Genomic DNA, 54691 nt, shown 5'->3' with positions numbered 1-54691 from the left:
TTCTCCGCCTGGGCCCAGGTCACGGTCCAGCCCGCCTGCGCGCCGGTGGCGTAGCGGCCGGGCTGGCCGAACAGCACCTGGAAGTGGTTGGGCACGACGACGGCGAAGCCGTACGAGGCGACCTTGGCGGCGTAGCCGGAGTACTGCGCCTTGTCCACGTTGGCGCCCTGCAACAGCAGCACCACCGGCCACGGGTCGTGCGGGGAGCCGGTGACCGGGTGGTAGATGTCGGCGGCGTCGCCGTTGACGGTGCTCGCGTACACGGCGACCGAGGAGTAGGCGGCGGAGGCGGGCGCGGGGACGGCCGGCACGGCGGTCACGGCCGCGAGGGTGGCGGTGAGGGCGGCGACGGCGGCGCGCCGTACCCGGTGGGTCGATGTCCTCAAGGCGATGCTCCCGTTTCTGTAGGAGAAACAGTGTTTCGTGTAGAGAGACATATTGAAGTCTGCGGCGACATACGTCAATGCGTCGCGGGCCGGCCCGCGACGGTCGATCGATGCGCAAAACGATGCAAAGCTGGAAGGGCGCTCGCCAAACGGCCCGCCGTACCCGCATGATCGAGGAGAGGATGCCGGCTGTTTCCGCAGGTCGCCAGCGCTGAGAGGAGCGCCGTCATGGGGATCGAGGAGAAGTTTGTCGACCTGTCGCGCCGATTCGTGGCGCGCGCCGTGCAGACCGCCGGGCGACTGGCCGGCTACCCGCGCTGGGAGATGGACGGCCGCTTGATGGCCGCCCAGGTCGACGACGACGCGGCCCGGGAGGCGGGCAAGGACCGGCTCAAGGCGCTGGAGGCGATGAGCCGCTTCGCCGCGGAATGGCCCGGCCTGCTCGACACGCAGCGCATCCCGCCGATCGCGGGCACCGGCCCGATGCCCCGTTCCGGCCCGTCGCCGTCCGCCTGAGACATAGCATGACCTGCGACAGCACCGCTGCGGCGCGCCGCGTGCGAGGTCGGGGGAGCTATGACGACGGCAGTTCTGAACACGCTCACCGAGGACGAGATGATGCTGGTCCGCGACACCGAGCGGGAACGGCTCACCGATCTCGACGAGGACGGTCTGCTCGACCTGCACGACCGCATCCGGCGGGCGCGCAACAAGTACGTCAAGCTCTACCGCCGCCAGTCCGGCATCCGAGTGACCGAGTCCGGCGGCCGGGGCAAGGCCAACCCCAAGGGCACCCGCGACCGGCAGAAGGCCGAGGTGTTCGAGGACGCGCTGGCCCGGGTGAGCCGGGCCGTCGCGGTCGCCGCGAAAGCCAGCGCGCAGCAGCTCAAGGCCGAACGGCTGCAGCTGGCCAAGGAGAGCCGCAACACCACCCCGCCGCGGCCCTCGCGCCCGCCGAAGGCTCGGCCGAGCAGCCAGGTGGCCGACCGCTCACCGGACTCGCCGGGGCTGCGCAAGCGGCAGGCCTCGTCGCGGGCCGCCGGCGCCCGCCGCCAGGCCGGTCGCGACAGCCGCTGAATCCGGCCCGCGCTAGGCGGCGTGGGCCGCGGTCGATCGGATCAGGTCGAGGCCGAGGTCGGCGAGGAAGCGGGTCAGCGCGGCACGCTGCCGCCACAGGGCGGCGAGCTGCTCGGTCTGCGGGCCGTTCAGCGTCTCGAGCGGCAGCGAGGTGAGGGCGGCGCGGGCGACCAGGCCGCCGACGTAGCCGTAGGTGACCGCATCAGGGTCGGCCTCCACACCGTATGCACGCATGCCGTCGAGATAGGCGGGCACGATGGCGTCGTGGATGGCGGGCAGGGCGCTCGCCTGGACGTGCCCGGCGTGGGCGAGGCCGACGAGCAGCTGGCCGAGGTCGAATCCGACCGCGAGCGGGCACTGGAACGCCACGTCGATCGCGACGAAGACGCCCGGCTCGCCACGGGGGACCAGCAGGTTCTGCGGGCTGGCGTCGCCGTGTGCCAGCGCCTGGGGCAGGGCGTCGAGCCTGTCCAGGATCGCGGGCAGGGTCGCGGCGATCCGGCGCAGGTCGTCGCGCAGCTCCGCGTCGACCGCGGTGGCGACCAGCGGGTGCGCCCAGAGCCGATCCTCGTCGAGGGCGGGCACCGCGCCGCGCAGGACGCGGCCGCTGACGAGCATGCGCAGCGCCCAGCCCCGGTCGCCCGCGCCGGCGAGGAGGTGCGGCGCGCTGCGCCGTGCGGCGAGCCCGCCGAGTGCCGTGGCGGCGCGCCGGTAGTGGTCGAGTGTCCAGTCGGCGTCGGCTATTGCGTCGACGTCCTCCATCCACAGCAGCAACCGGTCGTCGTCCAGCTCGGTGATCCGGTACAGGACGGGCACCCGCAGGCCCTCCGGCAGGTAGCCGGCGAACGGCTGCTCCCACATCGCCAGTTCCTGCCGCCACGGCAGGGTGCTGCACAACTCCTCGCGGAACAACTCGGGCACCAGGTGCAGCAGCGGCCAGTGCCGGGGATGGTGCACCAGTTTGACGAAGACGCTCCACGCGCGGCCGTCGCCGTCGCCGCGTACGCGGGCGAGGCCTCCGGTGGCGGGGGACCCGGACTGGTAGCCGATCGGCTCCACGTGCCAGGTGCCCGGCGACGCGCCGTCGCCCAGCACCAGCTCGGCGACCTCGGCCACTTCCGTTGCAGACAGTTCCATCACCGGCTCCGGGATAGTAAGGCTACCTGACGACCTGGGAAGATAGTAAGGTAGCCTGATGAGTTCGGTCAACGGCGATCCCCCGCACGTGTTCGACCTGTTGGGACAGGCGCTGACCGTGGCCCGGCGGGGCATGGAGGCCGAGGTCGCCGACGAGCCGCATCACCTGCGCGGCTCCCACCTGCGTCTGCTGTCGCTGACCCCGGCCGAGGGCATGCGCCCCACCGATCTCGCCGCCCGTGTCGGCATGACCAAGCAGTCCCTCGGCGAGTTCGTCGCCACCATGCAGCAGGCCGGCTTCCTGCGCGTCGACCCGGATCCCGCCGACCGGCGCGCCCGCATCGTGCGCCCCACCGCCAAGGGACTGCGCCTGCAGACCCGCATCCTGGACATCCTCGGCGAGACCGAGCACCGCTGGCGCGACGAGGTCGGCGCGGGGGACTGGGCGACCTTCCATCGGGTGCTGCGGCACATCGCGGCCGGCAAGGCGCCTGGCGACGAGTCGCGGTGACCGGATGAATGGGCGAAGAAGGAATGTCCGGAAATAGGCGGAGCAAGGCTATCGCCGTCTCCTGTCGCTGAACCAGCACATCGAAATACGCTGGTATAGATGCGGCGCTTGCCGCACCATCGTCCATGATGGACGCCACGACCCCGCAACCTGCGTCGACATCGCCAGGTGCGGGGTCGTCCCGTGTCGTTTAGGGTCCTGTTCGGACACTGTCGGATGCTGTCCTGGCCGTTGAGACTCTGGTGCCGGAATGCATTCTTGTGCAACGATCCCTTCGCATTCCCCTTAGCGGCGCTAACGTTTTTCGGACCGCGCTGTGGCTCCGTGCGCCGCCCTCTTCGCTCATGCCCTCAGAAAGGTGTCCGGATGAGACCACCCAGGTGGCTACGAGCTGCATTCGTGGGGGTTCTCGTCGTGCCGCTGGCCGGTGCGACGTGGACCACTCCCGGAATGGCGGCTCCGCAGCCCTCGCCCTTCAAGGCGAACAAGGTGACGGCGACCTCGCACATCACGGCGGACAAGACCCCCAGCAGCCGGCTCGCGCAGACCGACCCCGCGCTGCTCGGCCGCACCGACACCGCCCTGGTGCCGGTGCTGGTCAAGCTCGACGTCGACGCGGTCGCGACCTACGCCGGAGGCATCGACGGCTATGCCGCGACCAGCCCCCGCGTCACCGGCCGCAAGCTGTCGGGCGACGCCACGCAGAAGCGCTACGAGGGCTACCTCGCCGAGCGTGAGGACGCGTTCGTCAAGGCGCTCGGCAAGGTGTCGGGCGCCAAGGCCGGGCAGCGGCTGCGCACCGTCTACGGCGGCGTCGCGGCGGTCGTGCCCGCCAACAAGATCGCTGACGTGCTGAAGATCCCGGGCGTGTCCGCGGTGCAGAAGGACGAACTGCGCAAGCCGCTCACCGACGCCAGCGCCCCGTTCATCGGCGCGACCTCGCTCTACCCGGGCCTGGGCGGCACCGCCAACGCGGGCAAGGGCGTCATCATCGGTGTCATCGACACCGGCGCGTGGCCGGAGCACCCGTCGTTCGCCGACCAGGGCAACCTGGGCGCTGCGCCGGCCAAGGCCGACGGCACGCCGCGCGAGTGCGACTTCGGCGACAACCCGCTGACCCCCGCCGCGGACGTGTTCGTCTGCAACCACAAGCTCATCGGCGGCGGCAAGTTCCTCGACACCTACGACGCGCAGACCGGCGACGACGTCTACCACTCCGCGCGTGACAGCGGCGGCCACGGCACCCACACCGCGTCCACCTCTGCCGGCAACAAGCTCGCCTCCGCGACGGTGTTCGGCGTCGAGCGCGGTCCCCTGAACGGCGTCGCCCCGGGTGCGTGGGTGTCGGTGTACAAGGCGCTCGGCCCGCAGGGCGGTTACAGCTCCGACCTGGCCGCTGCCGCGCAGCAGGCGATCCTCGACGGCGTATCGGTGATCAACTACTCGATCTCGGGCGGTAGCAACCCGTTCACCGACCCGGTGGAGCTCACGTTCCTCGACGCGTACGCCGCGGGCGTGTTCGTGTCGGCCTCGGCCGGCAACTCCGGTCCCGGCTCGGCGACCACCGACCACGTGTCCCCGTGGGTCACCACCGTCGCGGCGTCGACCCAGACCCGCGAGTTCGTGTCCACGCTGACCCTCAAGTCGGGTGCGGACACGCTGGTGCTGACCGGCGCGTCGATCACCGCCGGGGTCGGCGAGCTGCCCGTGGTGATGGCGTCGTCGTACGGCGACGCGCTGTGCCAGGCTCCGGCTCCGGCCTCGGTCGCGGGCAAGATCGTGGCCTGCCAGCGGGGTGTCAACGCCCGCGTGGAGAAGGGTCACAACGTCAAGGCGGGCGGCGCGGCAGGCATGATCCTGTTCAACGCCTCGCTGGCCGACATCGAGACCGACAACCACTTCCTGCCGACGGTGCACCTGGCCGACGGCACGCAGTTCAACGCGTTCGTGACGGCGCACCCCGCCGGCCTGACCGCGTCCTTCACCGCCGGCCAGAAGCACAACGGCCAGGGCGACGTGATGGCGGCGTTCTCGTCGCGCGGCCCGGGCGGGCTGGGCATCAAGCCCGACATCACCGCCCCGGGTGTGCAGATCCTGGCCGGTAACACGCCCACCCCGGACGCCGTCGACGGCGGCCCGGCGGGCGAGTACTTCCAGGCGATCGCCGGCACGTCCATGTCCGCTCCGCATATCGCGGGCGCGGCCGTGCTGCTCAAGGCCGCGCACCCGACGTGGACGCCCGGCCAGATCAAGTCCGCCATGATGACCACCGCGAAGACGTCGGTCCTCAAGGAGGACACGGTCACCCCCGCCGACCCGTTCGACCAGGGTTCGGGCCGTCTCGACCTGACGAAGGCGTCCAACCCGGGCATCACCTTCGACGAGTCCGCCGAGCGGATGTACTCACTGGGCAACGACCCGATCGCGGCCGTGCACCTGAACCTGCCGTCGATCAACGTGCCGACCCTGCCGGGCCGGCTCACCACGTACCGCACCGCGGTCAACGTGAGCAGCAAGGCGCAGACCTACAAGGTGACCACGACTGCCCCCACGGGCAGCAAGATCACCGTCTCGCCGTCGACGTTCACCCTCAACCCGGGCAAGTCGGCCAAGCTGACGATCACGATCGCGTCCAGCGCGCCGACGGCGCAGTACTTCGGGGAGATCAGCCTCGACCCGACCCGCTCCGGCATGCCTACCCTGCACCTGCCGGTGGCGTTCGTGCCGCAGCAGGGCAGCGTCAGCCTGACCAGCACCTGCGCCGACAGCTCCATCTCCTGGCTGGGCACCACCAGCTGCACGGTGACCGCGACGAACAACTCGTTCGCCGAGGCCACCGCCGACCTCAAGACCAAGCTCGACCTCAACCTCGCGGCCACCGGCGCGACCGGCGCGACCGTGAACAACCCGTGGCTGGTCACCAAGAACGACGTCACGCTCGCCGGCGCGCAGCCGGGTGTGCCGTCGATCGCGCCCGGTGCCGGACCGGCCGGCTACATCCCCCTCGCGGCGTTCAACATCGAACCGGACCCGCTGGGCGATGAGTCGATCATCAACTACACCGTGCCGCCGTACGTCTACAACGGACTGACGTACACCTCCATCGGCATCCTGTCCAACGGCTACGCGGTCGTCGGCGGCGCCACCAGCGAGGACAACAACTGCTGCAACCTGACCCAGATCCCGGACACGGCCCGCCCGAACAACGTGCTGGCCCCGTTCTGGAGCGACCTCGACGGCACCAACGACGAGGGCGTGCGGGTGGCGACGCTGACCGACAACGTCGACACCTGGCTGGTCATCGAGTGGCAGGTGGACGTGTGGGGCACCAACTCCAACCGCCACTTCCAGATCTGGATCGGCGTCAACGGCACCCAGGACATCTCGTACGCGTACGACGCGGCCGCGCTGCCCGCCGCCCCGGGTGGTCAGGCGTTCATCGTGGGCGCGGAGAGCGCGGACGGCACCGGTGGCGAGCAGCTCCCCGTCGGCACCCTGCCGACCGAGGACCTGGTCGTCACCAGCACCGACCCGGCTCCGGGCGGTTCGGCGTCCTACACGGTCAACCTCCGCGGCATCCTGCCCGGTTCCGGCGTTCTCACCACTGAGATGACCGCCTCGACCGTGCCGGGTGTCACCGTGGTCAACTCCGCGGTGGTCGTGCGACGTATCGGCGCCTCCGGTCAGCAGCCCTGACCTGAGCTGAACTGAGGCCGGGGTGCGCGCAGCTGCGCACCCCGGCCTTTCTCGTGGATCAGGCCGGGGTCGCCGCCGGGATCCCGCGCTGCCAGGGGTGCGGCACCCGGACCCAGGCCATGCCCGCCGCGGTCGCCGCCTCGATGCCCAGGTCGGCGTCCTCGAACACCACGCAGTGCTCCGGCGCGACCCCGAGCCGCCGCGCGGCCAGCAGGAACGCCTCCGGATCCGGCTTGGCCCGCGTGTAGTCCTCCGCGCACACCATCAGGTCGAACCGGTCGAGCAGCCCGAGTGTCGTCAGCGACCTGGCGACGGAGTCACGGCCCCCGCCGGAGACGATTGCGAACGGGATCCGCCCATGGGCGTGCTCGATGTGCGCCAGCACCTCCGGCACCGCCGTCAGCTGCGGCAGCAGCTCCCGATAAAGGCTCTCCCGGCGCCGGTCGACCTCGGCGACCGGCATGGCCAGCCCGCGCGTGGTGTTCAGGTCGGCGATGACGTCGGCCACCGTCCGGCCGGCCCACGCGTAGAACAGGTCCTCGGGCAGGTCGCAGCCCCACTCGCCGACCGCCTGCGACCACGCGCGGTAGTGCAGCGGCATCGAGTCGGCGACGGTGCCGTCGCAGTCGAACAGGTAGGCCCGGAACTCCCCGGGCGGCAGCGGAAGCATCACCGCAGCAGGTTACCCGCGGGCGGAGGCGGGCCGCGGCCCCGCGCGACGGTCCCGGCGGCCGGACAAGGCCGGTCGCTCGGCGTCCTATCGCCCGGGTCAGGAACCGCCGCTCGCTGCCCGGGCGGCCCGCCCGGCCGTCTCGCGCAGGTAGGCGACCAGTTCCGGCGGCGAGTGCACCTCGAACTCGCAGCCGAGCATCAACAGGCGCCAGGCCAGCCACTCCAGCGGCTCGGTGTGGCTGGTCAACCGGCAACTGGCCGCGTCGATCGGCACCAGGTCGGCGGGGGAGTCGCCCACCCGTCCCGCCACCTGCTCCAGCGGCGCGTGCAGGGTCGCCACGGCCTGGTACACGGGCGCGAGCTCGCTGAGTTTGGCGGTCACGTACGCGGCGGCGTCGGCGGCCGGCAGGGTCCGCGGTGCGGTGCGCTGCCCGGTCGGGCGCAACGCGCTCATCCGGTCCACCCGGAACATGCGCCAGTCGGCGCGGTCGGCGTCGTAGGCGACGAGATACCACCGGCGGCCCGCGGACACCAGCTTGTGCGGTTCGACCAGCCGCTCGCTGTCCGCGCCGCCGCGCCGCCGGTAGCCGAACCGCAGCCGTTCCCGGTTGCCGACGGCGGCGGCCAGCGTGGTCAGGTGTTCCGGGTCGACCGTCGGGCCGTCCCAGCCCGTCATCGGCACGGTGGCCCGGCCGAGCACGCCGACCCGGTGGCGCAGCCGCGACGGCAGCACCTGTTCGAGTTTCGCCAGCGCCCGGACCGAGGCCTCGCCGATTCCGGTCACCGCGTGCACGGCCGCGGTGCGCAGGCCGACGGCGATCGCCACCGCCTCGTCGTCGTCGAGCAGCAGCGGCGGCATGGCCTTGCCGGCGACCAGGCGGTAGCCGCCCACCGCACCCATCGTCGCCTGCACGGGGTAGCCGAGGTCGCGCAGGCGGTCCACGTCGCGCCGGATGGTGCGCACGCTGACCTCCAGCCTGGTCGCGAGTTCGCTGCCGGGCCATTCCCGGGGAGTCTGCAACAACGACAGCAGGTTCAGCAGCCGGGCGGGGGTGTCGCTCATGTTTTCCAGCATGGCGGTCATGTGTGACAGAACCTGACCTACATGGGTTCTAGCGTGGCCCGCATGACGCCTTTTCGGATCGACATCCCCCAAGCCGACCTCGACGACCTGCGTGACCGGCTGGCCCGGACCCGCTGGCCCCGGCAGACGCCCGGCGACGGCTGGAGCCGCGGCGTGCCGGTGGACTACCTGCGGGAACTGGCCGAGTACTGGGCCACCGGCTACGACTGGCGCGGGCAGGAGGCGCGGTTGAACGAGTTCCCCCAGTTCACCACCGAGATCGATGGCCTGGACGTGCATTTCCTGCACGTGCGCTCGCCGGAACCGGACGCGCTCCCGCTGATCCTGACGCACGGCTGGCCCAACTCGATCGTCGAGTTCACCGAGCTCATCGGGCCGCTCACCGACCCGCGCGCCCACGGCGACGATGCCGGGCAGGCCTTCCACGTGGTGGTGCCGTCCGTGCCGGGGTTCGGGTTCTCGCAGGCGCCGCCGCAGACCGGTTTCACGGTCGGCAGGCTCGCCCGGATGTGGGCCGAACTCATGCGCCGCCTCGGCTACGACCGCTACGGCACGCAGGGCGGCGACCTGGGCGCGTACGTGGCCCCCGAGGTGGCGAAGGTCGCGCCGGAGCACGTCGTCGGCGTGCACATCGACGGCGGCTTCGGGTTCCCCACCGCGGCCGACGTGCCGGGCATGAGCGAGGCCGAACGCGCCGAGTGGGACCTCATGCAGCAGTGGATGAGCGGTGGCGTGGACCATCACGCGCTGCTGCGGGCCGCGCCGCAGACCTTCGCGTACGCCTGGCACGACTCACCGGTCGGGCTGCTGGCCTGGCTGACGCAGAAGTTCAAGGAGTTCGCCTTCATGGCCGACACTCCGGATCAGGTCATCGACCGGGACCAGCTGCTCACCAACGCGAGCCTCTACTGGTTCACCGGCACGTCGGGATCGTCCTCGTGGCCGATGTACGACCTGCTGACCCTGGCCGACGACGGCGGGTTCGCCTGGCCGAGGGGACAGCGCGAGGTGCCGTCGGGCGTGTACGGCGGCGGCTCCGCGTTGATGCGGCGGCTCGCGGAGCGCGACAACACCATCGTGCACTGGCCCGAGGGCAACCCCGGCAACCACTTCGTGGCGATGGAGCAGCCGTCGGCACACGCGGCCGACATCCGCGCCTTCTTCACCAAGGTGCGCGCCCGCTCGGACCGCTAGTTCCGTGATTGACGGATGTTCGTGGTCGCGGGGACGGCAGCGGGGTGCCGCCGTCCCCGTCGCGCGGCTTCGCGCCGGATCAGCTGTCCTGCAGCAGGCCCAGCACGTTGCCGTCGAGGTCGGTGACGGTGGCCACGAGGCGGCCGCCGCCGACGTCGTGCGTGGCCTGCTGCACGGTCGCGCCGGCGGCGGTCAGCTCGGCGAGCTTCGCCTCGATGTCCGGCACGTGCCAGTAGGTCACCGGCGAGGTCAGGCCCTGCGGGCCGCCGGCGGGCACCAGGCCGATCTGCTGGCCCGCGGCGTCGAAGCCGACGTAGTACGACGAGTCGGTCTGCGGCGGCACGCCGAGCAGCGCGGCGTACACGGCTTTCGCCGCCGCGAGGTCGGAGACGGGGTGCAGCACGGTCTTGCCGCCATGGGTGGAAGAGCCGGTCATGATCACTCCTGAGGTCGTGGGCCGTTGCGGCCCGGTCGGTGCGCTCCGCCGTGACCAGCGGGAACTGGATAGAGCTTGTCGTTCGCGAGGGTCGGCCCGCATCCGTGACGACCACGGAACCGACCACGGACCGGGGGTACGGGGACCGCCTACGGCAGGTGCCGCGAGGCCGGTGCCGCACCGGCGCCGACCAGCAGGTCTTCCTGCGCGGCCCTGCCGGGGGTCGGCGCGGCCGCCGGACCGGTGCCCGCCGTGCGCCGGCTGAGCCGCAGCACGGCCGCGACGGACAGGCCCAGCGCGATGGTGAGCAGCGCCGAGATCAGCAGGGTGTGCCGGCCGCCGACCGCTGTGACGAGCGGGCCGCCGACCAGCGTGCCCAGCCCGGTGGCGGGGGCGGTCAGCGCGGACCGGGCCGCGAGTACGCGGCTGAGCACGTGCGGCGGGGTGCCGCGCTGGAACAGGGCCGTCGAGATGGCGGTGAACGGGCCGTAGATCAGCCCACCGGCCGCGAACCCGGCCAGGCCCGGTGCGACGGCGTCGGTCAGCCCGAGGGGCAGCAGGGCGGCGCCCCAGCCGACGACGATGGCGACCACCACCCGCCACGGTGCGCGACGGCGCAGCAGCACCGCCCCGAGCGAGCCGACCGTCGCCCCGATCCCGAACGCGGTCCAGTACAGGCCCAGCAGACCGGGTGAGCCGTGCAGGCCATGGGCGACGTGCACCGGCAGAGCGACCTCGACCGGGCCGTACAGGAAGAAGAACGCGCAGGTGACGACCAGCAGCCCGAGCAGGCGCGGCCGGTCGAGGATGGCGCGCCAGCCGCCGCTCGCCGGTGCTTGCGGTGAGTCCGCGGCGGTGGCGGTAGCGGCATCGGTGGCCTGCCGCGCGGCAAGCGCCCACGCGGCGACCGCCAGCACGGCGAAGCTCGCCGCGTCGACGCCGATCACCCAGCCCGGCCCGGCCAGCGCGGTCAGCCCGCCGGCCAGGGCCGGCCCGACGACGAACGCCGACTGGGCGAACGTCGACAGCAGCGCGTTCCCGGTGACCTGGTCTTCCTCCGGCAGCACTTCCGCCACCAGCGTGTACACCCCCGCGTTGCCCCATGCGTGCAGCAGCGACGAGACCGCCAGCAGCGCGACGTAGGCGACCGGGTGCAGCAGCCCGGTCACTGCCAGGACCGCGACCGTGCCCAGCGTGAAGGCGCGCACCGAGGCGTCGGCCGCGATCAGTTGCGCGGCGCGCAGCCGGCGCATCAGCCGGGCGAGCAGGGCCGCGCCGAGCGGGGCCGGCAGTGTGTAAGCCGCGATCGCCAGCCCGGTCCAGACCCCGGCCTGCCCGGCCGGTGCGAGCTGCACCGCGAGCCACGCCACCGCGACCATGCTCATGCCGTCGCCGAGAGCGGAGACCAGCTGTGCGGGCAGGATCCAGCGAAGCGCCGGGTGCCTGCCCAGCCGGCCGACCGAGCCGAGCCAGGTCCATGCGCCGTCTCGTGGTCGCTTCATGTCGTGCTCCGTTTCCGATGTCCGATGTGCCTGCTCTGAGCGTGGCGGCGGGACGTGGCGAGGACATCGGTGCCGAGCACGGAAAGCACCTCGGATCGGCAGTACGGAGCGGTGCGCCAGAATGGGGCCATGACGGCGACGACGGTGGAGATCTCAGCCCGGGAGTCCGAGGTGCTGGCGCTGCTGGGCGAGCACCTCAGCAACGCCGAGATCGGGGCGCGGCTGTTCATCTCGGTCCGGACCGTGGAGAGCCACGTCTCCTCGCTGCTGCGCAAGGTCGAGGCTCCGGACCGGCGGGCCCTGGCCCAGCGTGCGTCCGAGCTGACCCGCGCCGACCGCGTCCACCCGGCGCCGGTCCTGCCGACACCGCTGACCTCGTTCGTCGGCCGGTCGCGGGAACGCGCCGAACTCGCCGAGATGATCAAGACGCAGCGGCAGGTGACCGCGGTCGGCCCCGGCGGAGTCGGCAAGACCCGGCTCGCGCTGGCCGTCGCCGCCGACGCGGCCGGCGAGTTCGCCGACGGCGTGTGGTTCGTCGACCTGGTCCCGGTCACCGACCCGGGCGCCTGCGTGGTCGCGGGCGCGATCGCCGCCGCGCTCGGCCTCGGCGAGCAGCCCGGTCGCGGCATGGACGAGTCGGTGTTCGCCGCGCTGGCCGACCGGCACGCCCTGCTGGTGCTCGACAACTGCGAGCACGTCCGGGACGGGGTGGCCCCGTTTCTGGAGCGGCTGCTCGCGACCTGCCCCCGGCTGACGGTCCTGACGACCAGCCGCGCCCGGCTGATGGTGCCGTTCGAGCGGGTGTACCAGGTCCCGCCGATGTCGCTGGCCGGCGACGGCGAATCGGACGCCGTCGCGCTGTTCCTGGACCGGGTCGCGGAGCTGCGCTGGCCGCCCGACGCGGTGATGCGCGAGCACATCGCGACGGTCTGCGAACGCCTGGACGGGGTGGCGCTGGCGATCGAGCTGGCCGCCGCCCGGTGGCCCATGCTCGGGCTGGACGGCCTCACCGCCGGGCTGTCCGACCAGCTGCGGATGCTGTCCGGCGGCCCCCGCGCCGACGACCGGCACCGCTCGGTGCGGGCCGCGCTGGACTGGAGCCACGCCCTGCTGGAGCCCGCCGATCAGGCGCTGCTGCGCCGGATGTCGGTGTTCGTGGCGCCGTTCAGCGTCGAGGCGGCTGCGGAAGTGGCCGGGGCCGAGCGGGGCGTCGTCGTCGACGGCTTGGCTCGGCTGGCCGAGCAGAGCCTGCTGGCGGTGACCGCGTCGGGGAGCACGACCGAGTACCGGGCGCTGGAGACCATCCGCCAGTACGGGGCCGAGCGGCTCGCCGAGGCCGGTGAGCTGGACGACGTCCGCCTCCGGCACCTGCGCTGGTGCCTGGCCAAAGCAGCCGAGTTGGCCGTGGCGCGCCCGGACTGGCGGGCCCGGTTCGACGCGACGGCCGACGACGTACGCGCCGCCCTCGCCTGGGCCGCCGACCGGCCGGAGCAGCGCACGGACGCGTACCGGCTCGCCCGGTCGCTCGCGGAGCTGAGCTTCACCCGCACCTACGCCGGCGAGTCCCAGCTGCGATACGAGCAGGCCGCCGCACTCGCCGACGACCCGGCCGACGCCGCCGCGACGCTCCGGCTCGCCGCGGCCGTGGCCGGCTGCCGCATACGCGGTGACGACATGTACCGGCTGCACCGCGCGGCCGCCGACGCGGCCCGGCGCGCCGGGGACCCCGCCGCGGCCGCCTGCGACCTGGCGACCGCCGCGACCAACGCGCACCGGTTCTGGAGCAAGTTCGAGCACCTCCCGACGTACGACGAGACGGTCGTGCTCGTCACACAGGCACGGGAACTGGCCGGCGACGATCCGGCCGCCCGGGCCGCGGTGGCGCTGGCCGAGGCCGGGGTCCTCGCCGACGCGTTCGGCGCGGCCCAGGGCCCGGCCGACAACGCCGTGGAGGACACGACCGCGCGCACCGAACGGGCGGTCGAACTCGCCGCCCGCACGGGTGACCCCCTCGCCGAGTCCGCCGCGCTCGACGCGCTCACCGGCGCGCAGAGCTGGGCCGGCGACGCGTTCGCCGCCGCGGCCACCGCCCGCCGCCGGGTCGCGCTGCTGTCGTCCCTGCCGGACACCCCGACGGCGACCCATGAGCTGCTCGACGCCCTCGGCATGGCGACCGAGGCCGCCCTCGGCGCGGGCGACCTGCCGGCAGCCCGGCGGTGGGCCCGGCGACTCGCCGAGCACCCGCTGCTGGCCGAGGTCGGACACCGCGCCACAAGCTGGCTGCTGGTCACCGACGCGCTGGCGGGCGACGTGGACGACGTGCTCGCCGTCAGCGACCGGTTCCTCGAGGCGTGGCAGCGGGCCGGCAGCCCGGCCAGGTCCGTGCTGGGCCCCGCGGTGGCGGCCGTCGCGATGATCCACGGACTGCGCGACGACCACGAAGCCAGGCGCGACTGGACCGCGGTCCTACAGCAGCTCGGCACCCCGCCGGAGCACGTCTACGGCTACGGCGCGGTCTTTGACGCGCTCGGCCTGCTCCACGAAGGCCAGCCCGACCTCGCGCTGCGGCGGACCGCACCCGAGCCCGCCGACGTGTGGAAGTGGGTCACCTGGATCTGGCACCACTGGTATGTGGCCCTGCGCGCCGAAGCCGCCGTGCTCGCCGGCCACCCCGACGCCGCCGGTCGCCTGGCGGTGGCCCGCACCGCCGTGGCGGGCAACCCCGTTGCCGCCGCCATCGTGGAGCGGGCCTCGGCCCTGCTCGACGACGACCGCGAGCGGCTGCTCGCCACGGCGGCCGAGTTCGACGCCGCCGGCTGCCGCTATCAGGCGGCGCGGACCTTGGTGCTCGCCGGAGGCGACCACGCCACCCGCGGTGCCGCCGCCGTCGCCGAACTCGGCCTTGCCCCGATGGTTCCCGCCATGCATCCGCCACGGCGGTGAGCGGTCGCGGTCAGCTCGGCCCGTAGACCCGCGCCGTCGGCCGTTGCCACGAGAGTCGCACTCGTCGTCGGGATGCCGGCATCACCTGTCGGCCTGGCGGAGCATCGGTTCGAGCTCAGGGTCGGGCATGAGGTGCCGGACCTCCTGCGCACAGCGGCAAGCAGCGGCGAGCTTGGCCGCCCATGCCAGCGCCTCTTCGCGCGAGGCCACGTCGACGACCACGAACCCGCCGATGACCTCCTTGGTCTCCGGGTAGGGGCCGTCGGTGACCACCCCGTCAGTGGCCACGATGCTCGCCTGCTGCCGCTGCAGTCCGGTGCCGAACACCCACACGCCGGCGTTCATGGCCTCCTGGCACACCGCGTGCGCGGCCTTGCCCACGTCGGGCAGTTCCTCGGCGGTGATGTGGTCCATCGCGCCATCGTTAAACGAGATCAAGTACTGCGTCATGCCAAAACCCTCTCGTCCCAGCGGCCCTCCGGCCGCGTCTCACCTGAGCTACGAACGACCCGCCCCGGATCCGACACTCTGCCAAAGAATTTCTCCCGGGACTTTCGCCGCACCGCATCACGACCTAGTCGGCGAACTCGACGGCGGTGAGCTCGACCCGGCGGAATGCGGCGAGCCGTTCGGCCTGCTCGGTGACCGCCTGCCGGACCCGGGCCGGCAGCACGCCCCACGGCTCGACGGCGACCGTGAACTTCCTGCCCGACTTGCGGGGACGCCAGACACCGACGAGTTCGCCACCGGACAGCACCGCACCCGGCCGGCCCAGCACGGGCCACAGCTGCTTGGCGCGGGCCTCGTCGGCGACCAGCGTGGACCGGTCCTTGGCCTGCAGGAACAGGTCGAACGGGCCGAGCAGCCGGGTCGTGTCGGCGCTCGCCGAGGCCAGGGCCGGCTCGTCGGCGGCCAGCAGTGAGCGCTTCTCGCCGCCCACCGTCACCTCGACCACGTCGTCGGGCCAGCGCGACCGCACGTCCTTGACCGGTGCGTCCAGGTAGTCGGCGACGTGCTTCGGGGTGGCCGGGCCGAGCAGCCGAAGGTAGGCCCGTACCACGTCGAAGCGCTCGCCCGGTGCGGCGGCCTTGCGGAAGCCGGCGGTGCGCCGCAGGACCGGGGGCGAGGTGCCGAGCTGCAGTTCCAGGCCGGCACGCAGCGCGGCCAGCCGGAACGGCATCTCGTAGAGGTGGATCGTGTCGCAGGGGCGGCAGAAGCGCAGGTACGGCTCTGGCATGAGTTTCGCCAGGGCTCCCGACACGTCGCCCTTGACCGTGGGCCCGGTGACGATCTCGTGCATCCGGGCGGCCACCTCGTCGAGGGCGGCCAGGTTGGCGACACCGGCGGCCTTGAGCGGCTTGGCCGCGTCGTAGATGCGCTTGCCGGCGTCGGCGTCGGAGAACGGCTCGACCGCGGCCGCGATCCGGCCCACGTCGCCCCGGCGGTAGAGGTGGGGCGCGCCGCGGACCGTCCACAGCAGGGCGGTGTCCTGAGCAGACAGCGCGGCCATGTCGACCCCGCGGACGGCCAGCGCCCATGCGGCTCCGTCAGGGCCGGTGTCCTGCACGCCGAGGTCGAGCACCGCGGTGTCGGCGAGGGTCCCCGACACCCGGTCGAGCTGCTGGGCCCGGACCCGGAAGTGCAGCACCTGCCGCCGATCGACCATGCCTCCAGCGTATCCGCGCGGCGCGACAGCCCTCCGGCACCGGCACGGTCCACCCGCCCGATCAGCGCAGCAGCGGAAACGGCCCCGGTGCTCGCGCGCCGGGGCCGTCGTGTGTCGCGTGGGCTGTCAGGAACGGTTCCAGCGCAGCGACAGCCCCACACCGGTGCCCGCCAGCAGCGCCCCCGCCAGGACGAACCAGACGGTCATCTCGACGTCCTCCTTCTGCGTGACGATCGTGCTGGGCAGGTCCGTCAGCACACCCACCAGCTGCTCGGCGTCCTGCGCCCGGAAGTACTCGCCACCGGTCAGCTCGGCGACCTCGCCGAGGGTCTCCTCGTCGATCAGCTGGGCGCGCCGGCCGCCGCCGCCCCGGCCCTGCCACTCCGGCCGCGCGCCGGAGCCCGCGGTCATCTGGTCGGCGCTGCAGATCAGCGGCGCGGGCTCGGTGGTGCCGAACCCGATGGTGTACACCCGCAGGCCGCGCGCCTTGGCCTCCTGCGCCGCGGTGACCGGGTCGACGCCCTGCGTGTTCGCGCCGTCGGTCAGCACCACGATCGTGTCGGCGACGTACTCCCCGGAGCCGGGGGAGCCGGGTGCGCCGAGTTCCACGCCGGTCGGCGGGACCGCCGGGTTGATCTCGGCGATGGCGTCGATGGAGGTCAGGATGGCCTGCCCGATGGCGGTGCCGCGGGACGTGCGCAGACCGTCGATCGCGGTGAGCAGCGCCTGCTTGTCGTCGGTCGGCTCGACCAGCAGGCCGGCGATGCCGGAGAAGGCGACCAGCCCGATGCGGGTCCCGTCCTCCTGCGCCAGCACGAACTCCCGGGCCGCCTCCCGCGCGGCCGTCAGCCGGTTCGGCGGGACGTCGGTGGAGCACATCGACTGCGAGACGTCCAACGCCAGCAGGATCGCCGTGGAGTCCTGCGGCACCGCCAGCGACGCCTGCGGCCGGGCGACGGCCAGCCCGAGCGCGAGCAGGCCCAGCGCGAACAGCGCCGCCGGGATGCGCCGCTGCCAGCGGGAACGGCCCGGCAGCGCGGCCCGGATCAGCGCGATGCTGGACACCCGTACGGCCACCTTGCGCCGCCGCCGGTTCAGCCACCAGCGCACCACCAGCAGCAGCGGGATCACGAGCAGGGCGGCCAGCGCCCACGGCCAGGCGAGCGACATCAGACGATCCTTCCGTACCAGCGGATCATCAGCAGTCCGCCGAGGGTCAGCAGCAGCAGCGCGGAGCCCGCGAACAGCGCGGTGAGCTCGATGTGCTCGGGCTCGGTGGTGATGCGCAGGTCGATGGACCGGTGGATGTCGTCGAGCGCGGCCGCGTCGCGGGCCGGGTGGTACGTGCCCCCGGTGACCGCGGCCAGGTCCGTGAGCAGCACCTCGTCGAGCGCCGTGGCGACCTGGAAGCCCTCGACCTCGACGGTCGTGCCCGCGGGCGTGCCGATGCCGACGGTCTCGATGCGCACCCCTGCCGCACCGGCCATCGCGGCGGCCGCCTGCGCCTGCTCGGGACTCTCGGTCTCCTGCCCGTCGGAGAACACGATGATGGTCGCCGAGCCCCAGTAGCCGAGGTCGGGCGGGGCGGCGTCCTCCTGCGCCGGCAGCTCGACCGGCTTGCCGACGATGGCCGACAGGGCGGTCAGGATCGCCTGCCGCAGCGAGGTGCTGCCGCTGGTGCTCAGCCGCGTGATGGCGTTCTTCACCGCGGCCCGGTCGGGGGTCGGGGTCTGCGTGAGCAGGCCGCCCTGGCCGAAGATGACCACGCCGATGTCCACGGTGGACGGCTGCTGGTCGACGAAGGACGCGGCGGCGGTCTGCGCGGCGGCGAGCCGGGACGGCTCCACGTCGGTGGCGGCCATGCTGTTGGACACGTCGAACACGAGCATCACCGTGCCCGACACCCGCGGCACGGGCAGCTCCGCGTGCGGGCGGGCCAGGCCCGTCAGCAGCATCGGCAGGGCGGCCAGGAACAGGATGTAGGGCAGGTGCCGGCGGACCGAGCCGCGACCGCCCGCCGCGGTCAGGCCGATCCCGGCGCCACGCAGCGCCTCGGCGCGGCGGCGCTGGACCCGCAGGTACGCCAGCACGGCAACGCCGGTGCCCACCACGGCCAGCGCGATCAGGAACGGATACTGCACGGTCATCGAGATCTCCGCCTCGTCCGGCGCACCATGTCGACCAGGGCGTCGACGAGGTCGGTGTCGGTGGTGACGCGATGGGCCGCGACCCCGGCCCGGCTCATCGTCTCGGCCAGCCCGCTCTCCCGGGCCTGCACCTCGGCCTCCAGCCGGCCGCGCAGCAGCGGGTCGCCGCTGTCGAGCAGCAGCTGCTCGCCGGTCTCGGCGTCCTCGACGACGATCATGCCCAGGTCGGGCAGTTCCAGCTCGGCCGGGTCGACGATGCGCACGGCGACCACCTCATGCCGGTGCGACAGCAGCGCCAGCGACCGCTCCCAGCCGGGGTCGCCGATGAAGTCCGACAGCACCAGCACCAGGCTGCGCCGCCGTGCCGTGGCCGCGGCCAGCCGCAGCATCGCCGACAGGTCCGTGGTGGACCCGGCGTCGGTGCGCGGCGCGGGCGCGTCGAGCTCATGGGTCAGCCGCAGCACCTGGTCGCGGCCGGTGCGCGGCGGGATCACCCGCTGGTGCCGGTTGTCGAACAGGATCGCGCCGACCCGGTTGCCGCGGTACGTCAGCAGCCGGGCCAGGCACACGGCCAGCTCGTTGAGGGTCGCGTCCTTGCCGTGGCCGCCGGAGCCGCGCATCGACGCGGACCGGTCCAGCACCAGCCACGCCGTGAGGTCGCGGTCCTCGGTGTACTGGCGCACGAACGGCTCGTCCATCCGCGCGGTGACGTTCCAGTCGATGTGCCGGACGTCGTCCTCGGGCGTGTAGACGCGCACGTCGCTGAAGTCGAGCCCGGCGCCGCGCCAAACCGTGCGGTGCCCGCCCTGCAGACGCCCGTCGAGGCGGCGCAGCACCTGCCACTCCAGACGCCGCAGCAACCGATCGGAGGCCGCCGTCATGCCCGCTCCTCGCTGCGCTCGTCGCCGGCATGAAGCCTGGGCCCGCTGATTCGCTCGCTGCGCTCGCTCATGCCCACTCCTCGCTGCGCTCGTCGCCGGCATGAAGCCTGGGCCGGCTGATTCGCTCGCTGCGCTCGCTCATGGCTCAGCGGCCCTGCATGGCGAGTTCCGGCACGGGCAGCGACGACATGATCCGGTCGAGCACCGCGTCCGCGCTCACCTCGTCGGCCAGCGCCTCGTACGACATCACCAGGCGGTGGCGCAGCACGTCCAGGGCCAGATCGGTCAGGTCCTGGGGCAGCGCGTAGTCACGCCCGCGCAGGAACGCCAGGGCGCGCCCGGCCAGCACCAGGTTGATCGACGCGCGGGGGCTGGCGCCGTAGGTGATGTAGCGCGCCAGCTGCTGCTGGCCGACCAGCGCCGGTTCGCGGGTCGCGGCGGTGAGCCGGACCGCGTACTCGATGAGCGACGGGTCGACGTAGACCCGGTCGGCCTGCTGTTGCAGCTCGATCAGCCGCGCGGGGTCGATGATGCGCTGGATCGCCGCGCCGGGGCTGACCGCGCGCTCGACGATCACGAACTCCTCGGTGCTGCTCGGGTAGCCCACCAGGACCTTCATCATGAACCGGTCGACCTGCGCCTCGGGCAGCGGATAGGTGCCGTCGGACTCGATCGGGTTCTGCGTGGCCAGCACCAGGAACGGCTCCGGGACGCGGTGCGTCTCGCGGCCGATGGTGACCTGGTGCTCCTGCATCACCTCCAGCAGCGCGCTCTGCACCTTCGCGGGCGCCCGGTTGATCTCGTCGGCGAGCAGCAGGTTCGTGAACACCGGTCCGAGCGACACCTGGAACTCGCCGCTGTGCTGGTGGTACGTGCGGGTGCCGGTGATGTCGGCCGGGACCAGGTCGGGGGTGAACTGCACCCGGTGGAACTGCCCGCCGACGGCCTCGGCCAGGGACTTGACGGCCAGCGTCTTGGCCAGGCCCGGCACACCCTCGACGAGGATGTGCCCGCGCGCCAGCAGCGCGACCATCAGCCGCTCCAGCAGCAGATCCTGCCCGACGATGACCTTCTTGACCTCGTAGAGCACCTGCTCCACGATGCTCTGGCCGCCCGCCGGACGGGGCGGCTGCCGGTGACCGTTGCCGGATACGGGTGTGTTCATGGGTCCGTCCTCATCGGATCGAGTGCCGTTGCACGTGCTGTCGGGGGAGGTCACAGGGGTGGCGGCGGGCCGCCGCCGGCCGCGGCGGTCACGATCGGCACGGCGAACCCGATGCCGATGAACGTGCCGGCTTCCGTCGGGTTGGCCAGCGCCACCACGATGCCGACCGTCTCGCCGCGCATGTTCACCAGCGGGCCGCCGGAACTGCCGGGGTTGACCGCGGCGTCGAACTGGATGAGCCCGCCGAGCTTGCCGACGTCGGCCACGGTGACCGAACGTTCCAGGCCGGACACCACGCCGGTGGTGGCCGAGCCGGTCAGGCCGAGCTGGTCGCCGATCGCGACGACCTGCTCGCCGATGCCCGGCACGCCGCCGAGCACGGCCGGGACCAGCACCTCGGGAAGTTTCTCCGGGGTCAGCGCGGCGATGTCGGTCGCCGGGTCGGCGGCCGCGATCTTCGCCGGGGTGCTGCTGCCGTCGGCGTAGGTGACCTCGATCTTGGCTGCGCCCTTGACCACGTGCAGCGCGGTCAGGATGGTGCCGTCGGCGTTGGCCAGCACGCCGGTGCCGGAGGCCGCCGACGGCTCGCGGCCCGCGCCGGTGGTCCGGATGGACACCACCGAGGGCAGGAGGACCTGGTAGACCTCGGCGACGGTGAGCGTGCCGTCGTCGGACGGCGACGGTGAGGGCGACACGACGGCAGGTGCGCCGGACTCGGCCGCGCCCCACTGGAACGCGACCACCGCGGTGACCGCCAGCGCCACCGCGACACCCGCCGCGACCAGCGCACGGGTGCCCACGCGCGACCGTGGGCGGGGTGCCGGGTCGGGCTCGGCGTCGGCCGGCCCGGCCGCGGGGGGCGGGTCCGGGAGGCGGTCGAGTTTTCCGGCGCGACTCAGCATCCTTTGAGACTAGGGCCGAAAGCTGAATGTTCAATCAGAGTGCCGTCGCGGATCGCGCCGACCCCCGGCTCTCGGGTGGCCTCCGCGCGGCTGGGGTGACCGCCGACACACCGGCAGGGGGCGGCCGCAGCCGGTGGAGTGACGGGTCGGCATCCCGACGTCGCCGTGCTTAGGATCGACCGGACCGTCCCATGACGACGAACGGGGAACCTCTGTGTCCACACCCCTCTCCCGCCGCGCCGCCCTCGGCGGCCTCGGGCTCGGCGCCGCCGCGGCCACGTTCGGAGCCGCCGTGCCGGCGTCCGCGGCCGACGACGAGCGCGGCACCGGCCCGGGCCACCTGCGCCGGGTGTACGAGCGGCAGAAGACCAAGGCCGGCGGTGTCTGGCACTCCCACGTCGCCGCGGTGAACGCGGCCGGCGTGCTGGAGACCGTCATCGCCGACGACGTCGACGCGATCGTCGACGGCTACAGCGTCCAGAAGGTCGCCGTGGCCGTCGCCGTGATGGACAAGGTCGACCGCGGCGAGCTGCAGCTCAACCAGAAGCTCGACCTGCAGGCCGACATCATCCTCGGCGGCAGCGGCATCTACCACCTGCACACCGTGTGGGGTGACGACATCACCGTCGCCAACTTCCTCACCGCGCTGCTGCTGGTCTCGGACAACACCGCGGTGCGCATGTGCGGCCGGGTGGTGCCCGCACTGGAGATCAACCAGATCCTGGCCGCCAAGGGCTTCGTCAACACCCGGGTCATCCCGGTGGCCAACCCCAACCGGTTCTTCCTCGGCAAGACCACGCCCGCCGAGATGCACGACCTGCTGTGGCGGCTGGCCAACAAGACCCTGCTGTCCGCGAAGTCCTGCGACTTCCTGCTGAGCATCATGCGCTGGGTCAACGGCTACCACGACGGCATCCGGCGCAACATGTCGTCCAACGAGCGCAGCCGGGTGGCGATCAAGTACGGCGCCGACTTCAACACCCTCGGTGCGGGTCGGCACGAGGTCGGCATCATGTTCGACAGCTCGGGCGCGCCCGCGCTGACGTTCGCCTTCTTCGCCGACTCCCTCGACGGGCTGGACAACTACGGCGCCACCCACCCGGCCGTCGAGGCGCACGCGGTGCTGGGCCGCAAACTGTTCGACTCGATCCCGGCCCCGGTGGCCCAGGCGGCCGCCCGCACGACCCGGCCGACCGTCGACCTGACGCCGTTCCGCCAGGTCAACGGCGGCTGACGGTCCTACTTGTCCGTCAGATCCAGCACGCCGCCACCGGGCAGGTGGCGGCGTGCTTCAGCGCCGTCGTAGGTCGCCAGGTAGGCCCCGCTCCGGCGGGCCAGGATCACCGCGTGACCCATGACGTGACCCAGCTGCGCGGCCTCGATCGCTTCGGCCCCGAGCAGCGGCAGCAGCACCACCACCGAATCGGCGCGGGTGAGCAGGTCGATCAGCCGGTCGCGCTCGTCGTCGTCGAGTTGCCGGTGCGCGGTCATGAAGTGCGCCGCCGGCACCCCGACCATGCTGGTGGCGGATTCCTCCTCGACCATGGCCAGCAGCTCGGGCACGACCATGCCGGTCAGCCGCGCGTACGCGGTCAGCGCGGTGACATCGAGGACCACGCGGATCTGCGGCTCCGCCAGGGGCTCGGTCACTGCTCGGCCGCCCGCTGGGCGTCCAGCGCGGCGACGCGCTCACTCATGCGCTTCACGCCCTCGGGGGTCACCAGGTAGCCGGCTCGGCGGATCGTCTCGTGCAGCTGCTTGCGGCGTTTGGCCATCCGCAGGGCCTCGGCGACCAGGGCGGAGGCGTTGTCGGCAGCCTCGACGTCGGCCAGGACATCGGCGGGGAAGTAGATGCTGATCTTTCGGCCGGGCGTCGTCATGCCTCTATGCTACATCGCGGCGTAATTTGTCGCCTAAGATCAACAACGGGGCCCATGACGGCCTCCGTGTCAACGGCGAACACGACACGCGCTGCACGATGTGAAGGTCAGCCGGCCTCGGCGGCGAGGTCGATGCGTACGGTCAGCGGTCGGGTGGCCATCAGTCGGCCGATGGCGGCATCCCACCGGTAGGGCAGCGACCGCGACCGGGTCGCCACGTCGTCGCCGGGCAGCACCACGGCCCGGCCCTCGCGCCAGCCCCCGCCGACCTTCACCCGCACCACCGGGTCCGCCAGCAGGTTGCGCACGTAGTCGGCCTGCCGCCCGTGCGCGGCGACGAGCCAGAAGACGTCGCCGACCAGCCCGTTGCCGACCGGGGTGTGCCGGGGCAGTCCGGACCGCCGGCCGGTCGTCTCCAGCAGCGCGAACGCGTTCGGCGCCAGCCCTCGGCGCAGCGCCCACCGCGTGATCCGGTTGTTGACCCGTTCCAGCCCGGTGATCATCCGGTATTTGCGCGAGCGCGACATGAGCACAGTGTGGCCAGTCGCGGCCGCCGTGCCAATCGCCGCTACCCGGGCTACTCCGCCCGCAGCCGGCGGCCGGACACCAGGTGGCGTCGGCGGCGTTCGCTGAGCGCGCCGTCGATGCAGGCCCAGTCGGGCTGGGACACGTGCAGCACCTGCTGCTCGCCGCCGGTGCAGACGCCGGTGTGGTAGACGTCGCCCGTCTCGTCGTTCTGGAAGACGGCGAGGTCGCCCGGGGCGAGGTCGGGCACCTCCACGTGCTCGCCGAGCAGGGCGAGGTCGCTGGCGTCGCGCGGGACGGTGTGCCCGAACCGGCGGTAGATGAGGTGGGGGAGCCCGGAGCAGTCGAGCATCAGCCCGTGGGTGCCGCCGGCCAGGTACATCAGCCCCAGGAACTGCCGTCCCGCGGCGACCAGCTGCGCGGCGGTCGGCAGCGGGCCGCGGGGGCGGTGGACGTCCAGGTGCTTGTCCGCAAGCCAGCCGGTATGCCCACCGGGCAGCAGGACCTCGGTGAACGCGTCCTGCCGCCGGCGCGCGGGCAGCACCGTGGCGTAGCTGACGTCGTCGGCGATGACTCGGCCGTCGGGGCCGTTCCTGAGCTCGGTGACCTGCTCGGTGACCACCACCCGCTCGCCGGTGGGCTCGGCCGGCGCGGCCAGCTGTGCCAGCGGCAGCCAGCCGGGGTAGCCGCGGGGGTCCTTGCGGGACGGTTGCGCCGGGGCGTTGACGCGGGCCCAGCCGTCGCGGACCTCCTGGACCAGCACGGTCTCACCGAGCAGCAGCTGGCTGTCGACGCGGCCCCACAGGTCGCGGCGCTCGTCCGGACCCTGCGCGGCGGCCCAGGCCCGCAGCCCGGCAGGCGTGCTCAGGGCCGGCGCGTCCAGCGGCCGGACGGCGTCGGGGGAGGTCCACAGCCCGGCGGCGGAGACCGCCACGGCCATGGTCTGCGCCGGCTCGTTCATACGCTCCCCCTGTAGGAAATGCATCGTTGCATGGGGAGCGTACAAAAGTTTTCTTCACCGGGGCACGACCGCCCACGCCGTGGGAGCGGCCGGCGGCAGCGCCAAGATTGGACCATACGGTCCAGGGTGCTTAAGATGGGCAGGTGACAGCGACCGCCAGACTCACCGCGAAGGGTGCCGCGACCCGGGCCCGGATCGTCGCCACCGCCGCGGACCTGGTGCTCGCCCGCGGGGTCGGCGGCACGAGCCTCGACGACGTCCGCGCCGGCACGCTGACCAGCAAGAGCCAGCTGTTCCACTACTTCCCCGGCGGCAAGAGCGAGCTCGTGCTGGCGATCGCGGAGCTGCAGATGCAGCGGGTGCTGCGGGCGCAGCAGCCGTATCTGGAGACCCTCGACACCTGGGCCGCGTGGGACGGCTGGCGCGACGCGCTGGTCGCGCACTACGGCTCGCAGCCGCACTGGGGCTGCCCGATCGGCACCCTGGTCAGCGAACTGGTCGGCACCGATCCGGCGGCTGCCGCCGAGGTGGTCGGACACCTGAACCGCTGGCGCGCGTACCTGCGCGACGGGCTTTCGCGCATGCGCGAGGGCGGCCTGCTGCGCCCGGACGCCGACCCCGACCGGCTGGCCCTGGCCGCATTCGCCTCGGTGCAGGGCGGCCTGCTGCTGGCCCAGGCGCTGCAGTCGATCGATCCCCTGTCGGCTGCGTTGGACGCGGCACTGGCAGCGCTGCACGCCGCCGCGCCGGACGACCACGCGGTTGCGGGCGGCGTCGCTGCGCGTGGCGGCCGAGGGTGACCACAGGCTCGTGAGCCGTCAGGCGAACGTCTGCTCGTGCTCCTTGCGGTAGTCCTCGATGCCGTTGAGGCGGCCCTCGGCGGCCAGCGTCACCCAGGCCGGGTTGCCGAGCAGGATCCGGCCGATCGCGACCAGGTCGAATTCTCCGGCGCTGACGCGTTCCACCAGGCCGGTGAGGGAGTCCGGTCGACCGGGTGCGAGGAACTCACGGGTGAGACCGACTCCACCCACCGTGATGGTCGGCAGGCCGGTGAGGTGCTTGGCCCAGCCCGCGACGTTGAGCGGCGAGCCGGCGAAGAGCGGCTGCCAGAACCTGCGCTGGGAGGCGTGCAGCACGGTGGCGCCCGCCGCCGCGAAGGCTTCGAGGATCACCGCCAGCTCGGCGGGGGACTCGGCGATGCGGGCGTCGAAGTCGCGCTCCTTGAACTGCGAGAACCGCACTATCACCGGCATGGAGGCGGGGACGGCCGAGCGGACGGCCGCGACGACCTCGGCCGGGAACCGGGCCCGGCCGGCCGTCGACCCGCCGTAGCGGTCCGTGCGTCGGTTCGTGCGCGGCCACAGGAACTCGTCGAGCAGGTAGCCGTGCGCGGCGTGAATCTCGATCGCGTCGAACCCGGCGCGTGCGGCGACCCGCGCCGCGTCGGCGTACGCCGCCAGGATCGTGTCGATGTCGGCGAGCGTCATCGGGTGGCTGAGTGGGCGTCCCGGTTCCGGCACCCCCGACGGCGACCATGCCGGCAGGCCGTCGACCGGCTCGCGCAGGCTGCCCAGGTGCCACAGCTGCGCGGCGATCCGACCGCCGGCCGCGTGCACCTCGTCCACGACGTGCCGCCAGCCGTTCTCGGCCGCACCCGCCGTCATCCGCGGCACGGCTTCCTCGTGCCCGGCACTGGCGTGTCCGACCAGCACGCCCTCGGTGATGATCAGCCCGACGCCGTGCTCGGCGCGACGGCGGTAGTACGCCGCGACCGCGGGCGTCGGGACCCCGCCCGGTGACTGGGCGCGGGTCATCGGGGCCATGACGAAGCGGGTGGCCAGCGGCAGACCGGCCATGGTCACCGGTTCGAGCAGCGGGCCGAATCGGATCGCGGGGGCGGCGACGGGGGCGATGTGGTCGGTCATGCGGCTAAGGTAAAACTTGACACTGACGTCAGGGTCAAGTCTTGTGAGGCAGGTCTCGATGCGTATCGGCGAACTGGCGGAGGCGACCGGAACGAGCCCGCGATCGCTGCGCTACTACGAGGAGCAGGGCCTGCTCGGCAGCGGCCGTAGCACCGGCGGCCAGCGACACTACCCGCCCACGGCGGTCGAACGCGTCTCGCTGATCCGCTCGCTGCTGGCCGCCGGGCTGTCCAGCAGCACCATCCATGACGTCCTGCCGTGCATCACCGAGCGCGCGATCCGCACGCCCGCCCTGGCCGCCCGGCTGCGCGACGAGCTGCACCGGGTGGACGAGCAGATCCGGGAGATGCGGCGAACCCGGGAGGTCCTCGCCGATCTGGTGAACCTCTATGCCGACGCCGAACAGGCCTCGTGACAGCGCAGCGTCACACGCCGGTCGACCCGTCGATCCGCTCGCGGATGAAGTCGGCGTGACCTGTGTGCTGGGCGTACTCCTCCAGGAGGTGGATGTAGACCCAGCGGAGACTGAGTTTGCCGGTCGGGGCCTTGGGGTCGTCGACGGGCTCGTCCAGGTCGCGCCCGGCCACGGCGGCGTCGCACGCGGCGGTCTCGGCCAGGAAACGGGCGTGGTCGGCCTCGGCGTCGGCGTCGGCCAGCAGGTCGAAGTCGCCGTCGGGGTGCTCGTCGGTGCAGTAGAGGTCCGGCACGTCCTCGTGCAGATACTTGGTCCGGAACCAGAACCGCTCGACCTCGGTCATGTGCCGCAGCAGGCCCAGCAGGGTCAGGTTCGACGGTTCGACGGACGCCGTCCTGAGTTGCTCCGCGGTGAGCCCGGAGCACTTGCGCAGCAGGTAGACCCGGCGCCGCTGCAACCAGTCCGCCAGCATCTCGCGCTCACCGCAGGCCATGTCCGTCCGGGGTCCCCGCGCGACGTCGGGTGCAATCCATGCCATGGCGCCATCATCGCCAGCGAGGCAAGCGAATTCCGGCTTCGCCGACATCTGATGGCTTCGTCGGCGAGAACGGGCAGCCGGATGCTCGTCGCGTCCGCCGATGGCCGAGCATGGAGGGGTCAGGCCGACACGGAGGCCAGCGGCTTGCGGTAGCGGGGCATCCGCCGCACGATGCGGTAACCGGCCCGCTGGTAGAGGTCCACGGTCCGGTGCGGATTCTCGGCGACGGTGCGGATCGTGGCGACGGTGACGCCGTGCTCGCGCATGGCCGCCAGGCTGCGGGCGAGCAGCGCCGAGGCGAGGCCCCTACGCCGGTACGCGGGCCGGACCGCGACCCACGGCGAGTCGGCGCGGCCGCCGTCCTCCCGTTCGCTGGTCACCAGCCCGGCGACCTCGTCGCCGTCCCAGGCCACCGCCCACAGGTCGGTGTCGCGCACCGCGGCCAGGTAGCTGTCGTAGTCCGGCGAGACGAAGCCGTCCCCGCTGCCGGTGAAGCACTCCGTGATCGCGGCATGGATCAGCGGCTGGTGCTCGGCGAGCACGGGCCGGGTCCGCAGGCCGGCGGGCAGGGCGGCAGGTGCGGCGGCGTCGGCGACGGGCCGGCTCAGGTCGACGAGGGTGAACGCGACCCGGTAGCCGTTGTCCAGCAGCAGTTGTCGTGCGCCCGGCCGGTCGTCGTCGGCGTTGCCGCCGAGGACCTGATGCGGCGCGCCGGAGCCGAGCGAGGCGGCGTACGCCTCCTGGCGGCGCAGCATGGCCGTGCCGTGGCCGCGGCCGCGGCGGTCCGGGTGGACACAGCCCGTGACCAGGAACATCTCCGTGCCGTCGTCCTCGGTCCAGCGGTCGAGGCGGCCGAACCCGACGACCTCACCGGCGTCCTCCGCGACCACGCAGGCCTCGGCCGGCACTTCGCCGCCGTCCGGGCCGGGCAGCCAGCCGTCGCCGTCCACCGCGAGCACAGCCTGCCGTACCCGCTCGATCTGCTCGTCGTCGTCCGGTCCGGCGTACGCCCGCAGTCCCATGCGCGCCGACGCTACCGGCGGCCCGGGGGACTGTCTCGCGAATTCCGGGTGCCGCCACGACCGGCGGCCGATCGTGGCCGACGCGCGTAAATCAGCCGTCGACGGCTCAGGGATCACCCGCACCTGCTCGCCCGGACCCATCGGGGTCCGGGCAGGGTGTTCACCGGAGGCCGGGCGGCGCGGCCGGGCATATCGTCGACGCATGATCGACAAACGGCTCCTCGCCGCGGTCGGCCTGGCCGGCAGCGTGCTGACCGCGCTGCTCGCCGGGATCGGCCAGGTGGACCCGGACCCGCAGCTGAGCCATGCCTCGCTGACCGTCAGCGACTTCGCCGTGCACGACCGCGGCGGGGTCACCGACACGGCGATGGTCGTCTTCGGACTGTCGGCCTGGTGTCTGCTGCCCGCGCTGCGCCCGGCCGCGCCCCGCTTCCTGCTGGCCCTGTTCGGGGCGGCCATGACGGTGGCGGCGCTGGCGCCCACCGATCTCGGCCCGCTGACCGCGACCGGCTACCTGCACCGCTACGCGTCGATGCTGGCGTTCGTGGCGTTGCCGCTGGCGGCGGTGACGCTGCGGCCGGTGAGCCGGGCGGTGCGGCTGACCGCCGGCACCGCGGCCGGATTCGCCGTACTGATGCTGGCCAGTGCCACCCTCGCGGACCGCTTCCTGATCGGGGCGGCCGAACGGTATCTGCTGCTCGCCGAGGTGCTGCTGCTCGGCCTGCTCGCCGTGCGTGCGCGCCGCGATTGCCCGGCACGGCCCGCTCGGTCTACCGTGAGTCACGCCTGACCACGGGGGAGGAGCGGCGTGACCGTCCACATCGCAGGGCACGATCCGGATGCACCGCCGGTCTACTGCCGGCGGTGGAACTTCCGCCGCCACGAGCCGGTCGAGCTGCTGACCGCCGACGAGGCCCAGGCGCGCGACACCGCCGGTGAGCCGTACACCGTGGTGCCGGCGGCCCCGCGCAGCGGCGTACCCGACGTGGTCATCGAGATCGCCTGGGAGAACGGGCACGCCGGCGTCTGGTTCTTCGACGCCTACGGCCGCCAGTGCCTGCACTACTCCTTCCGGCGCAGCGGCGAGCAGCTCTTCCTCGGCGGCATGACGCAGTGGGACTACCCGGACGCCGGGGCCGCGACCCTGTCCGGGGCGACGTGCGTCACCTGGTTCGAGTTCCGCGAGGACGGCGGCGCCCGCCGCGTCATCGGCGACGACACCACCCAGCAGCGCACGGTCGAGGACCGGACGGGCGTGGACGTCAGCACGCAGTGGGAGCCGGTGCCGGGCTTCGGCAAGTGGGACTCGCTGGCCCGGTGGAGCCGCAGCTAGGGTGCCACGGCCGGTCCCCTAGAGTCTGGAGAGCGCGATCCCGGCAGGTGGGGCACCGTCATACCGGGTTCCGTTGAGAGCGCTCTCGCGTCTATGGTGCCGACGGGGCGCGCGACGGGGCGCCGCCCGTGCCGAGATTGCGAGTGCCATGACGTACCGGAAGCTGACCATCGAGGACATCGCCCACCAGGCCGGGGTGTCGCGGGCCACCGCCTCGCGGGTGCTCAACAAGGCGCCGGGCGTCTCCGCCGAACTGCGGATGCGGGTCGACCGGGTCGTCGCCGATCTCGGCTACCGGCCGAACGCGGCCGCGCGGGCGCTCGCCTCGGGTCGCCGCGACGCGCTCGACCTGGTCGTCATCGCGTGCCATGGCGACATCAGCCTGTTCGGGGCCCAGCCCTACTACAGCCGGGTCATCGCGGGCGTGCTGGCGGCGCTGGCCGGCACCGACACGCAGCTGCGGGTCAACGTCGCCGGCTCGGCCGACGCGCCGGAGCTGATCGAACGCGTCGCGCAGTCGGTGACGGCCGGCGCGGTGCTGGTCAACGTGTCGCCCGAACTGGCGGCCCGCTTCCACGCGCGGTGCCGGCGGGTCGTGTCGCTGGGCGCTACCGCGGCACACGTCCCGGCGGTCGAACCCGAGAACAGCCGCGCGGCGTACGACGCGATCAACTTCCTGCACCGCATCGGCTGCCGCCGGATCGCCGCGATCCACGGCCCCGACTGCAACACCTGCGCGGCCGGCCGCCGCGCCGGGCACCTCGAAGCAGTCCGCGAGCTGGGCCTGCCCGACATCGCCGTCGACGGCGGATTCCGGCGTGAAGGCGGCTACGCGGCCGCGACGCGGCTGCTGGCCGAGCACCCCGACCTCGACGGGATCTTCGCGGCCTGCGACATGATGGCCGCCGGCGCGGTCCAGGCCATCACCGACGCGGGCCGGCGGGTCCCCGACGACATCGCCGTCGTCGGCTTCGACGACAGCGCCGTGGCCGCCTGCGTGAGCCCGCCGCTGACGACGATGCGCCTGCCGGTCGAGCAGATGGCCGCCGCCGCGACCAGGGCGCTGCTGGAGGGCGCCGCGGCGCCGCACTGGCGGCGCTTCTTCCCCGTCGAGATGGTCGTGCGCAACAGCACGGGGCCCGACGCCGCGCTCCTGCTCCCGCCCGCACACCCGGTGTCCGCGCTCGCCGGACGCCGGTAGCCGCCCCCGGCCGCCGGATGAACTCGCACCTTGCCACCAGGACACCGCCCGGTGTCCGCGAAAGGAACCCCGTGTCCTCGCTGCCTTACCTCGACCCCACGCTGCCGACCGCCCGGCGGGTCGCCGACCTCATCGGACGGATGACGCTGCCGGAGAAGGTCGGGCAGATGCTTCAGCTCACCGCCCGTGACGGCGTACGCCATCTGGTCGAGGAGTTCCATGTGGGCTCGATCCTGCACGCCTCGCCCGAGCGGGTGCGCGAGGCCGCGGAGCTGGCCCGCCACTCCCGCCTGGGCATCCCCCTGCTGGTGGCCGAGGACTGCATCCACGGCCACTCGTTCTGGGAGGGTGCGACGATCTTCCCGACGCAGCTCGGCATGGCCGCGGCCTGGGACGCCGAGCTCGTCGAGCGGGTCGCCCGGGTCACCGCCGTCGAGGTCGCCGCCACCGGTGTGCACTGGACCTTCTCGCCGGTGCTGTGCATCGCCCGGGACCTGCGCTGGGGGCGGGTGAGCGAGACGTTCGGGGAGGACCCGTTCCTCATCGGCGAGTTCGCCTCGGCGATGGTGCGCGGTTACCAGGGCGACGGTCTGGCCGACCCGACGGCGATCCTGGCCTGCGCGAAGCACTTCGCGGGCTACTCCGAGACGCAGGGCGGCCGCGACGCCAGCGAGGCCGACATCTCCCGGCGCAAGCTGCGCTCGTGGTTCCTGCCGCCGTTCGAGCGGGTCGCCCGGGAGGGCTGCCGCACCTTCATGCTCGGCTACCAGTCGATGGACGGGGTGCCCGTCACGGTGAACGACTGGCTGCTCAACGAGGTGCTGCGCGGCGAGTGGGGCTACCGCGGCACGCTGGTCACCGACTGGGACAACGTCGGTCGCATGGTCTGGGAGCAGCACATCTTCCCCGACTTCACCGCAGCGTCCGCGGCCGCGGTGAAGGCGGGCAACGACATGGTGATGACCACGCCCGACTTCTTCGAGGGCGCGCAAGACGCCGTCGCCAAGGGGCTGCTGGAGGAGTCGGAGCTGGACGCGGCGGTCACCCGCATCCTGACCCTGAAGTTCGAGCTGGGGCTGTTCGAGAACCCGCGGCACCCCGACCCGGCCCGCCAGGCCGAGGTCATCGGCGTCGCCGCGCACGCCGAGCTCAACCTCGAGGTCGCCCGGCGTTCGCTGGTGCTGCTGCGCAACGACGGCACGCTGCCGCTGGCGGGCGGCCTGACGGCCGGGCCGGACGGGCGCGCCGCCGCGCCGGACGCCCCGGCCCGCACCGTCGCGATCGTCGGGCCCAACGCCGACGACCCGCATACCCAGCTCGGCGACTGGGCCGGCGCGTCCGGGCAGGCCGAGTGGCTGCCCGACGGCCATCCGCGCGAGATGATCACGACCGTGCTGGACGGGTTCCGGGAGGTCGTCCCGGCCGGTTGGACGGTCACCCACGCCCGCGGCGCGGACATCGTCGTCACCGGGCCCGACCCTGAGGGGGAGTTCTTCCCCGACGGGCAGCCGCGCCCCGACGTCGCGCTGCCCGCCGCGCCCGACGAGGCGCTGATCGCCGCGGCGGTCGCCGACGCGAGCCGGGCCGACTACGTGGTCGCCGTGGTCGGCGACCGCATCGAGCTGGTCGGGGAGTACCGCTCGACCGCCACGCTGGAGCTGGTGGGCGGGCAGGCTGCCCTGCTGGACGCGCTGGCCGCGACGGGCAAGCCGCTGATCGTGGTGCTGCTGAGCTCCAAGCCGCTGGTGTTGCCCCCGTCGGTGAGCGAAGCCGCCGCGATCGTGTACGCCGCCAACCCGGGCATGCGTGGCGGGCGGGCCGTCGCCGAGCTGCTGCTCGGGCTGATCGAGCCCAGCGGCCGGCTGCCGATCTCGTTCGCCCGGCACGCCGGGCAGCAGCCGACGTACTACAACCAGGTGCGCGGACAGCACGGCCACCGTTACGCCGACCTGACGCAGGCTCCGGCGTTCGCGTTCGGGCAGGGCCTGAGCTACACCACGGTGGAGTACTCCGGTCTGCGGGTGCTGACGCCGACGGTGGGCGTCGGCGACACGGTGCGGGCGCAGGTGGAGCTGCGCAACACCGGGGCGCGGCCGGCGCTGGAGACGGTCCAGGCGTACGTCAGTGACACGGTCACCTCGGTGACCTGGGCGGAGCAGGAGCTGAAGGCGTACCGCCAGGTGTCGCTGGCGGCGGGGGAGTCGCGGCTGGTGGAGCTGGAGCTGCCGGTGTCGGCCTGCTCCATCGTGGACGCCCGGGGCGCGCGGGTGGTCGAGCCGGGCGAGTTCGAGCTGCGGGTGGGCCCGTCCTCGCGGGCCGAGGACCTGCAGCGCGCCGGGTTCACCGTGGTCGTCTGAGTCCGGGTCGGATCTGTTCGGCGGTTCCCCTGCGGGGGAGCCGCCGTTCGCCGTTTCGGGGGTCGTGTGCGGGACCTCTATGAGCACGCTGGGGCGGCCGGGTCTCTGCCCGGCCGCCCCAGGACCCGGCAAAACCAGATCAAAGCAGGTCGTACGGCAGTAAAGTGATCCTGGCCGCTGGCAGTATTCACCCCGGGCCGGGCTGTGCAGCCCGGAGGCGGCGGCGAAGCGCACGAGGGGAACGCTGCCATGGAAATTCTTCCGGCCTCAATGTTCGTGCCGGTGGCGCTGGGCTTCTTCGGACTCGCCACCGGCTACCTGATCTACGGCCCGCAGGAGCTGTTCGGCTACCCGGCCCGGGACCGCAACGTCGACCGCAGCAACGGGGTATGGGGCATCTGGATGCCCGGTTTCTGCCAGTTCCTGGTCGGCATCTACCTCTTCGTCGGGTTGACCTGGTTCGAGGTCTTCACCACCAACAAGACGCTGTACATGGCGGCCCTGGCGTTCAGCGCCTACGGCATCCACTGGTTCGCCATGGGCTGGATCAGGCTGCAGGGCTCCGACGCCAGACCCAATGGATACATGTCGATCCCCTTCGTCCTGCTGGGCATCCTCGGCATGCTCGTCTTCTTCAGGGCGGGGGACTGGCCCCTCGGGCTGCTCTTCACCGGCCTGACCCTGGTGTACGTCGCGGAGTTCTTCGCCAGCTTCAACATCGGCGGCAGGCCCGCGCACGACGGGCACGGGGCGCTCAACCCCGGCCAGAAGGTGCTGGGCCTGCTGCACATCCTGGTCGGCCTGTGGCTGCTGTACCTGACGTTCGCGGCCACGCTCAACCTGTCCTCAGGGACCCACCTCCCCGCCTGACCCCGTCGGAGCGACGCCGGCAGAAGCGGAAGGCCAGATCTTTACATAGGTAGATCATCGCCATATCTTATCCTCATGAGTATCACTCCGATGAGGATGCGGGAACCGACCTACTTCATCCTGGCGTCGCTTCAGGACGAACCCCTGCACGGCTGGGCCATCATCAAACGAGCCGACGAACTGTCACGCGGCCAGGTCAAACTCGCCACCGGCACGCTGTACTCGGCCCTCGACCGCCTGGCCGGCGAGCAGCTGGTGCGGGTCTCCGACGAGCAGATCGTCAACGGCAGGGCCCGCCGCTACTACACCCTCACCGACGCCGGCCTGGTCGCCCTGCGCGAGGAGGCGGCCCGGCTGGCCGACGCGGCCCGGATCGTCACCGAACGCGGCACGAGCACGGCGCGGCCCGTACGCCCCGGGGCGGTGCCGGCGTGAGCATCGAGATCGAACGCCGCTACGAGCGGCTGCTACGGCTGTACCCGAAGGCCTACCGGCACCACCGCGGCGCGGAGATGCTGGGCACGCTCATGGACGCCGCGGAGGCCGGGCAGGGGCGGCCGCCGCTGCGCGAGATCGGCGCGTTGATGCTCGGCGCGCTGCGGGCGCGGGTCGGCACCGCCGCAGGCCTGTCCGTCGGACAGGCCTGGCTGTCGGCGGCGCGGATGGCCGCGCTGCTGCTGCTCGCCTACGGCGCCGCGCTGTCCGCGGCCCGGGCCGGCCGGGTCGTCTTCTCCGACCTACTGGGCGACGGGCTGCGGCTGGAATCGGAGCTCGGGTTCGTCGGCGCGACCGTGGCCGTGGTGCCAGCCCTGTTTCTGGCCTCACGGGGCCGCTACGGGTGGGCCACCGTGATCGCTGGGGTGGGCTTCGTCTGCGAACAGTGGGCACAAATCGGCCCACATCTATATTGGTACATCAAATGGGACTCCCCGGAACCCCCGCCGCTGACCGAAGGTTGGGCGCAGCTCAGCTGGCATCTCCTAGAGGGCCGGTTGGTGGACTACAAGTTCTGGCCGCTGCCGCTGGCGGTCCTGCTGATGCTGCCGTTGCTGCGCCGGCGGCCTGCCGTGCCCGGCACACCCCTGTGGTGGCTGCTGGCCGTGCCGCTGTCGGTGTTCCTCCTGCCGACGGACTTCGACGCCTCGCTCGGCTGGCAGCCGTTTGCGCTGACGGCCGTCTGCCTGGGCGCGCTGGCATGGTCGTTCGTGGATGCGCGGGCGGGCCTGGCGGTGGCCGTGCTGCCGCTGCCGTTGTTCCTGCAGGGCCTGGGCCACCGCTACCTGCCCGGCAACCAGGGCAACGACTACAGCGTGTTCTGGATCATGGCTCCGGCCGTCGTCACGGCCGCCCTGATCGCCGCCGGTGCTGTGCTGGTGCGCCGGCAGGCGCGGCTGTGACAGTGGGGGAGTCGGCCCGCCAGGCGGTGTCGACTCCCCGGTACGGCAAACGAAGGCAACGCGTTGAGCACCGCTCTCAGTCGTCGAAGAGTGCGGCAAGTTTCGGCAGGCGTCGGCGGTCCTCGTCGGCGTCCTCGAAGTCCCAGCCCGGGCCGAGCTGCGGGTAACGGCCGGTGACCGCAAGCGCCTCATGGTCGCCGGTCACGGCCTCGTACGCGTCCCACACCACGCCGTACATGGACTCGCATTCGAGGTCGGCCTCGTCGCCGGCGGCGACACGCTGGACCGCCGGCAGGTCGGCGAGAGTATCGGGATCGGCCACCGCGCGCTCGAACACCGCGCGCCCCTGGGTGAGCAGCCAACCGCGGAAGTACTCGAAGCCGTCGTCCGAGCAACCGCCGTTGATCAGATACGCCGCATGCCACAGGTTCCACCGGTAGGACCGTGCCCGGAGGTCCCACAGCGGTTGTGCCAGGAGCGCGACCTTCTCCGCGGGCAGGGCGGTCAGCAGCGCCAGCGTCCGTTCGGCGACGTCCACGGCGTCCGACGGGTCGGCCGCGGATTCCCGGGCCTTGTCGACCACCTGCCAGAACTCCTCGATGCTCACGGTGCAGGAGTATGACAGCGCGCTGGGACAACACGGTCAGAGCCGGCCGGCCCCGGCCAGAGGGTTACGGCGACGGCCAGGAGCAAAGCGATGTCGAGCCCGATCAGGTTCGGACGCGGACGGTGCCGTCACGGCTGACGGCCCCGGGTGTCCGGCGGCCACGATAAGGTGCCCGGTGCCGCGATCGACGGGTCTTCGTCGTGGTGACCGATCGGGCGAGGGAGGAGAACAAGCGTGAGCATGGTGCTGATCGGACGCCGGTTGTCGGCCGATGAGCTGCAGGCGGTTCTCGACGACGCCGCGGTCGTGGACGAGCTGCTCTACGGCGACCTCGAAGACGACGACGGCGAGATGCCCGAGCCCGAACTGGACCTCGACAAATCGTGGCATGGCGTTCACTACCTGCTCACCGGCACCGCCTGGGACATCAGCCAGGGAGCCGGCGAAGCCGTGCTCGGTGGCGAGGAGATCGGCGAGGACGGCGGCTACGGCCCGGCCAGGCTGTTCACGCCGGAGGCGGTCCGTGCGGTCGCCGCCGCACTCGACGCGCTGGACCTGGACGCGCTGCGCGCCCGGTTCGATCCGCGGGCGATGGCGGCCCTCGACATCTACCCGAGCCCCGGGGCGGAGCTGGCAAAATTCGACGACCTGGCAGCATCCCTCACCGACCTGCACCGGTTCTATAAGGGCGCAGCAGCCGACGGCCAGGCGGTACTGCTGGTCATCACCTGATTCGTGGACGACGGCCAGGTGCGGGGTGAGCCGTGGCCAGCGGTCGACGGCCGCCCGAGATCGTCGTACTACGTCTGTCATACGGCGTTGACGGGCGTCACACGGTGGCGAGGGCGTCGCGCAGCTCGTCAGTCTGGGCGAGATCGGGCCACCGCCGGGCGAGCGTCCGGCTGAGTGTGCGCAGTTCGCCGGCGATGCGTGCCGACCCGGTCGTCCGCGCGGCCGGCACGCAGCTCAGGCCCAGGGCGGCGGCGCGTTCCGGGTCGGGTCGAGCCGACCGGAGCACCGCGTTGGCCAACTTGACCCACTGGTGGGCCTGGTCGCGGCGCAGATGAGCAGGGGTGTCAGCGATCCGGCGTTCGAGGATGGCGACGGCGGTGTCGGCGTGGCCGCAGTCGCGATAACCGGTGGCGGACTGCTCCTCCAACGCGGCGAGGTCATAACGGCGCAGGTAGACGGGTGAGTTCTCGTCGACGTCGTCGGGGTGGTCACGGAGCAGGTCGGCGGCGGCGTCGAGCCGGATGCGGAAGCTGTCGGCATCACCGTGCATGGCCCATCCACGTGCCTCCTGCTGGGCGGCGAGCGCGCGCAACTTCGGGCTGATCGGGCCGGGAACCCGCTGTGCGGCGGCGGCCAGCTCGACGACATCGACGGCGTCACCGTCGAGCATCGCGATGTTGCTCCTACGGACCAGGAGGTAGGCGACGAACTGTTGGTCGCCGATCGCCTGCGCCCATTGGGTGGCCCGGTCCGACCAGAACATCGCCGCCGCGACGTCGCCACAGTCCTGATGCAGCCAGCCCGCGAACTCCGCATACCGGGCAAGCAAGCGCAGCGTCGGCTCGCCCGTGCCGGGTCGGCCACCGCGACGTAGTCCGTCGAGGATCTCGATCTGCGCGTGGACCTGGCCCAGCAGGGCTCGCGGACCGAGCATCTTGTCGGCGACGAAGTGCTGTTCGAGCAGCGTACGGAAGTAGTCGAGCACCTGTGGGTCGGTGCGCTGCGGTGCTGCGACCGCCCTGGCGACGCGTTCGGTCAGATCGGTTTCGGCCAGGTCAGGGCGGAGCGTACCGACGAACGCGCCGGTGGCCAACAGACGGTGGAACTCGCGACGTGACAGGCTCACCCGCACCTCCCTTCGGTCCGGCAACCGAAACTCCACCGTCACGCTATCGCCGTCGGTGATGGGAAGCCCACTGATCAGGCCGAGCTGCGGCATCTGCGTGGGTGTCCCGTTCGCCGGCATCAGCGCGCGCAGTGAGACCAGCAATCCGCCGGCTCCGAGCGCGTGATCCAACGAAGGCACCAGTTCGGGGTCGATCAGATGTTCTCCGCGTTCCACTCGGGAGATGCGGCTGTAGTCGTAGAGGCTGCGTTCGCCGAGATCGCGGAGTGACATCCCGGCCTGCCGGCGCAGGTGGCGAAGGACCAGGCCGAAGATTCGGCGTACCGCATCGTTGTCCTGGGCGGTCACTGCGACCTCCTCTGTATCCGTCGTTGCCGATGTTGCCGCAACAGCGAACCGGTTCACAAGCTCGGTCGGGGACGCGACGCTGATCAGGCAGCGGTTTCTCCCGGCTCGCGCTGCCGGAGGTCCCGCGACGTTGCACGCACCGCACCGCGTGCCGTCGCGGGACCTCATGTTGCCTCAGGAGGGGTTCATGATGACAGCCGACCAGTTCGTCGCATATGCCCGCCGCCAGATCGCCGCAGCAGAGCAGATCCTGTCGGAACACGCCAGGCTCGGCCCTGGGATGTGCAGCTGCGGTCGCTCGTGGCCGTGTCCCGTGGCGGTTTCGTGCGCCCAGATGCGCGATCATTATGCGGCGAAGGCAGCGTTGGTCGAGGCGACCCAGGTACTGCCCGTAGTCCGGCGTGACCGGCCCTATTGCAACGGGCACTGGCGTCGGCTGGTCGGTCTACTCTCCCGCCTGACACGTCGCTGGGGCGCGGGTACGTGACCTCGTGAGTCCTACGGATGTTGGTAACAGAGGATGCTTCTCAGAGCCAACTCGTGGCCAGCCACGCGGCTGCGGCGGCGGCCACGAGCAGCGCGATGTTGAGGCCGATCAGGCGGGCCTCGCCGCGGGACAGGTGGACCGCGATGCCGCCGACCTGGATCAGTGCGAGGCCGATCGCCGCGGCGACGGCGAGCCAGGTCGCGATCCCGGTGAGGGGCGGCAGGATCAGCCCGACCGCGCCGAGGATCTCCAGCGCGCCGATTGCCCGGACCAGTGGCATCGGGACGCGGTCGACCCAGCCCATCATGGGCTGGAGCTGCTCCTGGCTCTGGGTTACCTTCTTGCCTCCGGCGTAGAGGTAGAACACCGCGAGCAGCGCCGCGACGATCCAGTAGGCGAGTTCCATGGGGGCTCCCTCGGTGACGGGACAGGGCGGTGAGCAGGCTGGTTACCATCCGGAAGTCGGTACATGATGCGTCACCGTCGAACCGCTTACAAAAGGCACATGTGTGTGCGTGAGGCACAGGGGGTTGTCATGTCCGACTACGAGCACACGTGCATGATCCGGGGAGACGGCGGCCAGACCCTCCGGGCGATCCTCGACCAGATCTGTAACAAGTGGACGCTGCTCATCGTGGCGACCCTCGACCAGGGCACGCTGCGCTTCACCGAGCTGCACCAGCAGATACCGGGGATCTCCCAGCGCATGCTGACGTTGACCCTGCGCAACCTGGAGCGCGACGGCCTGGTGGCGCGGGCGGTGTTCGCCGAGGTGCCGCCACGGGTGGAGTACGCGCTGACCGCCACCGGCAAGAGCCTCATCCCGCCTGCGCTGGCGCTGGCCGGGTGGGCCATCGAACACGTCCCGCACATCGAGGCCAGCCGAGCCGCCTACCAGACGCGGACCGCCTGACCCGGGCGAGCCTGCGCCGTGATCGCCGGTGTGACACCGCGTGGCAGGATGGCCCGATGCCCGTCGTGGAGGCCGTCGCGATCGTCCCCGTCCCGCCCGCGGTCGCGTTCGCGGTGTCGCAGACCACCGGTGAGACCCGCTACCGCTGGGACCCGTTCGTACGTGAGCAGCGCCTGCTCGACGGCGCGGCGCGGCCCGCCAAGGGGGTGCGCACGTTCACCCGGTCCCGGCACGGCCTGTCCATGATCAGCGAGTACGTCTCCTACGCCCCGCCCACCAACGTGGGCATGAAGATGGTCCGCGGGCCGTGGTTCTTCGAGATGATGGCCGGCGGCTGGCGCTTCGCCCCGGCCGACGAGCCGGGGCACACGGTCGCGACCTGGCGTTACCACTTCCGCACCCGGCCCGCGCTGATCCGCCCGATCGCCGACCGGGTCGGCGTCTGGCTGCTGGGACGGGACATCCGCCGCCGCATCGCGGGCTTCGCGGGCGGGTGCCAGGATCCGGCGGTGCTGGCGGAGATCCACGGCGGCTGAGACTGTCGCCGGGCCGCTGTACGATCCGCCGATGATCGGACAAAGCCTCCTGCTCCGCTTCTCGTATTTTGAGCATGACTGGGACGAAGACATCGAGGGCGTGGAGGCCATGGAGGAAGAACTGCTGCGCCGTGCGGCCGTGGGTGAGTGGCAGCAGGTGGACGACGAGGAGCCGGACGAGTTCAGCACGCTCGACGAGCTGGTCCAGCGGGCCGAGGAGGTCATCGTCGGTGAGTGGGAGATGCCCGCGGAGGCGGTCCGGCTGCCGCTGGACAAGCTTCGCGCGATCATCGCCGAGGGCGGCTGGACGTTCGCGACGGGCGAGTTCTCCGACTTCGAAGGTCACCACAACGACACTGAGCTGATGGTGAAACTGGTCCGTTGACGCGGGTGGCAGGGGCGACATGGTCTTGCGTGCCGCCCCCTGGCGGCGTCAGGTGAGCTGGCCGACGGCGTCCACCAGCAGCCATACGCCGAAAAGGACGAACAGCGCGGCCGCGCCGTAGCGCACGGCCCGTTCGGGCAGGCTGCGGCCCAGCCACCGGCCGACCAGGATGGCCAGCGCGTCCGCGGCGACCATGCCCACCGTCGAGCCGACCCAGGTGCCGAACCAGCCGTGCTGCGTGGCGAGGGTGATGGTCGCCAGCATCGTCTTGTCGCCGAGTTCGGCGAGGAAGAACGCGCCGCCCACGGCCCACAGCGCCGACTTTCCGCCGCGCTGGGCCTTGGTCTTCTCCTCCTCGGTGAGGCTGTCGCCGCGCAGGGTCCAGGCGGCGAACGCCAGGAACGCCAGGCCGGCCGCCAGCGCGATCCAGCCGGTCGGCAGCGCGCTGCCCAGCCCGACGCCGACCCCGACCGACACGAGGTGCACCACGGCGGTGGCGATGGTGATGCCGGCCAGCACGATGCCGGTGCGGTAGCGGGTGGCGAACGTCATCGCCATCAGCTGCGACTTGTCACCCAGCTCGGCTACGAAGATCACACCGAAACTGATCGCCAGAGCGGCGAGGAAACCTTCCACTGCGTCCTCCCGGGACATGTTCACCGGGTGGAAGACGCGCGCGACGACCTCGACCCGGCATGGACTGCCTGAGTCGAAGGTCTCGCTCACCTGGCCGAAGCCAGGTCCGATGGCCGGGACCGCCGGAGCGGGCCAGTATGTCGACCACCACGTTGCGAGCTACTCCCCTTCGCGCCGCCGACACTAGCGCAGCGAACCCCGGGCGCGACGGCCTGAGTGGCGGGGGACACACCCGTTGCGGCATCGGCGTTCTCGCCTTCGCCTGATTCGTACCCGCACGTCTCACGCTGAGTGATCATGGTTGGATGGGGCGATGCGCGGAGAACGTATCGGAGCGATGATCGGCTCCATCGGCGGCCTCATCTTTGTCCTCATCAACGCGGGGCAGCTGGCTGCGCCGGTGAACACGCTGGTGCGGGTCGTCGGAGTGCTGTCCTTCGTCGCCGTGGTGTGGTTCGCGGTGATCCGGCCGTCGGGTGCGCAGGGCCAGGCTGAACCGCCGTCGCGGCAGGCGATCCGCGTCTACGGCACGTCCGTGACGGCGATGGCGCTGGGCATCCCGGTGGGCGCGGGACTCGTCAACAACGTCCTGCACCAGCCGCTGCTGACGGTGCCGTGGGTGGTGTTCGTGGTGGGTGCGCACTTCCTGCCGTTCGCGGCGGCGTTCCGGGCACCGGTCTTCGCCCGCCTGGGCTGGACCATGATCGTCCTGGCGGTCGTCGGCGGCGTGCTCGCGCTGACCGTGACGGAGGCCGCTTCGCCGTGGACCGGTGTGCTCGGCGGCATCGCCCTGCTCGGGTTCAGCGCCGCCGGCTCGCAGCAGGCCCGGCCGGAGGCCGAGCCTGCTCGCTGACGGGGTCACGCCGCGGCGGTAGCCGGTCGGGTGTCGGCGGTCGGCCGGCGGGCGGGCGACGACAGCGCCGCGGCGAGCGCGACGCCGACGTAGAGCACCTGCTCGGGGATGCGCTGCCACAGGGGTGAGGCGGGCTCGCCGTGGAACGGCACGTCGGCGACCGCGGCGTACACGTTGGCGGGCAGGAGCAGCAGGAACAGCAGCACCAGGGACAGTCCGGCGGCCCGGCGGGTCCGGGTGACGACGAGGCCGATCGCGCCGAGCAGTTCCAGCACGCCGGTGGCGTACACCCAGGCGTCGGGGGCGGGCACGAACGGCGGCACCATGGCCACGAGGTCGGCGTGGGTGGGCATGACCGTCACGTCGGCCGGGACGAAGTGCGCGCTCGCGGTCATCACCAGCATCGCGGCGAGCGCGTGGGCGCCGCTCGTCGCCCAGGTGGCGAACCTGCGCACGCCGAGCGCGCCGAGGGCGCGCAGGATCAGCAGACCGATGATCAGTACGGCGAATGTCATGGCGTTTCTCCTGATCTAGTCATTGACAAGTTCAAGGCTGACGGTAGTCTGGACGCGACGAACTTGTCAATGGAAAGATGGAGTCGTCGGTCACTGCGGAAGGACGTGAGGACGATCGGATACCACCACGGAGACCTGCGGCGCACGGTGCTGGATGCGGCCGTCGACGCCATCGGGGAGTCCGGGCTCGACGGCTGGAGCCTGCGCGAGCTGGCCCGCCGCGCCGGAGTCTCGCACGCCGCCCCCGCACACCACTTCGGCGACAAGGCCGGCCTGCTGACGGCACTGGCCGCGGAGGGCTTCGACCTGCTCGCCGAGACACTGAAGCAGGCCGGTCCGGACTTCCTGGAGGCCGGACTCGCCTACGTCCGCTTCGCCACCGAGCATCCGGTCCACTTCGGGGTGATGTTCCAGCCGAAGCTCTACCGCGCCGACGACGACGCCGTACGGCACGCGAGGGAGCGGGCCGGGGCATTGCTGGCGCAGGGCGCCCGCGCGGTCGCGGCCTCCCCGGCGGGCAGCGCGAACACGGCCCGGGCGGGCTGGTCGATCGCCCACGGTTTCGCCAGCCTCTGGCTGGCCGGGGCACTGACCGAACCGGCCGGCACGGATCCGGTCGACGCGGCCCGTCCCGTGCTGCGCAGGCTGCTCGAAGGCTGAGCGGCGGCGGCGGGGCGGTGCCGCCGGACGGTGTCAGGTCGTGACGGCGGCCGGTGCTGCGGCGTCGCCGCGCGACAGCAGGGACGCGGCCAGACCCAGCACGAACGCGAGCACGGCCGGAGCCCACCATGGCCCGTCGGCGGTGCAGTCGCTCTGCACCGCGACGTAGAGGGTCACGGTGAGGACACCGAGGAGGGTGTGTGCCGGCCGATCAGTGCGCCGGGCGATGCCGTACCCGATGATCGCCCAGGCCAGGCAGCTCAGCACGGCGACCGCGACGGCCGTCACCACGACCGGCTGCCGCCACGGCACAGGGTCGAACGGGTGGCCGTGCCGGACCATCTCGATCGCCACGCTGTTGCCGTTCAGGAGGTCCACCGCCATCGGTACGGCCACCGCCAGCTGCGCCAGGGCCAGGCCCAGCCCGCCGTGCGCCGCGACCGGCAGGCTCGCACCGGCCCTGCGGCAATACCGTCCGAAAAGGAGCGAGCCGAGCTGTGCGGCCAGGGTGCCGGAGGTGGCCGCGAACGCGCCCGCGGTCTGCCAGGCCCACAACTCCTGGTCGAAGCCCTGCGGGTCGTAGTTGAACCACGACCAGACGTTGCGATTGACGTCTTGCAGGGCGTACGCGGCGAGCGCGGTGGCCGCGGCGAACCCGGCGAAGACCGCGATGCGGCGGGCGGGGGAACCCATGTCGACGAGTATGCCGCCTCAGGCGAACGCGCTGCCCAGCCATTCGCCCGTGCCGGGGGAGGCCAGACAGTGGAAGATCCAGCGGTCCCGGCCGAGCTGCACCGGCCAAGGCTCCAGCTCCCAGCCCACCGTCCGGGCCGGGTCGCGGCTGCACGCGGCCAGCACGCGGGCCGTGCACACCGCGGCTACCGCAGGGTGCCCGAGCAGCTCCTCCTGCCGCAGGTACACCGCTTCCTCGGGCAGTTCCGCCGCGGCGAACGTCTCCCAGTAGTGCTCCTCACCGGGCACGATGCGGCGCGGTGTGCGTCCCAGACCGCCGGGGATGACCAGCCCTCCCCAGCACATCGGCTCGACCGGCACGTAGTAGCCGTCACGGGGCCGGAACCCCGGCGGGACGGTCACACCGCCGGGTGCCAGCGGCTGGGCGGCGCCGGGCCGAGGCGTGAGGACGGTGGCAGCGGAGTGCGCCGCACCAGGGTGTGGCGTGGCGAACGCGGTCGACCCGGGGTGCGGCGTTGCGAGCAGGGTGGCGGCAGGCGCGGATTCCACGAGGGTCGGGGACAGCAGGGCGCGCCGCTGGACCACGGTCTGCTCGGCGGTCTCCGGGCTCGTCGCGGGCGGTGGTCCGCCGCGCAGGGCCGCGGCGACCTGGGCGATCGCGCTGCCGAACGCGGCGGCCGACGCCCAGCGGTCGCCCGGCTCGACGGCCAGGGCCCGTTCCACCAGGGCGGCCACGGGGGCGGGCACGTCGGGTCCGAGCGGCGGGGGAGCCTGGTTGAGGCGCATCATGGCGGCCGCGAACGGGTTCTCGGCGGTGAACGGCCGCCGCCCGGACAGGCATTCGTAGGCGACGACGCCGAGGGCGTACACGTCGCTGCGGGGTGTCGCCGGGTGGCCCAGCACCTGTTCGGGGGCCAGATAGGACAGCGTGCCGATGACCGCGCCGGTCGCGGTCAGCGCGGTCGCGCCGTCGCGGCGGGCGATGCCGAAGTCGGTGAGCAGCAGCGTGCCGTCGGGGCGTACCAGCATGTTGCCGGGCTTGACGTCGCGGTGCACGATGCCGCGGCCGTGCACCGCGTGCAGCGCGTCAGCGGCCTGGCCGACCAGGTGCAGCGCGGGCGGCGCGGCGAGCCGGCCGTAGCGGGTCAGCACCTGCGACAGGGGCTCGCCGTCGACGAACTCCATGACCAGGAACGCGCCCTCGGGGCCGTGGTAGAGATCGTGGATGGCGACCACGCCGCGGTGGTGCACCCCGGCCATCGCCCGCGCCTCGGCCAGGAAACGGCGGGCGAAGTCGGCGTCGTCGGCGAGCGCGGGCAGGACGGTCTTCACCGCGACGGTCCGGCCCAGCAGTTCGTCGGTGGCGCGCCAGACCTCGCCCATGCCGCCCGCGCCGATGCGCGCGTCCAGACGGTAGCGGCCGTTGAGCCGCACCGGCTCGGTCGTGGTCATGCCCGCCATTAAACCGAAGCGCTCGCCCGGCCCTGCGGCCCAGTCGGCGGCCCGCGTTAAGAAGGTGCCCTTCCTCTACGGAAAACGTTAAGAAGGTGCCCTTCCTTATTGCACTGTGGGGGTGCGTTTGGGGAACAGGGTGTAGTAGACCGGCCAGCCGACCAGCCAGATGCCCAGGACGACGCTCAGGCGGCCGATCCAGCCTTGCAGTTCGGCGGTGCGGGCGGCGTCGCCGACGAGCAGGATCGCGGCGCCGAGCAGGGCCACCGCGATCGCCCAGGCGATCAGGGCCTTGATCCATTCGCGCCACTCGTGGCGGGTGCGGGCCGCGCCGTAGCGGGGCGGGGGGACCGGCGCGGGGCCGCCCGCGAAGCGGTGTGCGAAGCGTACGTCGGCCCAGCGGACCATGGATGGGCCGAAGGCCACCGAGAAGCCGAGGTACGCCGCGGCGAGCCCGTGGGCCCAGGTGGCCGTCGCGCCGCGGGACAGGTCGAGCGCGGTCGCGCCGAGCAGGACGAGGTCGGTGACCGGCACCCCGACCAGCAGCACCGTCGACACCCGCTGCCAGCGCAGCAGGTAGCGGGCGGCGAGCCCGGCACCGAGGATGACCCAGAAACCGACCTCGCAGGCGGCGATGACGACCAGCAACATGATCCGATCATGTCCGGCTGCCGGGCGGTCCGCCTCGGCGCGCGGCACGAACCCGGCGTACACCGAAGGATGTAGGCGGTCTCGGTCACCGGCCGGTCGTGCCGGTCCGCGCCGTGTGCTGTGATCATCAGGTGACCGCACGCTGGCCCTCTTGGCGCACCGACCTGGCGATCAGCCTGGTCTCGTTCGTCGGCGGCCTGGTCCTGTACGCGGCCGGCGGCTGGCGCATGTTCTTCGGCGCGAGCCTGTGGTCCGACGCCCCGCACTGGGTCCTGCTGGTGCCGATGACGGTGATGGCGGGCTGCTGCCTGCTGCGCCGCCTGGCTCCCGGCACGGCCGAGGCGATCGGCCTGGTCGCGCTGGCCGCGGACACGCTGCTGGGCGGCTCGCTCGGCACCGCGCTGATCTTCACGCAGGTCGTCTACGACGCGTGTGTCTACGGCAGGCCGTGGCTGTGGCGCGCCAACCTCTACGGCTGGGTCGCCGCCTCCGTGCTGGCGGCGGCGGCCGGCGTGGTCGCTTCGGGCAGCTGGCGCGGGGTCGTGCTCGGCCTGGTGGTGGCACTGATCGCGGTGCTGCCGACGGTGACCGGCATCAGCGTGCGGCAGTATCGCGACCAGGCTCGCATCCAGCGGCAGCGGGCCGAGGAGACGGCCCGGCTGGCCGCCTGGGAACGCCGCCAGGCCGTCGCCGACGAGCGCGCCCGGATGGCCCGTGAGCTGCACGACGTGGTCGCCAACCAGCTCAGCGCCATCGCCATCCACGCCACGGCGGTGCTGTCCGCGCCCGACCCCAGCCCGCAGCTGGTGCGCCAGGCCGTCACGCAGATCCGGGAGAGCAGCGTCTCCGGGCTGGCCGAGATGCGCCGGATGATCGGCCTGCTGCGCGAGGACGGCGGCACCGGACCCGCCGATCCGGCCACCCGCCCCGGGCTGGCGTCGCTGCCGCAGCTCGTCGCGCAGGCGCGGTCCGACGGGCTCGCCGTCGAAGTGCACACCGGTGGTCTGGACCGGACCCTGCCGGTCAGCGTCGACTTCGCCGCGCACCGGATCGTGCGGGAGAGCCTCGCCAACGCGTGGAAGCACGGTGCGGGCGCGGCCGTGCTGCGGGTCGACGTCGACGCCGACCGGGTGCTGATCGAGACGGCCAACGCGCTGCGGCCGGACGGGTCCACTCCCGGCAGCGGGCACGGTCTGATCGGCATGCGGGAGCGGGCGGCGCTGCTGGGCGGCACGCTGACCGCCGGGCCCGAGGACGGCCGCTGGCGGCTGCGCGCGTCACTGCCCGTGCGCCACACCGAGGAGGCGGGGCTATGACGATCCGGGTGGTGGTCGCCGACGACCAGCCCGCCGTGCGATCGGGCATCGTGCTGATCCTGGCTACGCATCCCGACATCGAGGTCGTCGGTGAGGCGGCCGACGGCGCGCAGGCGGTCGAGCTGTGCCGCCGCGAGCGCCCCGACGTCGCCCTGCTCGACGTGCGGATGCCGGTGCTCGACGGCATCGCCGCGACCCGCGAGATCGTCGCGCAGCGGCTGGCCCAGGTGCTCATCCTGACCACGTTCGACCTCGACGAGTACGTGTTCGGCGGGCTGCGGGCCGGGGCGGCCGGTTTCCTGCTCAAGGACATCGAGGCCGCGGCGCTGGCCGACGCCGTGCGCACCGTCGCCCGCGGCGACGCGATCATCGCGCCCGCCGCGACCCGGCGGCTGCTGGACCGGTTCCTCGCCGCGCCGCAGTGGACCGACCCGGCCGCGGCACCGGACCTGGACACCCTGACCGGCCGGGAGCGGGAGGTGCTCGGCTGCCTCGGTGCGGGCATGTCCAACGGCGAGGTCGCCCTCGCGCTGACCATGGCCGAGGCGACCGTGAAGACGCACGTCAGCCGGATCCTGACCAAGCTCGGCCTGCGCAGCCGGGTGCAGGCCGCGATCCTGGCCCGCGAGCACGGCCTGCGCCCGCCGGACTGATGCCGCGCGCCGGGGACCGGCGCTGCTCCGCGGCGTCGCAGGCGGAGTGGCGAGGGATCATTTACGCATTTGTCGGCTAAAGTCGCCGCCCGTGTCCTATGACGTGATCGACCGGCTGCCGACGCTCGACGAATTCATCACGGTCACCAGCGCGGTGGGTTGGCAGCACGCGTACGACCTCGACGCTCTGCCGCTGTCGCTGGAACGCACCCGGCACGCCGTCGTCGCGGTGCACGAGGGTGAGGTCGTCGGCGTCGGCCGGGTCCTCGGCGACGGCGCGATCTACTTCTACCTGCACGACATCGCGGTGCTGCCCGCGCACCAGGGGCGCGGCGTGGGCCGGGCCATCGTCACGGCCCTGGAGCGGTGGATCGCCACGCAGGCGGGTCCGCGGTCGTTCGTCGGCCTGTTCGCGGCGGGCGACTCGATGCGCCTGTACGAGACGTTCGGCTACCGCGCGGACCCGGCGATGACCGGGGTGTACCGGGTGGGGCCGTACCGGGGCTGACGCGCCGGGCTCCGTCACCGCTGCGGTGAGGCGGTGACGGAGCCCGGGATCGTGCGGGGGTCAGCGGCCCTGGAGCGCCTTGACGTTGTCGCCGAAGGTCCAGTTCTTCGACCCGTCCCAGTTGATGGACCAGGTCATCAGGCCCTTGAGCTGGCCGTTGAAGCTGTTCCACGACTGCGACACCAGCGACGGCGTCATGTAGCCGCCGCCCGCGCCGACCTGCGCGGGCAGGCCGGGAACCTGCTTGTCGTACGGCACCCGGATGGTGGTGCCCTGGATGACCAGGCCGGTGTTGAGGCAGGTGGTCTGCGCGACGAAGCCCTGCACCGTGCCGGCCGAGTAGGAGTCGCCGGAGCAGCCGTACATGCTGCCGTTGTAGTACTGCATGTTCAGCCACCACAGGCGGCCGTTGTCGGCGTACTTCTTGATGATGGGCAGGTAGGAGCCCCAGATCGAGCCGTAGACGACGCTGCCGCCGGTGACGTACGCGGTCTCCGGGGCCATGGTGAGGCCGAAGTTCGACGGCATCTGCGCGAGCACGCCGTCGATGATGCGGATGAGGTTGGCCTGCGAGGTCGACAGCGTGTTGATGTTGCCGCTGCCGGTGAGGCCGGTCTCGATGTCGATGTCGATGCCGTCGAAGTTGTACTTCTTCAGCAGCGGCACCACGGTCGCGACGAACCGGTCGGCGACCGCGGACGAGCTGAGGTCGATGCCGGCGGTGGCCCCGCCGATCGACATCAGGATGGTCAGGCCGGCCGCCTTGGCCGCGCACATCTCAGCCGGGGTGGCGACCTTCACGCCCGCGTCCATGCCGTCCTCCCACAGCACCGTGCCGTCGGAGCGGATGACCGGGAACGCCGCGTTGATGACGTTGTAGCCGTGCTGGCGGATGCGCGCGTCGGTGATCGGCGTCCAGCCGAACGGCGGGTGCACGCCGTTGGACGAGCCGTCCCAGTTCTCCCAGTACCCGTGCAGGACCTTGCCGCTCGGGCGCGACTTCACGGCGCAGGTGGTGCCGCCGGGGGAGGTGGACGGGGACGGCGGGGGCGAGACCGACGGGGACGGCGACGGCGGCTTCGAGGGCGAGGCCGACGGGGACGGCGGCCGGGACGGCGAGGCCGAAGGAGACGGCGGTCGGGACGGCGAGGCCGACGGGGACGGCGGGGTGCCGTCGCAGGCGCCGAGGTCGGTCCAGAGCGACGGGGTCGCGGCCGGGTTCCAGCCGGCGCCGACGTGGGCGGTGTGCGTCACCAGGGCGCGGTAGAGCCGTCCGTTGTAGGTGACCTGGGTGCCGGCGGTGTAGGTGTTGCCCTCGGCCCAGGCCGGGGCGGTGCAGGCGACGAGGGCGGCGACCGGGGTCGGCGCGGCCTGGCCGCTCGGCATGGAGACGACCGCGACCGCGAGGGTGGCCGCCGCGCTGGTGGCGACGGCGATCGCCCAGCGCGCTGAGCGGCGCAGCGTTCGAGAGGAGTTCGGCATGGCGTCATTATTAGGAAGCTTTACTGTCAATGTCTATGGGTGGACGGATGCCAATATGCCCGTCCGTCGGATGTGGATCGTAGCGGCGGCCCGCGGCCGAGGTCAGGCACTGCCGGGCGGTCCGGGGGAAATCCGGACCGCCCGATGTGTGCGAGCCGCTACGCGGCGGACGCCCCCGGCAGGCGCGTGTGCTCGGCCCAGCGCACGATGCGGGGTGCGAGCAGTCCTACCGCTACGAATACCCCGCCCATCAGCAGCCAGCCGGGCGTGCCCCAGGTGATGCAGAGCAGGCCGAGCACGGAGGGCGCGACCACGTTCGCGAAGCCCGTGCCGAACCCGGACACGCCGGTGTACTGGCCCTGGGCGTGCGCCGGCGCGAGCCGGAACTGCAACTCGAGCGAGGCGGCCGCATGCCAGAGTTCGCCGACCGTGTGCGCGGCGACGCCGACGGTCAGCAGCACCGCGGCGATCCAACCCGGAATCCCGGCCGTCGCGGCCATCAGCGCCATGCCGATCAGGAAGGCCAGGCCCGACCGGCGCAGCGCCCGCCCGGCGGCGGGGCCGGTGTCGATGCCCCGGCTCGCCCTGACCTGCAGCGCCGCGACCAGGGCCGTGTTGACGGCCACCGCCACCCCGATGAACCAGCGCGGCGCGTCGGTCCGCAACGTGATCCACAGCGGCAGCGCGAAGACCAGGACTTGACCCTGGACCGACATGACCGCGTCGAGCGCGGTCACCACGAGGTAGGGCGCGTCCTTGAGGACGATCCAGCGACCGGCCGAATCGGAGGGCACCGGCACCGGCCGCAGGGACGGCAGCCGCGTGATGACGGCTGCGCACGCCACGAAACTCAGCGCGTTGCCCAGCACCAGGGCCAGGTACGCGGCCCGGGTGTCCAGCTGTACGGCGGTGCCCGCCGCCAGTGCCCCGCAGCACCCGGCCAGGTTGGCGACCGAGCGCAGATAGGAGCGGAACTCGGTCAGGTTCGTGCCGCCGAACCCGCGCACCAGCGGCCCGCGGGCCGCCCCACCGGCGGAGTTGGCGAGCTGGGTCAGGCACACCACCACGACGAACAGCCAGAACGTGTGGACGAACACGAGCGACGCCATCGAGACGGCCCGGACGATCAGGGTGACCAGGTAGATCTCGCGAGGCCCGCGCCGGTCGGCGAGATGCCCGACCGGCATCCCCGCCAGCATGCCGACCAGGGCGGCGATGCCCATGCCCAGCGCGACCTTGGCCAGCGGAAGGCCCACCGAGCGGGTGAAGAAGAGCGCTGCGCTGGTCATGAAGACACCGGTGCCGACCATGTTGACGAAGGTCGCCAGCGCGATCACGCGTTGCGGGCCTCGCGCGGGGATCAGCCCCCGGTCGACCAGCCAGGAGCGGTTCGGTGTCGGGGTGGTGGGTTGACTGGTGGTGGTCGTCAAGAGGTGCGGTTCCTTCCCCCGTGGAATGAAACTGATCGCAGGAAACCGGACGGTGCCCGGACCGGCTACTCCAGGCTTGCCAACTCCTCTGCCGACAGCCGGAGCGCCCCGGCGGCGATGTTCTCCACCAGGTGATCGGGGTTTCCGGTGCCGGGGATGGCCAGCATGTGCGGCCCGCGGCTGAGCGTCCACGCGATCCGCACCTGCGCGGCCGTCGCGCCGTGCGCCTGCGCCACGGCCAGGACCGCATCGTTGCGGGCGACCCCGCCGGACTCCTTGCCCTCACCGGCGACCGAGTAGAACGGCACGAACGCGACGCCCTGCTCGCCGCAGACGCGCAGGAACTCGTCGTGCCTCCGCCAGGTGTCGACGCCGTACAGGTTCTGCACGCTCACGACCGGGGCGATCGCCTGCGCCTGGGGCAGATGCTGCGGCCGGATGTTGGACAGGCCCAGGTGCCGGATCAAGCCGGCGTCGCGCAGCTCGGCCAGCACGCCGAAGTGCTCGGCGACCGAGTCCAGCCCGTGCTGGCGCAGGTAAACCACGTCCAGGTGGTCGCGGCCGAGCTGGCGCAGGTTCTCCTCGACCTGCCCGCGCAGCTGGTCGGGGCGGGCCAGCGGCAGCCACTCGCCGGACGGGTCACGGCCGGGCCCGACCTTCGCGGCGATGACGACGTCGTCGGAGTACGGGGCCAGGGCCCGGTTGATCAGCTCGTTGGCCGAGCGCAGCGGCGAGAAGTAGAACGCCGCCGTGTCGATGTGGTTCACGCCGAGCTCGACGGCGCGCCGCAGCACACCGATGACCCGGTCGCGGTCGCTCGAGGCGCCGTAGCCGTAGTTGGCGCCGCCCGGCAGCCGCATCGCGCCGAATCCGATCCGGTTGACGGTCAGGTCGCCGAGCGTCCAGGTGCCCGCCGCGCTTGCGTTGATCAGGGGAGTAGGCATCGGCTGACCATAGCCACGGTCACTGAGCTGCGCAGTCCCTCAAGTGCCCGATGGCGCAAAGCCAAGATCCTTGTTAGGTTATTAATGTCGGGAGAGCGCTGCGACCGAGTGTTCGGGATCGCCGTTCCGGCAACTCCGCACCCCCATTCCGCCCTAGCATGAGGCGAACAGGGGGCCTGCAGGGCGAGGTCCTTCCCGAATCCCGACCAGCACAGCGAGGAACGCCGCCATGTCCGCTGGCACCGCGGCGTCGGCGATCCGGCCGTTCCGGGTCTCGATTCCCGACGCCGACCTCGAGGACCTGCGAGCCCGGATCATGCACACCCGCTGGCCCGACCGGGAGACCGTCGACGACCAGTCGCAGGGCACCCAGCTGGCCACGATCCAGGAACTCGCCCGCTACTGGGCCGAGGAGTACGACTGGCGCCGGTGCGAGGCCCGGCTGAACTCCCTGCCGAACTTCCTCACGGAGATCGACGGGCTCGACATCCACTTCCTCCACGTCCGATCCCGGCATGAGAACGCCCTGCCGATCATCGTCTCGCACGGGTGGCCCTACTCGGTCGTCTCTCTACTGAAGATCATCGAGCCGCTGACCGACCCGACCGCGTACGGCGGCAGCGCCGACGACGCCTTTCACGTGGTCATCCCGTCGCTGCCCGGATACGGGTTCTCGGGCAAGCCGACCGCCGGCGGCTGGGGCCCCGACCGCATCGGCCGGGCCTGGGCGGCGCTGATGCAGCGCCTCGGCTACGACCGGTACGTCGCGCAGGGCGGCGACTGGGGCGCGATCGTCGTCGACCTGATGGCCGCGCAGGAGGTGGCGGGGCTGGTCGGAATGCACACCAACATGGCCTGTGCCGTGCCGGCAGAGCTCGACAGGCTGTTCCAGCAGAACATCGTCGGCGCGGCCGACGCGCTGGCGAACCTGCCGCCCGGACTGTCCGACGAGGAACGGGCCGCCTGCGAGCAGCTCGACTTCCTGTGGAAGCACGTCACGTACGCGCTGCAGATGGGGTCCCGGCCGCAGACGCTGACCGGGCTGGCCGACTCGCCCACCTTCCTCGCGTCGTGGATGCTCGACCTCGACCCGAGGACCCTCGCCCTGATCTCGCGGTCCTTCGCCGGCGTGCCCGAGGGCCTCACCCGCGACGACGTGCTCGACAACGTCACGCTGTACTGGCTGACGAACACCGGGGTCTCCTCGGCGCGCCTGTACGCGGAGAACAGGTTCTCGTTCTTCAGCGTCAAGGGCGTGCGGATCCCGGTCGCCGTGAGCGTCTTCCCCGACGAGATCTACCTGCCGCCCCGAAGCTGGGCGGAGCAGGCATACCCGAGGCTCGTCCACTACCGCCGGCTCCCCAAGGGCGGACATTTCCCGGCCTGGGAGCAGCCGGCGGCGTTCGTGGACGAGGTCCGCACCGGCCTGCGGTCGCTGCGCTAGGCCGGTGCCGCCGCCGTTCAGGGGCGGCGGCGCTCCTGCGGCACCACCACGGCGGCAGGCTGGCGGCGTACCACCGCGGGCTGCTTGTGTTCCGGGGCCGACGCCTCGGCGAAGTGCTCGTCCTCGTCATCCTCGGGGGTGGGGTGCTCGTCCAGGTCGAGGGCGTCGAGCTGGCTGTTCATGAACTTGCGCAGCCGGGCCCGGTAATCGCGGTCGAAGTTCTGCAGCGCCTCGATGCGCCGCTGCAGCACCGAGCGCTTGGCTTCCAGGCTGCCCACCACGTCCTCGTACTGCTGCAGGGCGTCGCGCTCCAGGTCGTCGGCCTTCGCCTGGGCGGCCTCGACGATCCTCGTCGCGGTGGCGCGCGCGTCGGCGACCATGTGCTCGGTCTCCCGGCGGGCGCTCTCGGCGTGGGACTGCGCCTCGCGGCTGATCTCCACGGACCTCGCCTGCGCGGCGGCCTGGATCTGCGCCGCCTCCTGCCGGGCGCTCTCCAC

General features: G+C 72.3%; 58 protein-coding genes (2 of these 58 cut by a window edge). 26 read left to right on the top strand and 32 right to left on the bottom strand.

What is annotated here, in order from left to right:
* A protein-coding gene (locus F9C41_RS37815) for a poly(ethylene terephthalate) hydrolase family protein (protein WP_196280125.1) crosses the window boundary here: on the bottom strand, window positions 1-386 show its 5' end (the start). Its footprint begins 556 nt before the window's first position; only the first 386 of its 942 coding nucleotides appear in the window; its start codon is at window positions 384-386; its stop codon lies off the left edge, out of view.
* Window positions 387-614: 228 nt separating this feature from the next.
* Between F9C41_RS37815 and F9C41_RS37810 the strand changes: the two genes are divergently transcribed.
* Entirely contained in the window at window positions 615-902 is a 288-nt protein-coding gene (locus tag F9C41_RS37810; RefSeq protein WP_155391648.1) for a hypothetical protein, read from the top strand.
* Window positions 903-962: 60 nt separating this feature from the next.
* A complete protein-coding gene (locus F9C41_RS37805) occupies window positions 963-1463 on the top strand; it encodes a hypothetical protein (protein WP_155391647.1) in 501 nt (166 codons plus the stop codon).
* A 12-nt stretch (window positions 1464-1475) separates the two neighbouring features.
* On the opposite strand, the gene F9C41_RS37800 is transcribed toward F9C41_RS37805, so the two are convergent.
* Window positions 1476-2600, bottom strand: coding sequence for an aminoglycoside phosphotransferase (locus F9C41_RS37800; protein WP_155391646.1), 1125 nt, complete (start codon window positions 2598-2600; stop codon window positions 1476-1478).
* Between the two features lie 58 nt (window positions 2601-2658).
* Here F9C41_RS37800 and F9C41_RS37795 point away from each other — a divergent pair, with 58 nt between their 5' ends.
* Both F9C41_RS37795 and F9C41_RS37790 read left to right on the top strand, forming a co-directional pair.
* Complete coding sequence (locus tag F9C41_RS37795; RefSeq protein ID WP_155391645.1) at window positions 2659-3111, top strand: MarR family winged helix-turn-helix transcriptional regulator; 453 nt, start codon at window positions 2659-2661, stop codon at window positions 3109-3111.
* A gap of 366 nt (window positions 3112-3477) precedes the next feature.
* Window positions 3478-6807, top strand: a complete 3330-nt coding sequence (locus F9C41_RS37790; RefSeq protein ID WP_230690310.1) for a S8 family serine peptidase — start codon at window positions 3478-3480, stop codon at window positions 6805-6807.
* Between the two features lie 58 nt (window positions 6808-6865).
* On the opposite strand, the gene F9C41_RS37785 is transcribed toward F9C41_RS37790, so the two are convergent.
* Both F9C41_RS37785 and F9C41_RS37780 read right to left on the bottom strand, forming a co-directional pair.
* Window positions 6866-7477: an HAD family hydrolase gene (locus tag F9C41_RS37785; RefSeq protein ID WP_330164807.1), complete on the bottom strand. Its 612-nt coding sequence runs from the start codon at window positions 7475-7477 to the stop codon at window positions 6866-6868.
* Window positions 7478-7576: 99 nt separating this feature from the next.
* Window positions 7577-8542 (bottom strand): helix-turn-helix transcriptional regulator, encoded by a 966-nt coding sequence (locus tag F9C41_RS37780; RefSeq protein WP_155391643.1) that lies wholly within the window; start codon window positions 8540-8542, stop codon window positions 7577-7579.
* Window positions 8543-8605: 63 nt separating this feature from the next.
* On the opposite strand from F9C41_RS37780, the gene F9C41_RS37775 reads away from it, so the two are divergent.
* Entirely contained in the window at window positions 8606-9757 is a 1152-nt protein-coding gene (locus F9C41_RS37775) for an epoxide hydrolase family protein (protein WP_155391642.1), read from the top strand.
* A gap of 79 nt (window positions 9758-9836) precedes the next feature.
* Here F9C41_RS37775 and F9C41_RS37770 read toward each other — a convergent pair whose 3' ends face one another.
* Both F9C41_RS37770 and F9C41_RS37765 read right to left on the bottom strand, forming a co-directional pair.
* A complete protein-coding gene (locus F9C41_RS37770; RefSeq protein WP_155391641.1) occupies window positions 9837-10193 on the bottom strand; it encodes a VOC family protein in 357 nt (118 codons plus the stop codon).
* Between the two features lie 149 nt (window positions 10194-10342).
* On the bottom strand, window positions 10343-11695 hold the full coding sequence (locus tag F9C41_RS37765) for an MFS transporter (RefSeq protein ID WP_155391640.1): 1353 nt from the start codon (window positions 11693-11695) through the stop codon (window positions 10343-10345).
* Window positions 11696-11824: 129 nt separating this feature from the next.
* Here F9C41_RS37765 and F9C41_RS37760 point away from each other — a divergent pair, with 129 nt between their 5' ends.
* The gene (locus F9C41_RS37760; RefSeq protein ID WP_155391639.1) at window positions 11825-14638 is read left to right on the top strand and encodes an ATP-binding protein; all 2814 of its coding nucleotides are present in this window, start codon (window positions 11825-11827) and stop codon (window positions 14636-14638) included.
* 81 nt (window positions 14639-14719) lie between these two features.
* Here F9C41_RS37760 and F9C41_RS37755 read toward each other — a convergent pair whose 3' ends face one another.
* From F9C41_RS37755 to F9C41_RS37725, 7 genes are all read right to left on the bottom strand, one after another.
* Window positions 14720-15088, bottom strand: a complete 369-nt coding sequence (locus tag F9C41_RS37755) for a YciI family protein (protein WP_155391638.1) — start codon at window positions 15086-15088, stop codon at window positions 14720-14722.
* A gap of 124 nt (window positions 15089-15212) precedes the next feature.
* Entirely contained in the window at window positions 15213-16304 is a 1092-nt protein-coding gene (locus F9C41_RS37750; protein WP_155391637.1) for a winged helix DNA-binding domain-containing protein, read from the bottom strand.
* 126 nt (window positions 16305-16430) lie between these two features.
* On the bottom strand, window positions 16431-17474 hold the full coding sequence (locus F9C41_RS37745) for a VWA domain-containing protein (protein WP_155391636.1): 1044 nt from the start codon (window positions 17472-17474) through the stop codon (window positions 16431-16433).
* A complete protein-coding gene (locus F9C41_RS37740) occupies window positions 17474-18451 on the bottom strand; it encodes a VWA domain-containing protein (RefSeq protein ID WP_155391635.1) in 978 nt (325 codons plus the stop codon). The genes F9C41_RS37745 and F9C41_RS37740 overlap by 1 nt, the downstream gene beginning before the upstream one ends.
* Window positions 18448-19332 carry a DUF58 domain-containing protein gene (locus tag F9C41_RS37735; protein ID WP_155391634.1) on the bottom strand — a complete coding sequence of 295 codons (885 nt, stop codon included), beginning with the start codon at window positions 19330-19332 and terminating at the stop codon, window positions 18448-18450. The genes F9C41_RS37740 and F9C41_RS37735 overlap by 4 nt, the downstream gene beginning before the upstream one ends.
* 145 nt (window positions 19333-19477) lie before the next feature.
* A complete protein-coding gene (locus tag F9C41_RS37730; protein ID WP_155391633.1) occupies window positions 19478-20497 on the bottom strand; it encodes an AAA family ATPase in 1020 nt (339 codons plus the stop codon).
* Window positions 20498-20547: 50 nt separating this feature from the next.
* The gene (locus tag F9C41_RS37725) at window positions 20548-21399 is read right to left on the bottom strand and encodes a S1C family serine protease (RefSeq protein WP_155391632.1); all 852 of its coding nucleotides are present in this window, start codon (window positions 21397-21399) and stop codon (window positions 20548-20550) included.
* Window positions 21400-21613: 214 nt separating this feature from the next.
* On the opposite strand from F9C41_RS37725, the gene F9C41_RS37720 reads away from it, so the two are divergent.
* Window positions 21614-22633 (top strand): serine hydrolase, encoded by a 1020-nt coding sequence (locus F9C41_RS37720; protein WP_155391631.1) that lies wholly within the window; start codon window positions 21614-21616, stop codon window positions 22631-22633.
* A 5-nt stretch (window positions 22634-22638) separates the two neighbouring features.
* On the opposite strand, the gene F9C41_RS37715 is transcribed toward F9C41_RS37720, so the two are convergent.
* The 4 genes from F9C41_RS37715 to F9C41_RS37700 all read right to left on the bottom strand — a co-directional run bounded on the left by F9C41_RS37715 (window position 22639) and on the right by F9C41_RS37700 (window position 24765).
* On the bottom strand, window positions 22639-23049 hold the full coding sequence (locus F9C41_RS37715; protein WP_155391630.1) for a hypothetical protein: 411 nt from the start codon (window positions 23047-23049) through the stop codon (window positions 22639-22641).
* The gene (locus tag F9C41_RS37710) at window positions 23046-23279 is read right to left on the bottom strand and encodes a hypothetical protein (protein ID WP_120319785.1); all 234 of its coding nucleotides are present in this window, start codon (window positions 23277-23279) and stop codon (window positions 23046-23048) included. Before F9C41_RS37710 ends, F9C41_RS37715 begins: the two co-directional genes overlap by 4 nt.
* Before the next feature lie 107 nt (window positions 23280-23386).
* On the bottom strand, window positions 23387-23806 hold the full coding sequence (locus F9C41_RS37705) for a nitroreductase/quinone reductase family protein (RefSeq protein ID WP_155391629.1): 420 nt from the start codon (window positions 23804-23806) through the stop codon (window positions 23387-23389).
* Window positions 23807-23856: 50 nt separating this feature from the next.
* Window positions 23857-24765 carry a C40 family peptidase gene (locus F9C41_RS37700; RefSeq protein ID WP_196280124.1) on the bottom strand — a complete coding sequence of 303 codons (909 nt, stop codon included), beginning with the start codon at window positions 24763-24765 and terminating at the stop codon, window positions 23857-23859.
* Between the two features lie 143 nt (window positions 24766-24908).
* Here F9C41_RS37700 and F9C41_RS37695 point away from each other — a divergent pair, with 143 nt between their 5' ends.
* On the top strand, window positions 24909-25565 hold the full coding sequence (locus tag F9C41_RS37695; protein ID WP_155391627.1) for a TetR/AcrR family transcriptional regulator: 657 nt from the start codon (window positions 24909-24911) through the stop codon (window positions 25563-25565).
* Window positions 25566-25583: 18 nt separating this feature from the next.
* On the opposite strand, the gene F9C41_RS37690 is transcribed toward F9C41_RS37695, so the two are convergent.
* Entirely contained in the window at window positions 25584-26690 is a 1107-nt protein-coding gene (locus F9C41_RS37690; protein ID WP_155391626.1) for an oxidoreductase, read from the bottom strand.
* Between the two features lie 58 nt (window positions 26691-26748).
* Here F9C41_RS37690 and F9C41_RS37685 point away from each other — a divergent pair, with 58 nt between their 5' ends.
* The gene (locus F9C41_RS37685) at window positions 26749-27105 is read left to right on the top strand and encodes a MerR family transcriptional regulator (protein WP_155391625.1); all 357 of its coding nucleotides are present in this window, start codon (window positions 26749-26751) and stop codon (window positions 27103-27105) included.
* A 10-nt stretch (window positions 27106-27115) separates the two neighbouring features.
* On the opposite strand, the gene F9C41_RS37680 is transcribed toward F9C41_RS37685, so the two are convergent.
* Together F9C41_RS37680 and F9C41_RS37675 are read right to left on the bottom strand one after the other, a co-directional pair.
* A complete protein-coding gene (locus tag F9C41_RS37680) occupies window positions 27116-27643 on the bottom strand; it encodes a DinB family protein (RefSeq protein ID WP_155391624.1) in 528 nt (175 codons plus the stop codon).
* Between the two features lie 119 nt (window positions 27644-27762).
* Window positions 27763-28665 carry a GNAT family N-acetyltransferase gene (locus F9C41_RS37675; RefSeq protein WP_196280123.1) on the bottom strand — a complete coding sequence of 301 codons (903 nt, stop codon included), beginning with the start codon at window positions 28663-28665 and terminating at the stop codon, window positions 27763-27765.
* A 202-nt stretch (window positions 28666-28867) separates the two neighbouring features.
* Between F9C41_RS37675 and F9C41_RS37670 the strand changes: the two genes are divergently transcribed.
* The 7 genes from F9C41_RS37670 (at window position 28868) to F9C41_RS37640 (ending at window position 35823) form a co-directional block, all read left to right on the top strand.
* Window positions 28868-29455: a DUF998 domain-containing protein gene (locus tag F9C41_RS37670; RefSeq protein ID WP_196280122.1), complete on the top strand. Its 588-nt coding sequence runs from the start codon at window positions 28868-28870 to the stop codon at window positions 29453-29455.
* Window positions 29456-29473: 18 nt separating this feature from the next.
* Window positions 29474-29998, top strand: coding sequence for a hypothetical protein (locus F9C41_RS37665; protein WP_155391621.1), 525 nt, complete (start codon window positions 29474-29476; stop codon window positions 29996-29998).
* Window positions 29999-30146: 148 nt separating this feature from the next.
* Window positions 30147-31199, top strand: a complete 1053-nt coding sequence (locus F9C41_RS37660) for a LacI family DNA-binding transcriptional regulator (protein ID WP_155391620.1) — start codon at window positions 30147-30149, stop codon at window positions 31197-31199.
* 71 nt (window positions 31200-31270) lie between these two features.
* Complete coding sequence (locus F9C41_RS37655) at window positions 31271-33556, top strand: exo-beta-d-1,3/1,6-glucosidase (protein ID WP_230690309.1); 2286 nt, start codon at window positions 31271-31273, stop codon at window positions 33554-33556.
* Window positions 33557-33805: 249 nt separating this feature from the next.
* Window positions 33806-34426, top strand: a complete 621-nt coding sequence (locus F9C41_RS37650; protein ID WP_230690308.1) for a hypothetical protein — start codon at window positions 33806-33808, stop codon at window positions 34424-34426.
* A 75-nt stretch (window positions 34427-34501) separates the two neighbouring features.
* Entirely contained in the window at window positions 34502-34861 is a 360-nt protein-coding gene (locus F9C41_RS37645) for a PadR family transcriptional regulator (RefSeq protein WP_230690307.1), read from the top strand.
* Window positions 34858-35823, top strand: a complete 966-nt coding sequence (locus F9C41_RS37640) for a hypothetical protein (protein WP_155391618.1) — start codon at window positions 34858-34860, stop codon at window positions 35821-35823. The genes F9C41_RS37645 and F9C41_RS37640 overlap by 4 nt, the downstream gene beginning before the upstream one ends.
* 76 nt (window positions 35824-35899) lie before the next feature.
* On the opposite strand, the gene F9C41_RS37635 is transcribed toward F9C41_RS37640, so the two are convergent.
* Window positions 35900-36430, bottom strand: coding sequence for a DUF4240 domain-containing protein (locus tag F9C41_RS37635; protein ID WP_155391617.1), 531 nt, complete (start codon window positions 36428-36430; stop codon window positions 35900-35902).
* Between the two features lie 240 nt (window positions 36431-36670).
* Here F9C41_RS37635 and F9C41_RS37630 point away from each other — a divergent pair, with 240 nt between their 5' ends.
* A complete protein-coding gene (locus F9C41_RS37630; RefSeq protein WP_155391668.1) occupies window positions 36671-37162 on the top strand; it encodes a DUF1877 family protein in 492 nt (163 codons plus the stop codon).
* 97 nt (window positions 37163-37259) lie between these two features.
* On the opposite strand, the gene F9C41_RS37625 is transcribed toward F9C41_RS37630, so the two are convergent.
* Window positions 37260-38636 carry a helix-turn-helix domain-containing protein gene (locus F9C41_RS37625; RefSeq protein WP_196280121.1) on the bottom strand — a complete coding sequence of 459 codons (1377 nt, stop codon included), beginning with the start codon at window positions 38634-38636 and terminating at the stop codon, window positions 37260-37262.
* A gap of 527 nt (window positions 38637-39163) precedes the next feature.
* The gene (locus F9C41_RS37620) at window positions 39164-39529 is read right to left on the bottom strand and encodes a DoxX family protein (protein WP_155391615.1); all 366 of its coding nucleotides are present in this window, start codon (window positions 39527-39529) and stop codon (window positions 39164-39166) included.
* 129 nt (window positions 39530-39658) lie between these two features.
* On the opposite strand from F9C41_RS37620, the gene F9C41_RS37615 reads away from it, so the two are divergent.
* Genes F9C41_RS37615 through F9C41_RS37605 form a run of 3 tightly spaced genes read left to right on the top strand, consistent with a single transcriptional unit; the run spans window position 39659 to window position 40957 of the window.
* On the top strand, window positions 39659-40036 hold the full coding sequence (locus F9C41_RS37615; RefSeq protein ID WP_155391614.1) for a winged helix-turn-helix transcriptional regulator: 378 nt from the start codon (window positions 39659-39661) through the stop codon (window positions 40034-40036).
* Between the two features lie 56 nt (window positions 40037-40092).
* A complete protein-coding gene (locus F9C41_RS37610; RefSeq protein WP_155391613.1) occupies window positions 40093-40572 on the top strand; it encodes an SRPBCC family protein in 480 nt (159 codons plus the stop codon).
* A gap of 31 nt (window positions 40573-40603) precedes the next feature.
* The gene (locus F9C41_RS37605) at window positions 40604-40957 is read left to right on the top strand and encodes a hypothetical protein (RefSeq protein ID WP_155391612.1); all 354 of its coding nucleotides are present in this window, start codon (window positions 40604-40606) and stop codon (window positions 40955-40957) included.
* Between the two features lie 48 nt (window positions 40958-41005).
* Here F9C41_RS37605 and F9C41_RS37600 read toward each other — a convergent pair whose 3' ends face one another.
* On the bottom strand, window positions 41006-41593 hold the full coding sequence (locus F9C41_RS37600; protein WP_155375119.1) for a TMEM165/GDT1 family protein: 588 nt from the start codon (window positions 41591-41593) through the stop codon (window positions 41006-41008).
* 313 nt (window positions 41594-41906) lie between these two features.
* On the opposite strand from F9C41_RS37600, the gene F9C41_RS37595 reads away from it, so the two are divergent.
* Window positions 41907-42446 carry a V-type ATP synthase subunit I domain-containing protein gene (locus tag F9C41_RS37595; protein WP_155391611.1) on the top strand — a complete coding sequence of 180 codons (540 nt, stop codon included), beginning with the start codon at window positions 41907-41909 and terminating at the stop codon, window positions 42444-42446.
* Between the two features lie 5 nt (window positions 42447-42451).
* Here the strand turns inward: F9C41_RS37595 and F9C41_RS37590 are convergent, their stop codons facing one another.
* On the bottom strand, window positions 42452-42961 hold the full coding sequence (locus F9C41_RS37590; protein WP_155391610.1) for a DoxX family protein: 510 nt from the start codon (window positions 42959-42961) through the stop codon (window positions 42452-42454).
* A 105-nt stretch (window positions 42962-43066) separates the two neighbouring features.
* On the opposite strand from F9C41_RS37590, the gene F9C41_RS37585 reads away from it, so the two are divergent.
* Window positions 43067-43621, top strand: a complete 555-nt coding sequence (locus tag F9C41_RS37585; RefSeq protein WP_230690306.1) for a TetR/AcrR family transcriptional regulator — start codon at window positions 43067-43069, stop codon at window positions 43619-43621.
* A 33-nt stretch (window positions 43622-43654) separates the two neighbouring features.
* On the opposite strand, the gene F9C41_RS37580 is transcribed toward F9C41_RS37585, so the two are convergent.
* The 3 genes from F9C41_RS37580 to F9C41_RS37570 form a co-directional block, all read right to left on the bottom strand.
* On the bottom strand, window positions 43655-44314 hold the full coding sequence (locus F9C41_RS37580) for a hypothetical protein (RefSeq protein ID WP_155391608.1): 660 nt from the start codon (window positions 44312-44314) through the stop codon (window positions 43655-43657).
* An 18-nt stretch (window positions 44315-44332) separates the two neighbouring features.
* Entirely contained in the window at window positions 44333-45766 is a 1434-nt protein-coding gene (locus F9C41_RS41690) for a serine/threonine-protein kinase (protein WP_230690305.1), read from the bottom strand.
* Window positions 45767-45871: 105 nt separating this feature from the next.
* Window positions 45872-46417, bottom strand: coding sequence for a hypothetical protein (locus F9C41_RS37570; protein ID WP_155391607.1), 546 nt, complete (start codon window positions 46415-46417; stop codon window positions 45872-45874).
* Window positions 46418-46548: 131 nt separating this feature from the next.
* On the opposite strand from F9C41_RS37570, the gene F9C41_RS37565 reads away from it, so the two are divergent.
* From F9C41_RS37565 to F9C41_RS37555, 3 genes are all read left to right on the top strand, one after another.
* Entirely contained in the window at window positions 46549-47733 is a 1185-nt protein-coding gene (locus F9C41_RS37565) for a sensor histidine kinase (RefSeq protein WP_230690304.1), read from the top strand.
* The gene (locus F9C41_RS37560; protein WP_155391606.1) at window positions 47730-48386 is read left to right on the top strand and encodes a response regulator; all 657 of its coding nucleotides are present in this window, start codon (window positions 47730-47732) and stop codon (window positions 48384-48386) included. Before F9C41_RS37565 ends, F9C41_RS37560 begins: the two co-directional genes overlap by 4 nt.
* Window positions 48387-48477: 91 nt before the next feature.
* Complete coding sequence (locus F9C41_RS37555) at window positions 48478-48894, top strand: GNAT family N-acetyltransferase (RefSeq protein WP_196280120.1); 417 nt, start codon at window positions 48478-48480, stop codon at window positions 48892-48894.
* A 60-nt stretch (window positions 48895-48954) separates the two neighbouring features.
* Here the strand turns inward: F9C41_RS37555 and F9C41_RS37550 are convergent, their stop codons facing one another.
* From F9C41_RS37550 to F9C41_RS37540, 3 genes are all read right to left on the bottom strand, one after another.
* The gene (locus tag F9C41_RS37550) at window positions 48955-50280 is read right to left on the bottom strand and encodes a carbohydrate-binding protein (protein ID WP_196280128.1); all 1326 of its coding nucleotides are present in this window, start codon (window positions 50278-50280) and stop codon (window positions 48955-48957) included.
* Window positions 50281-50534: 254 nt separating this feature from the next.
* Window positions 50535-51806: an MFS transporter gene (locus F9C41_RS37545; protein WP_230690303.1), complete on the bottom strand. Its 1272-nt coding sequence runs from the start codon at window positions 51804-51806 to the stop codon at window positions 50535-50537.
* A gap of 65 nt (window positions 51807-51871) precedes the next feature.
* Complete coding sequence (locus F9C41_RS37540) at window positions 51872-52750, bottom strand: aldo/keto reductase (RefSeq protein ID WP_196280119.1); 879 nt, start codon at window positions 52748-52750, stop codon at window positions 51872-51874.
* Between the two features lie 229 nt (window positions 52751-52979).
* On the opposite strand from F9C41_RS37540, the gene F9C41_RS37535 reads away from it, so the two are divergent.
* Window positions 52980-54194 (top strand): epoxide hydrolase family protein, encoded by a 1215-nt coding sequence (locus tag F9C41_RS37535; protein ID WP_155391603.1) that lies wholly within the window; start codon window positions 52980-52982, stop codon window positions 54192-54194.
* A gap of 17 nt (window positions 54195-54211) precedes the next feature.
* Here F9C41_RS37535 and F9C41_RS37530 read toward each other — a convergent pair whose 3' ends face one another.
* A protein-coding gene (locus F9C41_RS37530; protein WP_155391602.1) for a hypothetical protein crosses the window boundary here: on the bottom strand, window positions 54212-54691 show its 3' portion. 249 nt of this gene lie beyond the right edge of the window; only the last 480 of its 729 coding nucleotides appear in the window; the start codon falls outside the window, past its right edge; its stop codon occupies window positions 54212-54214.

This window comes from Catellatospora paridis (assembly GCF_009720365.1).
Lineage (GTDB): Bacteria > Actinomycetota > Actinomycetes > Mycobacteriales > Micromonosporaceae > Catellatospora > Catellatospora paridis.
The sequence above is the reverse complement of the archived record's forward strand: the minus strand, read 5'-3'. Positions and strand labels throughout refer to the sequence as shown.

What these genes read in the sequence shown, in the direction of transcription:
- F9C41_RS37725 (WP_155391632.1), bottom strand. Translation starts at nt 21,399, where the DNA reads ATGCTGAGTCGCGCCGGAAAACTCGACCGCCTCCCGGACCCGCCCCCC.
- F9C41_RS37700 (WP_196280124.1), bottom strand. Translation starts at nt 24,765, where the DNA reads ATGAACGAGCCGGCGCAGACCATGGCCGTGGCGGTCTCCGCCGCCGGG.
- F9C41_RS37660 (WP_155391620.1), top strand. Translation starts at nt 30,147, where the DNA reads ATGACGTACCGGAAGCTGACCATCGAGGACATCGCCCACCAGGCCGGG.
- F9C41_RS37590 (WP_155391610.1), bottom strand. Translation starts at nt 42,961, where the DNA reads ATGACATTCGCCGTACTGATCATCGGTCTGCTGATCCTGCGCGCCCTC.
- F9C41_RS37745 (WP_155391636.1), bottom strand. Translation starts at nt 17,474, where the DNA reads ATGTCGCTCGCCTGGCCGTGGGCGCTGGCCGCCCTGCTCGTGATCCCG.
- F9C41_RS37785 (WP_330164807.1), bottom strand. Translation starts at nt 7,477, where the DNA reads ATGCTTCCGCTGCCGCCCGGGGAGTTCCGGGCCTACCTGTTCGACTGC.
- F9C41_RS37790 (WP_230690310.1), top strand. Translation starts at nt 3,478, where the DNA reads ATGAGACCACCCAGGTGGCTACGAGCTGCATTCGTGGGGGTTCTCGTC.
- F9C41_RS37795 (WP_155391645.1), top strand. Translation starts at nt 2,659, where the DNA reads ATGAGTTCGGTCAACGGCGATCCCCCGCACGTGTTCGACCTGTTGGGA.
- F9C41_RS37810 (WP_155391648.1), top strand. Translation starts at nt 615, where the DNA reads ATGGGGATCGAGGAGAAGTTTGTCGACCTGTCGCGCCGATTCGTGGCG.
- F9C41_RS37740 (WP_155391635.1), bottom strand. Translation starts at nt 18,451, where the DNA reads ATGACCGTGCAGTATCCGTTCCTGATCGCGCTGGCCGTGGTGGGCACC.
- F9C41_RS37760 (WP_155391639.1), top strand. Translation starts at nt 11,825, where the DNA reads ATGACGGCGACGACGGTGGAGATCTCAGCCCGGGAGTCCGAGGTGCTG.
- F9C41_RS37595 (WP_155391611.1), top strand. Translation starts at nt 41,907, where the DNA reads ATGCGCGGAGAACGTATCGGAGCGATGATCGGCTCCATCGGCGGCCTC.
- F9C41_RS37775 (WP_155391642.1), top strand. Translation starts at nt 8,606, where the DNA reads ATGACGCCTTTTCGGATCGACATCCCCCAAGCCGACCTCGACGACCTG.
- F9C41_RS37570 (WP_155391607.1), bottom strand. Translation starts at nt 46,417, where the DNA reads ATGTTGCTGGTCGTCATCGCCGCCTGCGAGGTCGGTTTCTGGGTCATC.
- F9C41_RS37550 (WP_196280128.1), bottom strand. Translation starts at nt 50,280, where the DNA reads ATGCCGAGCGGCCAGGCCGCGCCGACCCCGGTCGCCGCCCTCGTCGCC.
- F9C41_RS37675 (WP_196280123.1), bottom strand. Translation starts at nt 28,665, where the DNA reads ATGGGACTGCGGGCGTACGCCGGACCGGACGACGACGAGCAGATCGAG.
- F9C41_RS37560 (WP_155391606.1), top strand. Translation starts at nt 47,730, where the DNA reads ATGACGATCCGGGTGGTGGTCGCCGACGACCAGCCCGCCGTGCGATCG.
- F9C41_RS37780 (WP_155391643.1), bottom strand. Translation starts at nt 8,542, where the DNA reads ATGAGCGACACCCCCGCCCGGCTGCTGAACCTGCTGTCGTTGTTGCAG.
- F9C41_RS37630 (WP_155391668.1), top strand. Translation starts at nt 36,671, where the DNA reads ATGGTGCTGATCGGACGCCGGTTGTCGGCCGATGAGCTGCAGGCGGTT.
- F9C41_RS37680 (WP_155391624.1), bottom strand. Translation starts at nt 27,643, where the DNA reads ATGGCATGGATTGCACCCGACGTCGCGCGGGGACCCCGGACGGACATG.
- F9C41_RS37770 (WP_155391641.1), bottom strand. Translation starts at nt 10,193, where the DNA reads ATGACCGGCTCTTCCACCCATGGCGGCAAGACCGTGCTGCACCCCGTC.
- F9C41_RS37605 (WP_155391612.1), top strand. Translation starts at nt 40,604, where the DNA reads ATGATCGGACAAAGCCTCCTGCTCCGCTTCTCGTATTTTGAGCATGAC.
- F9C41_RS37750 (WP_155391637.1), bottom strand. Translation starts at nt 16,304, where the DNA reads ATGGTCGATCGGCGGCAGGTGCTGCACTTCCGGGTCCGGGCCCAGCAG.
- F9C41_RS37670 (WP_196280122.1), top strand. Translation starts at nt 28,868, where the DNA reads ATGATCGACAAACGGCTCCTCGCCGCGGTCGGCCTGGCCGGCAGCGTG.
- F9C41_RS37690 (WP_155391626.1), bottom strand. Translation starts at nt 26,690, where the DNA reads ATGACCGACCACATCGCCCCCGTCGCCGCCCCCGCGATCCGATTCGGC.
- F9C41_RS41690 (WP_230690305.1), bottom strand. Translation starts at nt 45,766, where the DNA reads ATGACCACGACCGAGCCGGTGCGGCTCAACGGCCGCTACCGTCTGGAC.
- F9C41_RS37710 (WP_120319785.1), bottom strand. Translation starts at nt 23,279, where the DNA reads ATGACGACGCCCGGCCGAAAGATCAGCATCTACTTCCCCGCCGATGTC.
- F9C41_RS37705 (WP_155391629.1), bottom strand. Translation starts at nt 23,806, where the DNA reads ATGTCGCGCTCGCGCAAATACCGGATGATCACCGGGCTGGAACGGGTC.
- F9C41_RS37755 (WP_155391638.1), bottom strand. Translation starts at nt 15,088, where the DNA reads ATGACGCAGTACTTGATCTCGTTTAACGATGGCGCGATGGACCACATC.
- F9C41_RS37645 (WP_230690307.1), top strand. Translation starts at nt 34,502, where the DNA reads ATGAGTATCACTCCGATGAGGATGCGGGAACCGACCTACTTCATCCTG.
- F9C41_RS37620 (WP_155391615.1), bottom strand. Translation starts at nt 39,529, where the DNA reads ATGGAACTCGCCTACTGGATCGTCGCGGCGCTGCTCGCGGTGTTCTAC.
- F9C41_RS37615 (WP_155391614.1), top strand. Translation starts at nt 39,659, where the DNA reads ATGTCCGACTACGAGCACACGTGCATGATCCGGGGAGACGGCGGCCAG.
- F9C41_RS37540 (WP_196280119.1), bottom strand. Translation starts at nt 52,750, where the DNA reads ATGCCTACTCCCCTGATCAACGCAAGCGCGGCGGGCACCTGGACGCTC.
- F9C41_RS37765 (WP_155391640.1), bottom strand. Translation starts at nt 11,695, where the DNA reads ATGAAGCGACCACGAGACGGCGCATGGACCTGGCTCGGCTCGGTCGGC.
- F9C41_RS37730 (WP_155391633.1), bottom strand. Translation starts at nt 20,497, where the DNA reads ATGAACACACCCGTATCCGGCAACGGTCACCGGCAGCCGCCCCGTCCG.
- F9C41_RS37685 (WP_155391625.1), top strand. Translation starts at nt 26,749, where the DNA reads ATGCGTATCGGCGAACTGGCGGAGGCGACCGGAACGAGCCCGCGATCG.
- F9C41_RS37735 (WP_155391634.1), bottom strand. Translation starts at nt 19,332, where the DNA reads ATGACGGCGGCCTCCGATCGGTTGCTGCGGCGTCTGGAGTGGCAGGTG.
- F9C41_RS37610 (WP_155391613.1), top strand. Translation starts at nt 40,093, where the DNA reads ATGCCCGTCGTGGAGGCCGTCGCGATCGTCCCCGTCCCGCCCGCGGTC.
- F9C41_RS37805 (WP_155391647.1), top strand. Translation starts at nt 963, where the DNA reads ATGACGACGGCAGTTCTGAACACGCTCACCGAGGACGAGATGATGCTG.
- F9C41_RS37800 (WP_155391646.1), bottom strand. Translation starts at nt 2,600, where the DNA reads ATGGAACTGTCTGCAACGGAAGTGGCCGAGGTCGCCGAGCTGGTGCTG.
- F9C41_RS37650 (WP_230690308.1), top strand. Translation starts at nt 33,806, where the DNA reads ATGGAAATTCTTCCGGCCTCAATGTTCGTGCCGGTGGCGCTGGGCTTC.
- F9C41_RS37535 (WP_155391603.1), top strand. Translation starts at nt 52,980, where the DNA reads ATGTCCGCTGGCACCGCGGCGTCGGCGATCCGGCCGTTCCGGGTCTCG.
- F9C41_RS37580 (WP_155391608.1), bottom strand. Translation starts at nt 44,314, where the DNA reads ATGGGTTCCCCCGCCCGCCGCATCGCGGTCTTCGCCGGGTTCGCCGCG.